This is a genomic window from Algoriphagus aquatilis (assembly GCF_042657405.1).
Taxonomy (GTDB): Bacteria; Bacteroidota; Bacteroidia; order Cytophagales; family Cyclobacteriaceae; genus Algoriphagus; species Algoriphagus aquatilis.
Map to the genome: position 1 here is coordinate 345,515 of NZ_JBHSKS010000001.1, position 57,671 is coordinate 403,185.

The 57,671-nt window shown below is 44.7% G+C and carries 46 protein-coding genes (2 of these 46 running past the window's edge); 19 read left to right on the plus strand and 27 right to left on the minus strand.

Translation table 11 applies throughout. The features are described from left to right. From ACFPIK_RS01415 to ACFPIK_RS01435, 5 genes are all read right to left on the minus strand, one after another. Positions 1-1,656, minus strand: partial view of a M3 family metallopeptidase gene (locus ACFPIK_RS01415; RefSeq protein WP_377911452.1) — the 5' portion only. 384 nt of this gene lie to the left of the window's left edge; 1,656 of the gene's 2,040 nt are visible here — the first part of the coding sequence; the start codon lies at positions 1,654-1,656; its stop codon lies beyond the left edge, outside the window. A 149-nt stretch (positions 1,657-1,805) separates the two neighbouring features. Then, positions 1,806-4,223 carry a zinc-dependent metalloprotease gene (locus ACFPIK_RS01420; protein WP_377911454.1) on the minus strand — a complete coding sequence of 806 codons (2,418 nt, stop codon included), beginning with the start codon at positions 4,221-4,223 and terminating at the stop codon, positions 1,806-1,808. A 68-nt stretch (positions 4,224-4,291) separates the two neighbouring features. Next, entirely contained in the window at positions 4,292-6,382 is a 2,091-nt protein-coding gene (locus ACFPIK_RS01425; protein ID WP_377911456.1) for a ComEA family DNA-binding protein, read from the minus strand. A gap of 5 nt (positions 6,383-6,387) precedes the next feature. Then, positions 6,388-7,200: a PorV/PorQ family protein gene (locus ACFPIK_RS01430; protein ID WP_377911458.1), complete on the minus strand. Its 813-nt coding sequence runs from the start codon at positions 7,198-7,200 to the stop codon at positions 6,388-6,390. 67 nt (positions 7,201-7,267) lie between these two features. After that, a complete protein-coding gene (locus ACFPIK_RS01435) occupies positions 7,268-8,701 on the minus strand; it encodes a BamA/TamA family outer membrane protein (protein ID WP_377911460.1) in 1,434 nt (477 codons plus the stop codon). Between the two features lie 74 nt (positions 8,702-8,775). Here ACFPIK_RS01435 and yidD point away from each other — a divergent pair, with 74 nt between their 5' ends. Then, positions 8,776-9,000, plus strand: a complete 225-nt coding sequence (yidD, locus tag ACFPIK_RS01440; protein WP_377911462.1) for a membrane protein insertion efficiency factor YidD — start codon at positions 8,776-8,778, stop codon at positions 8,998-9,000. On the opposite strand, the gene ACFPIK_RS01445 is transcribed toward yidD, so the two are convergent. From ACFPIK_RS01445 to ACFPIK_RS01465, 5 genes are all read right to left on the minus strand, one after another. Continuing rightward, positions 8,997-10,100 carry a prolipoprotein diacylglyceryl transferase gene (locus tag ACFPIK_RS01445; RefSeq protein WP_377911464.1) on the minus strand — a complete coding sequence of 368 codons (1,104 nt, stop codon included), beginning with the start codon at positions 10,098-10,100 and terminating at the stop codon, positions 8,997-8,999. The genes yidD and ACFPIK_RS01445 overlap by 4 nt on opposite strands. Positions 10,101-10,110: 10 nt before the next feature. Continuing rightward, on the minus strand, positions 10,111-11,949 hold the full coding sequence (gene nadE / locus ACFPIK_RS01450) for an NAD(+) synthase (RefSeq protein WP_377911466.1): 1,839 nt from the start codon (positions 11,947-11,949) through the stop codon (positions 10,111-10,113). A 28-nt stretch (positions 11,950-11,977) separates the two neighbouring features. Beyond that, positions 11,978-12,640 carry a ribonuclease III gene (gene rnc, locus ACFPIK_RS01455; protein ID WP_377911468.1) on the minus strand — a complete coding sequence of 221 codons (663 nt, stop codon included), beginning with the start codon at positions 12,638-12,640 and terminating at the stop codon, positions 11,978-11,980. An 83-nt stretch (positions 12,641-12,723) separates the two neighbouring features. Continuing rightward, the gene (gene fabF, locus ACFPIK_RS01460; protein WP_377911470.1) at positions 12,724-13,974 is read right to left on the minus strand and encodes a beta-ketoacyl-ACP synthase II; all 1,251 of its coding nucleotides are present in this window, start codon (positions 13,972-13,974) and stop codon (positions 12,724-12,726) included. 19 nt (positions 13,975-13,993) lie between these two features. Further along, a complete protein-coding gene (locus ACFPIK_RS01465; RefSeq protein ID WP_026950184.1) occupies positions 13,994-14,230 on the minus strand; it encodes an acyl carrier protein in 237 nt (78 codons plus the stop codon). 151 nt (positions 14,231-14,381) lie between these two features. On the opposite strand from ACFPIK_RS01465, the gene ACFPIK_RS01470 reads away from it, so the two are divergent. From ACFPIK_RS01470 to ACFPIK_RS01495, 6 genes are all read left to right on the plus strand, one after another. Next, complete coding sequence (locus ACFPIK_RS01470; protein ID WP_377911472.1) at positions 14,382-14,810, plus strand: IPExxxVDY family protein; 429 nt, start codon at positions 14,382-14,384, stop codon at positions 14,808-14,810. A 6-nt stretch (positions 14,811-14,816) separates the two neighbouring features. Beyond that, entirely contained in the window at positions 14,817-16,247 is a 1,431-nt protein-coding gene (gene pyk, locus ACFPIK_RS01475) for a pyruvate kinase (protein ID WP_377911474.1), read from the plus strand. Between the two features lie 134 nt (positions 16,248-16,381). After that, entirely contained in the window at positions 16,382-18,244 is a 1,863-nt protein-coding gene (locus tag ACFPIK_RS01480) for a fasciclin domain-containing protein (RefSeq protein ID WP_377911476.1), read from the plus strand. A 95-nt stretch (positions 18,245-18,339) separates the two neighbouring features. After that, a complete protein-coding gene (locus tag ACFPIK_RS01485) occupies positions 18,340-19,362 on the plus strand; it encodes a sensor histidine kinase (RefSeq protein ID WP_377911478.1) in 1,023 nt (340 codons plus the stop codon). Continuing rightward, positions 19,337-20,113: a LytR/AlgR family response regulator transcription factor gene (locus ACFPIK_RS01490; RefSeq protein ID WP_377911480.1), complete on the plus strand. Its 777-nt coding sequence runs from the start codon at positions 19,337-19,339 to the stop codon at positions 20,111-20,113. Before ACFPIK_RS01485 ends, ACFPIK_RS01490 begins: the two co-directional genes overlap by 26 nt. 4 nt (positions 20,114-20,117) lie before the next feature. Continuing rightward, complete coding sequence (locus tag ACFPIK_RS01495; protein WP_377911482.1) at positions 20,118-20,474, plus strand: hypothetical protein; 357 nt, start codon at positions 20,118-20,120, stop codon at positions 20,472-20,474. Between the two features lies 1 nt (position 20,475). On the opposite strand, the gene ACFPIK_RS01500 is transcribed toward ACFPIK_RS01495, so the two are convergent. From ACFPIK_RS01500 to ACFPIK_RS01520, 5 genes are read right to left on the minus strand one after another with little or no spacing between them, the layout of a single operon-like run. After that, entirely contained in the window at positions 20,476-22,056 is a 1,581-nt protein-coding gene (locus tag ACFPIK_RS01500) for an NFACT RNA binding domain-containing protein (RefSeq protein WP_377911484.1), read from the minus strand. Next, a complete protein-coding gene (locus ACFPIK_RS01505; protein ID WP_377911486.1) occupies positions 22,056-22,820 on the minus strand; it encodes an MBL fold metallo-hydrolase in 765 nt (254 codons plus the stop codon). The genes ACFPIK_RS01500 and ACFPIK_RS01505 overlap by 1 nt, the downstream gene beginning before the upstream one ends. Then, positions 22,817-23,095 carry a hypothetical protein gene (locus ACFPIK_RS01510; RefSeq protein WP_377911488.1) on the minus strand — a complete coding sequence of 93 codons (279 nt, stop codon included), beginning with the start codon at positions 23,093-23,095 and terminating at the stop codon, positions 22,817-22,819. The genes ACFPIK_RS01505 and ACFPIK_RS01510 overlap by 4 nt, the downstream gene beginning before the upstream one ends. Positions 23,096-23,098: 3 nt before the next feature. After that, a complete protein-coding gene (locus ACFPIK_RS01515; protein ID WP_377911490.1) occupies positions 23,099-23,476 on the minus strand; it encodes a response regulator in 378 nt (125 codons plus the stop codon). Next, positions 23,473-24,225 carry a response regulator gene (locus ACFPIK_RS01520; protein ID WP_377911492.1) on the minus strand — a complete coding sequence of 251 codons (753 nt, stop codon included), beginning with the start codon at positions 24,223-24,225 and terminating at the stop codon, positions 23,473-23,475. Before ACFPIK_RS01520 ends, ACFPIK_RS01515 begins: the two co-directional genes overlap by 4 nt. Positions 24,226-24,265: 40 nt before the next feature. Between ACFPIK_RS01520 and miaA the strand changes: the two genes are divergently transcribed. Continuing rightward, a complete protein-coding gene (gene miaA, locus ACFPIK_RS01525) occupies positions 24,266-25,174 on the plus strand; it encodes a tRNA (adenosine(37)-N6)-dimethylallyltransferase MiaA (RefSeq protein ID WP_377911494.1) in 909 nt (302 codons plus the stop codon). On the opposite strand, the gene ACFPIK_RS01530 is transcribed toward miaA, so the two are convergent. Together ACFPIK_RS01530 and pfkA are read right to left on the minus strand one after the other, a co-directional pair. After that, on the minus strand, positions 25,162-25,497 hold the full coding sequence (locus ACFPIK_RS01530) for a hypothetical protein (RefSeq protein ID WP_377911496.1): 336 nt from the start codon (positions 25,495-25,497) through the stop codon (positions 25,162-25,164). The two genes, miaA and ACFPIK_RS01530, sit on opposite strands and share 13 nt — an antisense overlap. A gap of 1 nt (position 25,498) precedes the next feature. Beyond that, positions 25,499-26,473 carry a 6-phosphofructokinase gene (gene pfkA / locus ACFPIK_RS01535; RefSeq protein WP_377911498.1) on the minus strand — a complete coding sequence of 325 codons (975 nt, stop codon included), beginning with the start codon at positions 26,471-26,473 and terminating at the stop codon, positions 25,499-25,501. Positions 26,474-26,610: 137 nt separating this feature from the next. Between pfkA and ACFPIK_RS01540 the strand changes: the two genes are divergently transcribed. From ACFPIK_RS01540 to ACFPIK_RS01550, 3 genes are all read left to right on the plus strand, one after another. Then, entirely contained in the window at positions 26,611-27,498 is an 888-nt protein-coding gene (locus ACFPIK_RS01540) for an aldo/keto reductase (RefSeq protein ID WP_377911500.1), read from the plus strand. Between the two features lie 296 nt (positions 27,499-27,794). After that, complete coding sequence (locus tag ACFPIK_RS01545) at positions 27,795-29,972, plus strand: acylase (RefSeq protein WP_377911502.1); 2,178 nt, start codon at positions 27,795-27,797, stop codon at positions 29,970-29,972. Between the two features lie 373 nt (positions 29,973-30,345). After that, positions 30,346-31,674 (plus strand): ammonium transporter, encoded by a 1,329-nt coding sequence (locus ACFPIK_RS01550; protein WP_377911504.1) that lies wholly within the window; start codon positions 30,346-30,348, stop codon positions 31,672-31,674. A gap of 1,286 nt (positions 31,675-32,960) precedes the next feature. Here ACFPIK_RS01550 and ACFPIK_RS01555 read toward each other — a convergent pair. Further along, positions 32,961-33,347: a single-stranded DNA-binding protein gene (locus tag ACFPIK_RS01555; RefSeq protein ID WP_377911506.1), complete on the minus strand. Its 387-nt coding sequence runs from the start codon at positions 33,345-33,347 to the stop codon at positions 32,961-32,963. A 557-nt stretch (positions 33,348-33,904) separates the two neighbouring features. Between ACFPIK_RS01555 and ACFPIK_RS01560 the strand changes: the two genes are divergently transcribed. The 8 genes from ACFPIK_RS01560 (at position 33,905) to ACFPIK_RS01595 (ending at position 46,110) form a co-directional block, all read left to right on the plus strand. Further along, positions 33,905-34,810: an alpha/beta fold hydrolase gene (locus tag ACFPIK_RS01560; RefSeq protein WP_377911508.1), complete on the plus strand. Its 906-nt coding sequence runs from the start codon at positions 33,905-33,907 to the stop codon at positions 34,808-34,810. A 548-nt stretch (positions 34,811-35,358) separates the two neighbouring features. After that, positions 35,359-38,166 (plus strand): TrlF family AAA-like ATPase, encoded by a 2,808-nt coding sequence (locus ACFPIK_RS01565; RefSeq protein ID WP_377911510.1) that lies wholly within the window; start codon positions 35,359-35,361, stop codon positions 38,164-38,166. A gap of 385 nt (positions 38,167-38,551) precedes the next feature. Beyond that, a complete protein-coding gene (locus ACFPIK_RS01570) occupies positions 38,552-39,304 on the plus strand; it encodes a hypothetical protein (protein WP_377911512.1) in 753 nt (250 codons plus the stop codon). A 2-nt stretch (positions 39,305-39,306) separates the two neighbouring features. Then, positions 39,307-39,996: a hypothetical protein gene (locus ACFPIK_RS01575; RefSeq protein WP_377911514.1), complete on the plus strand. Its 690-nt coding sequence runs from the start codon at positions 39,307-39,309 to the stop codon at positions 39,994-39,996. A gap of 370 nt (positions 39,997-40,366) precedes the next feature. Continuing rightward, positions 40,367-41,251 carry a sugar phosphate isomerase/epimerase family protein gene (locus ACFPIK_RS01580; protein ID WP_377911516.1) on the plus strand — a complete coding sequence of 295 codons (885 nt, stop codon included), beginning with the start codon at positions 40,367-40,369 and terminating at the stop codon, positions 41,249-41,251. Between the two features lie 448 nt (positions 41,252-41,699). Next, complete coding sequence (locus ACFPIK_RS01585; RefSeq protein ID WP_377911518.1) at positions 41,700-43,061, plus strand: Gfo/Idh/MocA family oxidoreductase; 1,362 nt, start codon at positions 41,700-41,702, stop codon at positions 43,059-43,061. Between the two features lie 14 nt (positions 43,062-43,075). Then, positions 43,076-44,155: a DUF6807 domain-containing protein gene (locus ACFPIK_RS01590; protein ID WP_377911520.1), complete on the plus strand. Its 1,080-nt coding sequence runs from the start codon at positions 43,076-43,078 to the stop codon at positions 44,153-44,155. 314 nt (positions 44,156-44,469) lie between these two features. Further along, entirely contained in the window at positions 44,470-46,110 is a 1,641-nt protein-coding gene (locus ACFPIK_RS01595) for an FAD-dependent oxidoreductase (RefSeq protein ID WP_377911522.1), read from the plus strand. 4 nt (positions 46,111-46,114) lie between these two features. Here the strand turns inward: ACFPIK_RS01595 and ACFPIK_RS01600 are convergent, their stop codons facing one another. From ACFPIK_RS01600 to topA, 9 genes are all read right to left on the minus strand, one after another. Next, positions 46,115-46,807, minus strand: a complete 693-nt coding sequence (locus tag ACFPIK_RS01600) for an HAD family hydrolase (protein WP_377911524.1) — start codon at positions 46,805-46,807, stop codon at positions 46,115-46,117. 60 nt (positions 46,808-46,867) lie between these two features. Continuing rightward, a complete protein-coding gene (locus ACFPIK_RS01605) occupies positions 46,868-48,058 on the minus strand; it encodes an MFS transporter (protein ID WP_377911526.1) in 1,191 nt (396 codons plus the stop codon). Continuing rightward, positions 48,058-49,077: an L-glyceraldehyde 3-phosphate reductase gene (gene mgrA / locus ACFPIK_RS01610; protein WP_377911528.1), complete on the minus strand. Its 1,020-nt coding sequence runs from the start codon at positions 49,075-49,077 to the stop codon at positions 48,058-48,060. Before mgrA ends, ACFPIK_RS01605 begins: the two co-directional genes overlap by 1 nt. A gap of 26 nt (positions 49,078-49,103) precedes the next feature. Then, positions 49,104-50,438: a YfcC family protein gene (locus ACFPIK_RS01615; protein ID WP_377911530.1), complete on the minus strand. Its 1,335-nt coding sequence runs from the start codon at positions 50,436-50,438 to the stop codon at positions 49,104-49,106. Positions 50,439-50,873: 435 nt separating this feature from the next. Next, entirely contained in the window at positions 50,874-51,989 is a 1,116-nt protein-coding gene (locus ACFPIK_RS01620; protein ID WP_377911532.1) for a serine hydrolase domain-containing protein, read from the minus strand. A 6-nt stretch (positions 51,990-51,995) separates the two neighbouring features. Continuing rightward, positions 51,996-53,339 carry a flavin-containing monooxygenase gene (locus ACFPIK_RS01625; RefSeq protein ID WP_377911534.1) on the minus strand — a complete coding sequence of 448 codons (1,344 nt, stop codon included), beginning with the start codon at positions 53,337-53,339 and terminating at the stop codon, positions 51,996-51,998. 665 nt (positions 53,340-54,004) lie between these two features. After that, on the minus strand, positions 54,005-54,721 hold the full coding sequence (locus tag ACFPIK_RS01630; RefSeq protein WP_377911536.1) for an SIR2 family NAD-dependent protein deacylase: 717 nt from the start codon (positions 54,719-54,721) through the stop codon (positions 54,005-54,007). Continuing rightward, positions 54,714-55,901 (minus strand): carboxypeptidase-like regulatory domain-containing protein, encoded by a 1,188-nt coding sequence (locus ACFPIK_RS01635; protein WP_377911538.1) that lies wholly within the window; start codon positions 55,899-55,901, stop codon positions 54,714-54,716. The genes ACFPIK_RS01630 and ACFPIK_RS01635 overlap by 8 nt, the downstream gene beginning before the upstream one ends. Positions 55,902-56,008: 107 nt before the next feature. After that, positions 56,009-57,671: the 3' portion of a type I DNA topoisomerase gene (gene topA, locus ACFPIK_RS01640; RefSeq protein ID WP_377911540.1), read on the minus strand. Its footprint extends 665 nt past the window's final position; the window shows 1,663 of its 2,328 coding nt (coding positions 666-2,328); its start codon lies off the right edge, out of view; it ends in the stop codon at positions 56,009-56,011.

Here is a 57,671-nt window from a genome sequence, read left to right on the forward strand (position 1 = left end):
ACTCAGCTGCCTCACCGTCATGTAGCCTTGCTGGAAGTTTGCAGCAATTTTGATTTTTTCAATCAACTCGCTAGGAATAGGTTCCCCTGTCTCATAATGAGTGGCAAAGAGGTCCAGGCATTCTTTTTCATAGCACCAGTTTTCAAAGATCTGCGAAGGAAGCTCCACGAAGTCCCAAAACACACTGGTGCCGGATAGACTCTCATAAGTTCCCTTGGCTAGCATGCCATGCAGTGCATGTCCAAATTCGTGGAATAATGTCGTGACTTCATTAAAGGTCAGCAGACTAGGTTTGGTTTTAGTCGGTTTGGTGAAGTTGCAGACAATGGAAATGTGCGGTCTGCTGTCCATTCCATTTTCCAAGTATTGGCCTTTGTAGGAGGTCATCCAGGCTCCATTTCGTTTTCCAGGTCTTGGGAAAAAATCAGCATAAAACACCGATACAAATGCTCCAGCCTGATCGTACACTTCATAGGCGGTCACTTCCGGATGGTAAACCGGGATTTCAGAGTTGGGTCTGAATGAAAGTCCGTACAGCTTGGAAGCTGTTTCAAAGACTCCCTGGATTACATGTTCCAATTTGAAATACGGTCGGAGTAATTCGTCATCCAAGGCGTACTTTTCCTTTTTGAGTAGTTCGGAATAGTAAGCGAAATCCCATTTTTGAAGCGATTCCAATCCATCCAGTTTTTTGGCAAATTCTGCTACTTCCTTCACTTCTGCTTCTGCTTTAGGTTTTGCCTTTTCCAGCAATGAGTGAAGAAAATCCATCACGGTCGCAGGGCTTTTTGCCATTCGCTCTTCCAACACAAAATCCGCATGGCTGCCAAATCCCAACAGCTTGGCTCGCTGATCTCGAAGTTGGAGAAGCTTGAGAATGATTTCCTGATTATCCAGCTCGTCTCCCTTGGACGATTTGGTATTGAAAGCCATGAAAAGTGTTTTTCTCAATTCCCTGTTTTTGGCATAGGTCATCACGGGGATGTAAGAAGGATAATCTAGGGTAAAGGCCCATTTTCCGGGCTGGCCTTTTTCCTCTGCAATTTGAGCAGCGGCTTCTTTAGCACCTTCGGGTAGTCCTTCCAGTTCACTTTCCTGATCTACAAAATGGACAAACTTGTTGGTTTCCGCCAATACATGTTCCCCAAATCGGAGACTCAACTGGGCAAGTTCCTGATCGATTATTCTGAGTTTGTCTGCTTCTTCGGTAGTCAGTTTTGCTCCGTTTCTGACAAAGGATTTATAGGTTTTGTCTAATAGTGTGGTCTGTTCTGGATTCAGGTGGAGGCTTTCTTTGGTAGCGAAAACCTGCGCCACTCGTTGAAAGAGTTCTTGATCCAGCAATACATCATTGGAATGCTCAGTTAGGAGAGGTGAGATTTCCCGTGCCAATTTTTGAATCTGATCATTGGTTTCGGCAGAGTTTAGGTTAAAAAAGATGGCCGAAATCACCCCCAATCGCTTTCCGCTTCTATCCAGCGCTTCGATGGTATTTTCAAAAGTTGGAAGAGGTTGTGCTTTGATTTCTGCTATCTCTTTTTTGGCAGATGCAATGGCCTCTGTGATGGCAGGAAGAAAATGCTCGGGTTGGATGTGCTGAAATGGAGCTGTTTCGAATGGAGTGGTAAATGGAGAAAGTAGTGGGTTAGTCTGCATGATTCGGATAGGAAGTCTGCCGGGATTTGGCAGGAATTTTTGCTTGGGCAAATTTACCCCAATGATTAGAATACGCTAAGGATTCTTTTCCAAAAACAGAGGGAAAACCAAAACAAAAGGCCGGTGTTGGCCGGCCTTTTTGGTGTTTATTAAAAGTCAAAATCACAACTCATTTCTTCCATCCCAATCGGAGCTCCATCAGGGATATTGAGGGTTTGTTGCGGGGTGAGTTCTTCAGGTAGTTGTAAGTAGGCAGTGATCTTTTGATTCAAATACTCCCGATGGGCCTGAAGGACAGGTGATGATCCTGTAGGAGTTTTGGCGAGTTGACTGAGGTGTTTTCTTACAATCGCACGCACGGTTTGAGAAGCGGAAGCATTTTTGGAAAGACCAATCAGGTAGTCTACATATTTGGCCTCGGTCATCAGCTTGATCTCGCTTTGCAAACCGGTGGGAAGGGTAGAAGAAAAGACCTGTCCGCTGGTTTTGGTAAGCACTTGGTCTAGGCTTGGCAGAGAGTTATCCTGTAGATGCTGTAGGTACACACGGTTGATTCTTCCTGATTCAAAGAGGAAGGTGAATGTGGCATCGACCACATTTTCAGCAGGAGCTATTGGGTCAAATACTGGGCCTGTTCGGGCAGGGAATGTTTCTCTGTTTCTGCTGTATCCGTAAGGTCTTGGCGGAATCAAAGCCAACACATGGGCAGGGACTTCTAGCTGCGAAGGAGAAATCGTCGTCAAAAGGGCGCTTAGGGCATCATTCTGATCCTTGGCAGGAATCCATTTTTGCTGGGGTTGATTGTCTCCTTTCACTTTGTAGGTGTAGTCCACTCCACCAATCAGCTTGCTTGTGGCTTCGAGCTGATAGCGGTGCATGAGGTAAAGTGGCACAAAAACTTCTTCGAGGATGGCTTGTGGTTCACCGGTTTTGATGGCATTTAGCCCAAAAGTCTTCATCCTGTTTTCTCTCAGTTTAAGCAAGCGATTTAACTCAGCTGCTGCAGAAGCGCCATTATCCCAAAGGTGGGAGCGAGGATGTACGCCGCTTGGGTTTCGGGAATCAGAGTCTGTAATAAATTCATAACCGGCAGCATAGGTCGCCTGAAGAGTTTTTTCCAAAAACTCTTCTTCACTTTGACCGGGTTCTGGTGTGCCGTAGCCATACGTGATCGCCAATTTGTCCCATTCCCCAATTTTCAGGTCGTAAGAATTGCTGAAATCCAAGTTGCCTTTTGCGTCTTCAGTAATCACCGGGTGAGGGTAGTCCATTACCGAAGATCGCTCATTGGCAGAAGTGGCGTAGCTGTGGGCAAGGCCAATAGTATGACCAATTTCATGAGCAGAAAGCTGCTTGAGTCTAGTCAAGGCCATTTCCATCAATCTCGGATCAGCAGGTTTTCCTTCTTCAAAAGGCTGGATCAATCCCTGAGCGATCAGGTAATCCTGGCGTACACGGAGTGATCCCAAAGAAACATGACCTTTGAGGATTTCCCCTGTGCGGGGATCTCTCACGCTTGAACCGTAGGACCAGCCTCTAGTCGAGCGGTGTACCCATTGGATTACGTTGTAGCGTACATCCAGCAGATCCAATCCTTCGGGAGCGAGCTCCACTCGGAAAGCATTTTTGAATCCTGCCGCTTCAAAGGCCTGGGCCCACCAATTGCCACCTTCGATCAGTGCAGAAGCCACAGGCTCCGGTGTGCCTCGATCGAGGTAATAAACGATTGGTTCTACGACTTCAGAGACTTTAGCACTAGGGTCTTTTTTCTCCAAGCGATGTCTGGAAATAAACCGTTTCACCAAAGGCTGATCAATTGGTGTGGTGTAATCTTGGTAGCTGATGAAAAAGTAACCTGCTCTAGGGTCAAATGCCCGCTTGGCATACAGGTCAGGAAGCTCGATAAACGAATGCCTCATACGTACAGTGACAGCTTCCGGAGTAGGGGTAACCGATCTGAGATTAGCTCCTGCGCCTGTCCCAGTGAGGGTTACAGTTGCTTCGATTTCCGTGTTTTTCGGAAAGTTTTTGGTAGTGGGGTAGTAGAGTCCTGATCGGCTGGCATCCACTCGGTAGGTGCCTTGGCGGGATCTTGCTAAAGTTTCTCCCACGCCATGCGCATCCTGAAGGAAAAAGTTGGTGCCATCCACATAGATTTTTCCATTCTCCATTTTGGCCACTTCAAAACCCCAAAGTGCAGACTCAGCAAAGGCGTCTCGGATGGATTTGGCCTCGTAGGGATTGTCAGTGTAGGCACGGTAGTCATAATTTTTATGAACCATCAGGACTTTGTTTCCCGTCTTTCTGAATTCGACTACACGGGTGTCGCCAAGCTGGCCCCGATCCAGACCGATGTCATTGGAGCCCACACCTGCTGTCAGGGAATTGACATAAAGAAATTCCTGATCGAAAAAGGGGATTTCGAGGTAGATTTTGCCTTTTTCCTCATCCAGATAGAATGGTACGAAGCCTTCTTTCTTGGTCATTTTGCTGAAGTCCTGCGCACAAACAGAACCTGATACAGACCAAAGGAGAAGAAAAACTAACGAGAGGGTACAGTTTTTCATGGGGTGGTTTTCTTTTTTTGACAAATTATCAAAATCCCGCCTCTTACGACTACCCATTAATGGAAAAATCACCGGAAGAAATACCTCAAGAGTAGGGAGGTTTCGGTTTGCTTGTTTCCCGTGATGGTCTGCAGGCCCGAGCTGATTTCCTCCCGATCGGTGTATCTAGTTCGGGCAATTCTCAGATAGGCAGTGAGTTTTGGACTGATTTGATATTGCCCGACTAGGTAATTGCGTATTCCTCTTCCCGAAAAGGCAGGGATAGCAAATGTCCACAATACATTGTTTTCGAATGCATACAGCCGACTGTCAAAATCATCGGTATCAAAAAGCGCCATTCGTCCAGTGAGTCTCCATTTTTCCTTTCCAAACTGTACATCCTGAAGCACCATCAGTCCGGAGTGGACTGTTTGCTCGATTTCCACTCGGCTCCAAAGGATTCTTGATCTCAAAAACAGGTTGGGTGTGAGCTGGGACTCCAGGTTTAGGGTGGCATTGATTTTTTGGACGGGGGCAAGGAGAAAAGGAAGGGAGGGTTCTCCGGAGTTAGGCAGATTTCTTTCTTTTTCTTCCTGTCTTATTTGAACAAAGGCCATGAGATTTCTCCTGGGTTGAAAGCTGAGTCGGGCTAGCCATTCAAATCCGCTGGAGGGAGAATAAACCCGAAACTTAAGCCAAGGAAACTGGAAGGAATCGTAGTAGGCATTGAATCGCCAAGCTTTGGTGGGTCTAATCTGGAGTCCCATGTAAATTCCCCGCTCATTGATTGGTCGGGTGTTTTCAGAAAATCCGGAGGAATAAAAGCTGTGAAAATCCCGGTCATAGTTTCTCCAAAGAAGAGAGAAGTCCACCGTTTTGCTCAGGCTACTGACAAATCCGAGGACGGTACCATTTCCTCCGCTTTTGGAATAGGCAGATTCCCCAAAAAGGAAAAAATTCTTCCAATTGTAATGCGCATACAGACTGGCAACCTGGTTGGTTTTTCCAGAAAATTCAAAGGTGTTGTAAACCGTTGCCTCCCTTATCCAAGGATTACTAAACTCCGTGTGTAGGAAATTGGCTCCTGCTGACCATTTTCCCTGTCTTGAATTGTAAGTCAGATTACCACCTAGATTGAGTTCGCTGAGTTGGCTTTTGGTGCTGAGTTCACTGGGAGTGCGATGAAGCCCGGTCTGAGGTAGGCTGGTAAGAAAGCTGGATGTATTCTCTAAGCTATCCAAAGTGGTACTCAATCTACCGTCTCTTGGGGCATTGGATACGATAAGGGTACTCTGCCAATTTCGGAATTGACGGGTGAGTCCCAATCCGCGGAAAAAACCAAACTCAAGCGAAGCGCTGTATGGAAGGATTCCGCGGCTACTCCTGCGGACAGTGGGCACCGTTTCGGCCCCTTTTCCCAAAGAATATCCCGCCCCAAATACCAATCCTTGCCCAAAACTGGCCTGAAAATCTCCCAAGGCAATGGTTTTCCATTTGCCTATGTTTTGGCGCATGAGGTGAAATGACACAAAATTGAATCCATAGCGGGAAGTTTTTCTGTCCCAGATAAACTGCTCTCCCGCGTCTTTTTCGAGGGTGAATCCTATGCTGAAATCCCTCGATCGCTGTGTTCGGAAACGCAGGTAGACTTCATTAGGATCGCCAAGGTAGCGGGTGCTGAGGGTGCCATTACGCGCAGTGTCAGGTGGAGTGAAGCCTCTCCGAGTTTCCCAAGTTCGCCTATGACGCAGCAGTAAATAGGTGTTTTCTTCGGATCCCAATCTCCGCCAGAAATTTTTGGTTTTGACTCCGTTTTCTCCCACAGTGACAAAGGGAAGGAGGTTTTGAATCGTGATCAGGTCAAACTCGGGAATGGCCTGCATCTCGTAAATGGAGAGTAATGGTCCGTTCTTTAATCTGTATTCCAATAGGTTGGAAATCTGAAAAGGTGTTAGCAAGTATGTTGCTTGAAGTTCTTCTGCATCGGTTTTGTTGAGATCGATTGGATCTTGGTACAGCTGAAAAAGGAGTTCATAGATGGCTTCGTAGTCGATGTCCTCTTCCTGCACGGGAAAAAGCCTTTCGACAAAGGCTTCCAGGTCGATCGCATGTTGATCTCTCTGCTGCGCAAAAAGCCCAAAAGGGAAAAAAATCAATAACAGGATTAACCTTCTACCCATTTCGCTCAAAGTTTAAGTCCAAGGGAAAAGTGATGGGTTCTTCCCAAGGCAGAGTTTTGCCCATAGGCGTAGTCAAACCCAAACTTGCTTTTTCTGATTCCCAATCCAAAGCTCAATCGGGAAGGATGGCTGTTGACACCTGTGCGGAGAAGAATCCATTCTGACAGTGCGTATTCAATCCCAAGCTTAAAGACAGCTGGGAGATCTACGTCTTTTTCAAGTTCTGAATAAATAGAAAGGGATTTGGTGGGAACGTATCCTACGCCCAACTGAACGAGGGTAGGGAGGGCTTGATCTGAATTTTTGCTGAGTTTGGATTGGGTTAGGTTGGAAAAATGGGCTCCGAGAAAAAAATCCGGGCCAAGTTGTGCTACTCCACCCATAGAAATCAAGACTGAATTTCCCGTACCGAATCCCTCGATTTGGGTTTGAAACCAATCCACTTTGGCACCCAAGCTGACAATACCGAGTGTGTTCGAAAAACCCACTCCCAGTTGCTGCTGATTGAAAAGGTCACCACCGAATCTGCTGACTCCAAAACCAAAAGTTCCTGCTTCACTTTTCATTAGCCCAGCCAGGCTGAAAGTGCTAAGTTCTTTGATTCCATACCGTTGGTCGACACTTACCCCAAATTCAGATTCCTCCATACGGTCCATTGCACCGACATTGTTAAAGAAGGACCAAGCATCTTTTTGATGCAGTTTCAGGTTTCCCATTCCTTGGCTTCGGGCGCCAAAGGCTTGGGTTTGAGGGCCGGTTTGGGCTGTCGCCGAAAAGATTACCGAGACCCAGAAGCACAAAAAAACAGTTCGCTTCATCAGGTTTTAAGAAAAAACTGAAGGAATTTAACTAAAAAACGATTAGAGAAAATGCTTTCTCTAAAAATTAAAAGGGAGCCTTAAAATTAAAGAAGAAATTCCCTTCTCCCTGATTATTAAGCGAGTACTCAAACCGGATCACAGAATCATAGAATCCCACAATGTCAATTCCTGCTCCGTATCCAAAGAGGTATTTGTTGGCAAGGCGCATATTCTCTGGAATTCGGTTTCGATCTACCACCTTTCCATGGTCAAAATTGCCACTGAAGTACATTTTGAATGGCAGGGTGTTAAACTGATCTGAAGGCAAATACCTGGATAGATCTACAGAAACATCCATCAGCTTGTATCGGATGCTGTTTTTATGGACATACAGCTGCTGCCCCTCGATCACATTGAGTTCGTAGCCTCTGATAAAATTTGGGTTATAGCCAATGCCTCTCACCAAGGTATAGGGTTGATTTGCTCCCAAAAACCAAGAGGCTGTGAGGCCTGTCGCTACATGCCAACGATCGCTGAGGGGAACATACCGATTTGCAATCAGATTTAACTCCAGTTCATTCAAGTCTTCTTTTGGAAGCAATCCATATTTTGTTCCAGTAAGTTGTAAAAGCTCGCCTGAGGTAGCGTATGCGATATTGTCCCGCTTGTCATGACGGAAGGAATATTGGAAAAAGAGGTAATTGAGTTCATTTCCTTCATGTCTAAAATAAGTCGGACTCTGTTCAAAAACTTCTGGATTGACCCATGTACGACTGAATCCAAAGGTCATCAAATGGAAATTGTAAAACGTTCTTCGGAAAGTATATCGAAGGGCCGAAGAGAAATTCTTTCGCAAGACATCCTCGTTTTCATTTGTGAAAAAGACCTGTCTGTTAAATCGTGACTTGATCGGAATAGTCCGCTGATCGGCGTAGGTAAGTTGAAAGGAAAGCCCATGCTTTTGCTGACGATCGATGTAAGGTTTGGAATACAGAATGTCCAATCCTTTGGTAAACCCCAATTGACCTGAGAATCTAAACTTTTCATTTCTACCTCCTACATTGCTGTGATTGACTTTTAGGCCATAGTTTACCCGCGACCAATCTCTGTTTTGGTTCGTCCACCATTCAGCGAAGTTTCGATCAGCCAATTCGAAGATCAGGGAAGGCAGAATGTACCATCGTTCTTTGACAGAAATCAGGATCTCGACCTCCTCTGGTCCTGTGACCAAGGGCGTGATGGTTACTTCATTAAAAAGTCTGAGGTTGTAGATCTTCAGCTCATCCGCCTTCAATATCCCCATGAAGGTCTCCCAATCATAGTAGTAATCGGTGACAAAATCCAATTCCCTAAGAATGATGTTCTTCTGGGTCTTTTCATTTCCGATGATGTAGATATTGTTGACTTTGATTCGTTCGGGAGTTGCTGGATTTATGGGTTGGTAACTGGTGTCCTGCCCATTAACGGTATGCAGGTAAAAAAATAGAAAAAGGAATACTGTGACTTTTGAATAACGCAAAATTGAATCCAATGGAATTCTAATGTTATATATTTGGTTCAATCCGTGCATACCCAGCTCAAAAGGTAACTCTAATGTTTACTACCTACCTAAGAAAGATAGCCATATTTCCAGTGTTGGTCTATCAATACCTGATTTCTCCACTTTTCCCAGCCAGTTGTAGATATACACCCACTTGCAGTCAATATATGAAAGAGGCGATATTAAAACATGGCCCTATAAAAGGAGGGATCCTGGGATTCAAAAGAATAGGCCGATGTCATCCTTGGGGAGGACATGGCCACGATCCTGTCCCTTAATTTTTCACTTCTTTAAACCCTTTTTTTAGCGCTAGGCCAATCAATACCACCCCAATAAGGACCAGTGGAATACTCAGAAGCTGTCCCATGTTAAACTGCATAGACTGCTCAAAATCCACTTGGACTTCCTTGAAAAATTCCCAAACGAAGCGCATCCCAAATACGGAAATCAAAAACAATCCAAGTAGAAGCCCTTCCGGCAATCTGGATTTATACTTCACCCAAAGGCCAAGCAACACCAAGAAAATCACGAAGTAAGAGGCTGCTTCATAAATCTGAGTTGGATATTTCGCCCTTCCAAAAGTTTTGACGGTCACCAGGTAGTCGCTTGGACGTTCCACGATCTCAAAGTTTAAAGGAATCTCCACCGGTTCGGCGAGGTATTCTTTGGATGAATTGAATCGCGTCAGCGCATATTTAATATCCTGGGCTAGAATGCCACTCAGGTCGTCTTTCGTAAAGCTACCTTTGGAAATTACCAGATCAAAGTTCACCGGAACCACCCCGTTTCCTTGCAGCTCATTGTTCCGATCTAATGGTTTGTAAGCCTCGATTGATACAATCGGAACTTTTAGCGCTTCAAGCACATCTTCTGTGTCTCTGGCATACACGATTCCGGAGTCAGTCCCAGTATCTTTTCCTCCGATCTCAGAGTTCATTAGGTTGCCCATACGGATCATTGCGCCCGTCATGGCTGTTACTATTACGATTCGATCCACTACCCACAGGTAGCTTTGACCCGGAGTTCGTTTGGAATACAACCACAGTGCAAACAGAATCGCGATAGCAGCTCCATGAGAGGCCAATCCGCCTTCCCAGACTTTCAAAATATCTATGGGATTGCTGAGGTATTTTTCAGGTTCGTAGAAAAGCACGTGGCCCAATCTCGCACCCAAGATGGTAGCCAAGACCATGTAGATGGTCAGCTTGTCCACCAAGTTTTCATTTTGCCCCTCTTTTCTGAAAAAGTAAACCATAAACTGCTGGGAGATGATAAACCCAAGCGCAAACAGTAAGCTGTACCATCTCAGTCGATCAAATCCATCAAATACAGCAGGACTTGGATCCCATACGATGTAGCTAAGGAAAAAAGAAAGCATAATTTTCAGGTTAGAGGTGATCTAATAGTTCTAATTCTTCCTGATAGCCTGCCGAAAGGATCGGGAATCGGTACCAGGTTTTAGGATCGACATTGAATTCATCCAAATGGAAAGAAGGGGCCAATCGCTCCCGCTTCCATTGATTGCGTGACCAAAGTCGGAAGAATTTTTTAATATATTCTTTCAAGAGACTTTCTTCAATATTCAATTCTTCCTTCAAAAGTAAGAATACATCCATTGGAGATCGTCTGTCCCGAATAGCCAATCGTTCGATTTCCACAATCACGGAGTAGGGCATCAGGTCCTTTTCATCTGTTTGGGTTCGTTCGATCGGTCTGAGTTCTGCAGTTGGTGTCAGGGAGTTTACAGCGCTGAGTCCAGGCCTATCTAGATTTTTTTCTGCCCATTGTAGCCAATGAAGGATAAAATGTTTGTCCACTGCAGCTATGGGCGAGATACTTCCACTGGTATCTCCATCCATGGTGGCATAGCCGACATCGCCTTCACTTCGGTTGGAAGTGGAGAGCAGCAAGGCGTTTTTAATATTGGTAAGTAGCCAAATGATGGGCGAACGGGAGCGCGCTTGGATATTTTGAAGGGCAAGGTCGTCAGTTTCCCAGGTCAGTTTTCTGCCCAAGGCCGCTTCGATCTTTTCCGTATATGAGGTTACTTCCTCATCGATGGACCAGGCATAAAACTGTGCTCCCAGACTTTCTGCAAGTGTTTTTGCAGATTGAAAGGTGTCGTCAGATGAATTTCTAGTCCCTTGGTAGGCAGTGGTCAGCAATTGATTGACCAGTTCCTTTTCCGGATTTTCGGAACTATGACGAAGATGGATTCCAGATTTTTCTACAAATTTTTCTACACCCAATTCGTGAATTCCCCTTCTCACCATTTCAGCCACGAGGACGGCGATGGAAGAAGAATCAGCCCCCCCAGAGAGCGAAAGCACAAAACCCTTGCTTTTGCTCTTTCTTAAATAGTCATAAAGTCCCAATGCGGAAGCTTGGGCAAATTCCCACTCCTTGGGTTGGATTGGGGCAAGATGTTGGGTTTTGTTTTCGAGGGAAAATGAAAGAACCTGATAATCCTGAAAGGATAGCAATTGATTTCTGGAAAGGAGTTTTCCCTCCTTTGCCAAAAGAATTTCCCCGTCAAAAATCATCCTGCCGGCTTCATTTCCGAGGAGATTGACATAGCAGTAGTAGCAGTTGAAAAGGGATGAACTCTTTTCGATCAATTCCTTTCGCTCCATGGTTTTTCCCATGGCAAAATGGGAAGCACTTGGGTTAAATATCAGGTCGACTTTTCGGTCGCATAGTCTATAGCCAGGTCGAACCTTTCCTCTCCAAGCATCTTCGCAGATTTCAAAGCCATAATGGACGCCTTTGTGATGAAATGTCAAATCCCCAAATGGGACCTTTTTTCCGGCGATCTCTACTTCGATCACCTGATTGGCAGGCCAAGGGGTAAACCATCGGAACTCGTAATGAACGCCGTCTATGGCCATAAATTGTTTGGCTACGATTCCCTGGATCTCTCCTTTTTCAATTACAGCCATGGTATTATAAACCAAACCGTCGATTCGGAAAGGCAATCCCACTGCGACGGTGATTTCGTTGCAATAGGGAACAAGTTTTTCGAGTTGGGAAACAGCTTTTTGAGGGAACCAATAGCTTAAAAAAAGATCTTCTGCCCCATACCCAGTGATGGATAGTTCGGGAAAGCAAAGGATTTCAACTCCATCGGATTTTGCCTGATCTATGGCTTGGATGATCCGATTTAGATTTCCTGTCCAATCCAGAGGAGTTTGATTGACCGTTGCACCGGCAATTTTTAGAGCAGCCATTTTTGGTAATTCCTTCGAGTAGTTGATTTTAAATAGAAATGTGGAGGATTTCGCAAGCATGTTTAGAAGCCTCTTGTTCGGCTTTCTTCTTGTTCGGTCCCTTTCCTTGGGCAATTGCTTCGCCATTCACTACCAGCTCTACAACAAACTCTTTAAACCTTTGGTTGCCGTGAATTTGAAGGACTCGGTATTCCACTTGTTTACTTTCCTTTTGAGACCACTCGATGATCTTACTCTTGTAATTGGAGACTGTGGTAATCATCCCTTCCAAATCCATGTGAATGAGGATTCGTTGCAAAATTAATTTTTTGGAAAAATGATACCCACGATCTAGGTAAACGGCTCCCAAAAAGGCTTCAAGGACATCTCCGTAGAGGGATTTATTACCGGTAAACTGCCGGCTTTCAATAACCAGTTCTAAGGTTTTCTTTAAGCCAATTTTAATTCCAATATCATTGAGCGTTTCTCGATTGACCAGTTTAGATCGTGTTTCTGTCAGGAATCCTTCATCCCGATATGGGTATTTTTTAAATAGGTGTTCGGCAATCACCGCGCCGAGAACGGCATCTCCTAAAAATTCCAAACGCTCATTGGATATTCTAAAGCCTTTGTGTGATTCCTCTCCAAGTCCAGCTGGAGTAAGTGCAAGTCGATAGACGGATAAATTTAAAGGCTTGCGACCCGTGATCATTTTGATCGAGGTTGCAAGCCTTTTGTCCTTTGAGTTAAAGAAGAGAGTGTGGAGTCCTAGTTTTTGAAGGAGTTTCACTCTGCTCAATTGTATTTTTTGAAAATGACGGAGCAGTTGTGCCCACCAAATCCAAAGGTATTACTCAACGCATAGTTGATTTCTCTTTCCTGCGCTTTGTTGAATGTCAAATTCAATCTAGGGTCAAACGATTCATCATCGGTGAAGTGATTGATCGTAGGAGGTACCAGACTATTTTGAATTGCCAGGATACAAGCAATCGCTTCAATTGCTCCTGCAGCACCAAGCAAGTGACCTGTCATGGACTTAGTACTGCTGATGTTGAGCTGGTAGGCATGCTCTCCAAATACTTTTTGGATTGCTTTGGTCTCACTCACATCTCCCAATGGGGTAGAAGTACCGTGTACGTTGATATAGTCAATCGCTTCAGGTTGCAGTCCCGCATCTTCCAATGCGATCTGCATGACGCTGCTTGCTCCCAAACCTTCCGGATGAGGTGCGGTAATGTGATTGGCATCAGCAGTCATACCACCACCTACCAATTCAGCATAAATCTTTGCACCTCTCGCTTTGGCGTGTTCTAATTCTTCAAGAATCAATGCACCGGCACCTTCACCCAACACGAAACCATCTCTTTCCTTATCGAAAGGCCTTGAGGCAGTTTCCGGAGATTCATTTCGTTGAGAAAGTGCTTTCATCGCATTGAATCCACCAATTCCAGCTTCAGTTACAGCAGCTTCTGAACCTCCGCTGATAAATAGATCAGCTTTACCTAGACGAATATAATTGAACGCATCTATCAAGGCATTGGTGGCAGATGCACAAGCGGAAACGGTTACAAAGTTTGGACCTCTGAAACCATACTTGATGGAAATGAAGCCGGCAGAGATGTCGGCAATCATTTTAGGAATAAAGAAGGGATTAAATCTTGGGGTTCCATCACCTTTGGCAAAATCGGTGACTTCTTCTTGGAAAGTCCTAAGACCTCCGATACCTGAACCCCAGATAACTCCTGCGCGGGATTTGTCGATAGCTTCCAGATCCAACCCGGAATCCAAGATAGCCTCATCAGTGGCTACCATAGCATACTGGGTAAATCCATCCATTTTTCTTGCTTCTTTTCTGTCAATGAATTTTTCCACATCAAAATTCTTGACTTCGCAAGCAAACTGGGTCTTGAAAAGTGAAGCGTCGAAACGAGTAATAGGCGCAGCGCCACTCACACCATTAGCTAATCCTTGCCAGAATTCGTCCTTGGTGTTTCCTATTGGTGTGAGGGCACCTATACCCGTTACAACAACTCTTTTTAAATTCATAAAATGAATTTAGATGGTTTTATTTTACGTTAGCCTCCAAGTAGGTAATGGCTTGGCCTACAGTACCGATTTGCTCAGCTTGATCGTCTGGGATTGAGATATTGAATTCTTTTTCGAATTCCATGATCAATTCCACAGTATCCAGAGAGTCGGCACCAAGATCATTGGTGAAGCTTGCTTCCATAGTCACTTCAGACTCTTCTACGCCAAGTTTGTCTACAATGATGGCCTTTACTTTTTGTGCAATTTCAGACATTTTGTGATCAGTTTAGTTAATAACACTCCGCAAAGAAATATATTTAATGCCTAATTGGCAAAGAAAAGGCAGAAGTAAATTTTGTGCGTTTGCTGTGTTCGGCCTCCTTCATTTTAATTTCTAACTTTGCCTTGATCACATTTCTTCCTGTATGAAGAAGGCTAAATTATTCATTGAACCTACCTTTGATTTTGAACTCCTGGGGCTTGTTTCTCCGGTAAAGGACTATAAAATGGCGTGGCTGATCAATCAGGAAATGGACTTGAAACTGGCAAAGGCAAAAGACTTGGAGCTTGAGTTTATCTCCAATGCCCGAATGGAAATTTCTCAATATTTCCTTTCTTTACCCCACGGTTTTATTCAGCTCCTGAAAAATAAAGCGCTAAATTCTTCTCAGCAATTGGCATATTTGATCCCTGAACTGAAAAACATGGACTATTTCCTTTTGGTCCAAGACCAAACAGAACAAACCAGTATTCATACATTTGTAGATCACCTTTCAAAAAATCCCCATATTCAAAGCGTGGTACGCATTGATGTTTCAAAATTAAAATCAAAAGAAAACCTATTAACTTATTAAGACCCGATGAGCCAATTACCCTTTAAGAAAACAAAAATTCTGGCTACAATAGGCCCTGCTTCCAACAATTACGAAATGATTAAAAGTCTTGCGCTGGCCGGTGCCAATGTGTTTCGACTGAATTTTTCTCATGGAAGTCACGAGGTACATCAAGAAGTAATCAAAATCATCCGTCAGGTAAATAAAGAATTAAACTGCAATCTCGGTATACTTCAAGATTTGCAAGGACCTAAAATCCGGGTTGGAGAAGTTGAAAACAATGGAGTTGAAATCAAACCTGGTGATAAAATCACTATTACCAACGATCCTGTAGTAGGTACTTCCAGTCTTGTAAGTACTGTGTATAAAAATCTACCTCAAGACGTTCAGACTGGAGAGCATATCCTCATTGACGATGGTAATCTCGAAGTAGTAGTCAATGATACAGATGGGAAAAATGTGAACTGTACTGTCATTCACGGTGGTATTTTGAAATCAAGAAAAGGAATCAACCTGCCAAATACCAAGGTATCTGCCCCTTCTCTTACAGAAAAGGACATTGAGGATCTATACTTCGGCTTGGAACAGGATGTGGATTGGATTGCGTTGTCATTTGTGAGATCCGCTGAGGATATCCATGATTTGAGAAACCGTATTCAGGCTGCTGGAAAGCATTGTAAAATCGTAGCCAAAATCGAAAAACCTGAAGCCCTCGAAAATATCGATTCTATCATTGAAGCGACAGATGCCATCATGGTAGCCAGAGGTGACTTGGGTGTGGAAGTTCCCATGGAGATTGTACCCCTTTGGCAGAAGAAAATGGTAGAAAAGTGTAAAGTCGCTTGTAAACCGGTCATCATCGCTACCCAGATGATGGAAAGTATGATCCAAAATCCTAGACCTACCCGTGCGGAGACCAACGACGTGGCCACTGCGGTTTTGGATGGAGCAGATGCCGTAATGCTTTCCGCTGAGACAGCTTCAGGTAAATATCCTGTCAATGCTGTGAAAGCAATGACCAGCATCATTACCTATCTGGAGGAAAATGCCGACATCTATCATAACCTCTACAAGATCGATGAGAGTAATGATACCTTCCTGAGCAACAACTTGATACTGATGGCTTCCAGACTTTCCCGAAATGTGAAAGCAAAAGCCATTGTTGGGATCACCACTTCCGGTTTTACCGGTTTTAGGCTGGCTTCTCACAGACCTTCTGCCAGTATTTTCGTCTTCACTCGAAATCAAAAGTTACTTACTCAAATGTCTTTGGTATGGGGGGTGAGAGCCTATTATTATGAAAGCCAAGTCTCTACTGATGCTACTTTTGAAGACATCGAAAACACACTTAAAAGTGACGGACATGTAGTCTCAGGGGATGTAATCATCAATACAGCCAGCATGCCTCTCAAGGAGAAAGGAAAAACAAACATGCTGAAAATTCATGTAGTAGATTAATTTTCTGCCCAAGACTTCTTTACAGTTCAAAGGATGAATCATACGGTTCATCCTTTTTTTTTGACAGTTTAGCAAGCGTTCTAAATCTAAGCTGGATAGTCTTAGTTAAAGCGATATACTAATCCAATTTAACTATGACAAAACTGTTCAAATTCCTTCTCATGGGATCGCTTTTTTTCACGATCCTTTCTTGTAGCGATGATTATCAAGGTCCGATTCCTTTTCCCACGCTCGTAGAGGCTGCCAATGAGGCGGGTCTAACTACCTTGGTAACTGCGGTGAGGGCGATTCCAGGTCTAGAAGCTACCCTTCAAAGTCAGGATGCCATTACGGTATTTGCACCTACCAACGATGCTTTCGCAAATGCTTTAACCCAGTTTAAGGCAAGGGATCTTAATGAATTGGTTGCCAAATTAGGAGGAGTTCAAAACTTACAAACTGTTCTTGGATTCCACGTAGTTCCAGCGGTAGCTTTCTCCAGAAACCTTAATGAAAATAACCTGTTCACCACCCTTGCAGGACAGCAATTGAGAGTGACATCCACTCCAGGTTCAGTGACTGTGACAGACGCTGCGGGTAATGTGGCTCGAGTGATCCAGGCAGACGTGCAGATTGAAAATGGCGTAGTTCACGTCATTGACCGCGTGTTGATTCCTTCGATCCAGTTGCCTAAGCCAACCTTGGTGGAAGCGGCTACCAATGCAGGATTAACCACTTTGTTGACCGCGGTGACGGCGGTCCCAGGCTTGCCAAATGCCCTACTTTCGGCTCCTAATATCACCGTATTTGCTCCCACCAATGAAGCATTTGCCGCAGCATTGACAGTTTTTAAAGCAAAAGATTTAAATGAGTTAGTCATTAAAATCGGTGGTCCAGCAAACTTGGAGAAAGTACTTGGATTCCATGTGGTACCTGCTAGAGCGCTTTCTTCTTCTCTTTCTGCATCCAATACCTTCCAGACTTTATCAGGACAGAGTATTACAGTAGAAAAATCAGGAAATACAGTGACAGTAAAAGACCAATTGGGCAGAACTGCTCAGGTGGTAGCAGCTGATATCGAAATTTCCAATGGCGTCGTACACGTCATCAATGGTATGATGCTTCCAAATCTCGGACTTCCTACTGTAGTTCAAGCTGCTCAGTCTGCAGGTTTGACCACCTTACTTGATGCAGTGACTGCTGCTGGTTTGGGAAATACGCTGCTCAATACTCCTCAGATGACGGTGTTTGCCCCTAGCAATGCAGCATTTACGGCAGCTCTTCAGGCTTTTGGTGCAGCTAATTTGAATCAATTGGTTGCTAAGATTGGAGGAATCAAGAATCTCCAGACAGTTCTTGGTTTCCATGTGGTACCTGCTGCAGCTTTCTCGTTTGAGCTGGGAGCTACCAATACCTTTACCACTCTGGCAGGTCAATCGCTTACGGTAACCAAATCAGGATCTACTGTCCGTGTCCGTGATGCAGCTGGGAACACAGCCAATGTAGTTGCTGCTGATGTAGCGATAGCAAACGGAGTGGTTCACGTGATCGATAGAGTTTTGCTTCCTACGATAGATCTTCCAAATGTGGTGGAAGCTGCCCAGGCAGCAAACCTGACCGTCTTGCTTCAAGCAGTTACCGCAGCTGGATTGGGTAACACTTTGCTCAATCAACAAGCCATGACGGTCTTTGCCCCAACCAATCAGGCATTTGCCAATCTGCTCCAGAAATTGGGCTTTGCTTCATTACAGGAAATGATCAATACGCTAGGAGCCCCTGCAGTAACGAAAGTTCTTGGCTTCCATGTGGTGCCTGCTACTGCCTTCTCATTTAACTTGGCTTCAGGAGCTCAGGATGTTCCTACCTTAGCTGGAGAAACCTTACGGGTGACGAGAACAGGCAATAACGTAACCGTGACCGACAAAGCAGGCAATACGTTCAATGTGATTGTAGCTGATGTCGCAATCGAAAATGGAGTCGTTCATGTGATAGATGGAGTGCTGTTGCCTACTCTCTAACTGACCAAATAAATACAGATTCAATGCAAAGGGCGGAAATTTTTCGCCCTTTGCTCTTCACGATATATCAGTTAAACCAGGATAGGAGGGGCGAGATGTTTAATATTAAAAATAGGTATGCATTTGCTACAGGCTTGGGAGTTTACTCCTTCCTGAACATCTATTTTTTGGATGGGGATCGTCTTTTTGCAGCCAAACTCGAAGCCACACCGCTTTTTTTTCTTATTCTCATGCTGTGCTTATCAGTTTGGATGATTAACTGGGGCATCCAGCATTACTTTTTGAGTAAAAACACCAAGTTCCACCCGCTTATGTTACAGTTTGGGAGCAGTGCTTTGTGCATGGTGTTTCTTTCATTTATTTCTTCGGAAATCTCAGGGACTATTCTTGGAGGACCATTTTCCTTCTCACTTCAAAATTTTCTGCTCACCCTGGCATTTACTTCGCGCATCAACCTCTTTCTCAATTCGGTCAATGCCATTTATTTCTTTAGCGAAAAGCTAAAACAAAAAGCAGTCGAGACGGAAAAGCTCCGCTCTCTGACCTCTGAGGCAAAATTAGAATCTATCAATTCACATCTCAATCCCCATTTCTTTTTCAATAATCTCAGCGCCCTTTCGGTACTCATACACCAAGATGTGGAGCTTGCAGACCGCTACCTGCAAAAGCTAAGTGAGATTTACAGATATATCCTTAACAATCGTACTAATGAGTTGGTGAGGTTGGAACAGGAACTCCTTTTTCTGGAAAACTACCTGGAATTGCTTTCTATTCGGTTTGACCAGTCGATTAGCTTTAAGGTTACCATTGATCCTAAATTCAACGAGTTGCTAGTACCTCCTGCAGTCCTTCAGTTGCTGGTGGAAAATGTTGTGAAGCACAATTACTTTACCCAAAAAGAACCATTGGAAGTCAGGATCTACTCGGAAGGAAAAGTGCTTAAAATCTGGAATAAAAAGCAAATCAAACCCGTCGTAGATGAATCCACCGGCATAGGGCTTCAAAACATATCCGATCGTTACAAGTTTCTTAATCAACCTATCCGGATTGAAAATCAATCGGATCATTTTCTGGTAGAAATTCCTTTGATCGATGTACAAGAATTTACTTTTAGTTGAGGACGAACCGCTAGCACAGGCCCGAATCAGGTCTATTCTTCAGAAAAATTATCCTACCTGGACCTTTGAAGAACCTATCCAGACGGTGAAAGACCTTAAAAGTGCATTGATAATGCAAGCGTCTTATGATCTTATCCTATGTGATATTCACTTGGCAGATGGCTTGAGCTTCAATGCATTCAAAGATGTAGAGGTGAAAGTGCCAATTATTTTTATTACAGCTTTTGATCAATATGCCTTGCAATCTTTTGAGCATAATTGCATTGATTATGTTTTGAAACCTATTCAGGAGGAGCGTTTGATCCGGGCAATCGAGAAGTTCAGGACACTTTCCAAAGAAGGTACAGCCTCCTCCATTTCCAAGGAATTTGTAGAGGAGTTTTTGGGGAAATACGCGCAAAAAAACTTCAAAAAACGATTTTTGACCCGGTCAGGTAATCGATTGTGTTTTATTCCTGCTGATTCAGCAGCGTATTTTTTTGCAGAAGATGGAGTGACTTTTCTGATCGAATCTGGTTCTTCTCAGAAGCATATCGTGGATCATTCGCTCAATGAACTGGAAAAGGACCTGCTCGACCCCAATAAGTTCTACAGAATAAATCGATCAGTGATCATCAATTTGGATTACCTGATTGAAATGCGCCCCTATGTCAATGGCAGACTTGCCATATCCCTCAATGCCAAGTCAGATGATCAGCTGATCGTGGCAAGAGAAAAAGTGAGTGAGTTTAAATCTTGGATCAATCAGTAAAGAAATGAAAGTTGTTTTTTGGGGATTGCTATTCTCCTTTTTTGTAAGTCAGAAAGGTTTTGCTCAAGAATATCCTTCCTATGACTCGCTTAAAAAATCGCTTACCCGTCTGGAAGCAGACTTGTATCAAGTCCAACTTAATCTGCATCAGTCCCAAAAGCAGCTTAAAAGTGGAATTCTTGTGGCAACTTTGGGCTATACCGTCACCATCATCGGTGGTCAGCTTTTGGGGACAAAACCTGAATTAGGGGAGACTTTACTTTATGTTGGGGGAGCTACGGGTATAGTAGGTACTGTGGTGTTGTTTCATGGATTCAAAAAAATATCCCTAGGTCCGCCACTCCCACCGAGATCCTACTAAGCTATTTCTTAGCGGCAGTTTCTTGATCAGGTCCTATTGGGCTGACGAGGATTACTTTTTCCCGATCTACCATGACGGATCCAGGTGCAGAACCTTTGACTTTTCTCACGTATTTGGCTTCGGTGTACATCACCGGGGCGAGTGTGTCTGATTTGAGTTTGGAATAAAAGGCAGCCAACTGAGCAGCTCTTTCCAAGACTCTTTGAGGGACTACCGTCATTCCTCTCATCCTGATGATTACATGTGAGCCAGCAGCCTGTCTGGCATGCATCCAAATGTCCTCTTTTCGGGCAAAGCCCCGTAGCATTTCATCATTGTCCTTGGCTGATTTACCCACCCAAATGGTGAACCCTTCATATTCAAATACCTTAAAGGGCAAGCTTTCCGCGTCTTTCTTGTCCCGGATGTCCTCCTTGTGGGTTTTTTGAAAATTTTTCAGCCCTCTGAAATCCCTCACTTCACCCAGTGCTTGAAGCTTTTCTTTCAATTCAGTTTCTAAAACCCGTTTTGCCTGAATGGTTTTTTCGAGTTGATCGAGTTCTAATTGTCGATTTTTTGATTTTCGATACAGGGATTCTGCCAGGTCCTGAGGCTTTTGATTGGGTTTTAGGCTGACTTTCACCATCGATCCGGTATAGAAATTTTCCAATTCCACTTGCTGAACTCCTTCCGTGAATTGGTGAAGGTTAGCCATGATTACATCTGCCAATTGGGAAGGAGGAGGTGTGTTTTTCAACTCTTCCAGCTTTTCTGAGGATTTTTTGAGGTAGGACTCGGTTTTCTTGAGTTGGTCAGTGTATCCTTTTAGGAGTTGATTTTTCTCTTTTTCGAAGGTGCCGATAACCAAGGCTTTGTAGAAAAGCTCGTTGACTGCGGTGATTGGATCAGAGTGAGTACTGATCGGATTTGGTTCTGGAAGAAGGCTCAGAGTGACTTCTCCCTCTTTTTCCACCAATGAAAAAAGCGGTGTATCCAGCAAGTCCAGGATCTCTTGCATCAAGGCCCACTTGGTCTTGAGGTCAGATTCCGGATAGTTCCGCTCCTTGAGCCAGTTTCGCGGAATAGCGCCTAACGTGGGCAGAAATTGGGCAGCATTTCCTGTTAGGGATTCAAAACGCTCCCAAGTCAGGTCTATCGGTCTCTCCAAACTCCTCCAGTCCAAGGTCTTGTCCTCCTTGATTTCATTTCTGAAAAGTAGAGCTGGTGCGGTGGAATCCCCTCTATAAAGCAGCACGTTGCTGCGATTTCCATGGAGTTTAAGAACCAGGATTTTGCCGGAGGCTAAGTCAAACCGAAGCGCTCTTTCGAAGGAAAATACGGTACACGTATGGATCACATCTCCAATGAGTTCCTCAAAGAGATCAATGGTATTTCTTCGGGCGCGGGCATATTGTGTGGGGAAACTCAGGTAGACTTGCGGTGGTAGCAGATGCACCCGGATAAACCGAAGTTCACCTGCTCTCTCTGTCTCAATGATCAGTTCATCCTTGCTTTGCGAAAAGCTAGCGGTAATCTCTGCGCCGGAAAACGCATCTGAAAGCGCAGGGGCGAGGTATCGTAAGAAATGATAATTGAGATGCATCAGGACAAAGTTAACTCCATGCCGTCAAAGGCGAGGAAGATTCCTTCGGGAAGCGCTTGTTCTACCTCTTGGTGGAGGCCCAATCGATGAGAGATATGGGTGAAAAAGGTTTTTTTAGCCCCTATTTTCAGTGCTTGATCGATGGCTTGATCTAGAGTGAAATGCGAGATATGCGGGTCTTTTTGCAAGGCGTTGAGCACCAAAATTTCGCTTCCTTCCAGCAAGGCCAATGTGGAATCTGGAATATAATTGGCATCGGTGATGTAGCTAAAGTCACCGATTCGGAATCCCAATACGGGCAATTTGTAATGAAGGACAGGCAGGGGGGTGATGGCTAATCCTTGGATGTGAAAGGGGTTTTCATCGATTTCCACGCAGGCTACTTGGGGTACACCCGGGTATTTTTTATCGCTGAAGATGTAGGAATACTCACGTTTAAGCTGGTCGATTACTTGCTTTTTACCAAAGACAGGCATGTCTTTTTGCTGCATGAAATTAAAAGGACGTATGTCGTCCAGACCAGCCGTATGATCTTTATGCTCATGGGTAAAGACCACTGCATCGAGTCTCCTGATTCCGGATTGCAGCATTTGCATGCGGAAGTCAGGTCCCGTGTCCACGACTAAAGAGACCCCCTTGGACTCGATGTGTACAGAGGTTCGAAACCGCTTGTCGCGATAGTCCAGTGACTTACAAACCCTGCATTCGCAGCCGATCACGGGTACGCCCTGAGAAGTGCCTGTTCCTAAAAATGTGACTTTCAAAATTTCAGGGTGGTTTGTCTTAACTCGGTTAAGAAATCTTGGTTGGTTTTGTCCTTGAACTCCTGAGGATCCAAATTCAATTCGGACAAGATATCAATCAGCGCGTTGATTTTTCCTTCCAAAGGAAAATACTTGTTGACGATTACAATTTTGGTCTCTTTGAGTACACAATAGCCTGATTTGAAATTTCCCTTTTCGTAGCGTAGGATATAGCTGGAGGCCGAAAAGAGGCTTTCTAGTTTGTCCAAAAAGTGTTTAGTGTACTTTACTGCCATGGATTAGCTTAAGAATTTTTTGACTGTAGCCAATACGACGTCATAGTCGAGCGGTTTTTGGATAAAATCATTAAACCCAAATTTTCTGAAATCTTCAGGGGTATAGTTAGCTGCATTGCCCGAAATGGCGATGATCGGAAGCTTGCTTTTGACAGGATCTGCGAGGTTTCTGATCTCAAGGGTGCATTGGACTCCGTCCATTATCGGCATGGTAATATCCATCAGGATAAGGTCAAAATCTTCGTTGGCCAGCATTTCAAGCACTTGCTTTCCGTTTCGGGCAGCTTTCATTTGATAATTTTCAAAGGCCAAAACGTTTTTGGTCAAATTGATGATGATGGAACTATCCTCACCTACCAATATTTTTTTTTCGCTGCTCATGATTCAAAAATGGTTTCGTTATTGAAAAATTCTTGGAATTCAAGAATGTGTTTTTTTAGAACTTTAATCTCGTCTTTGAATTCAAGAGACTTGTTTTGTCTCCCCAAAAGTTCGCAGACCTGGCTTTGATTAAATATTTTGGTGGCACCTAAGGTGCCTGAATTGCCTTTTAAGGTGTGAATTTTATCCAATAATTCGATAGAAATTCCTTCAGCGGAAGCTTGCTCGATCGAAGCGATTGCTTCTGCGCATTCGGTGATAAAATCGAGATAAACTTTTTTGATTGCTTCCCTGGAGTTGTATTTAAGAAGCTGGGAAAGGGTTTCCAGGTTTAGTGTTTCCGCAGAAGGCTGAGCTTTTTCATTATCATTTTCCTGAGCAGCCTGTTTTTTGAAATGAGACTGAATGGTAAGGATAAACTCTCTCGGACGAATAGGTTTGGCAATGAAATCATCAAAACCCTGATCAATAAAGTTTTGCCGATCTCCATCGTCAGCAAATGCAGTCACAGCCAAAATCGGACAGGAACCAAACTCGTTTTCCCGGATTTTTTTCATGGCGGTAATCCCATCCATTCGGGGCATCTGAATGTCCATCAAGATCAAATCAAAAGGAGTAGCCGTGGCCATTTCAATGGCCTCCATGCCATTGTGTGCGGATTTGAAATCGTAGAGCTGGCCGACCAGATTTTCAAAAAGCTTCCTGTTCAGTTCATTATCGTCCACAATCAGGACTTTTTTGCTTTTCATCACAATCCTATTGATTTTTGATTGTATAAACGATTCAGATTTGACCGGTCAACGATTTTTGATTCTTGTGGTAGGGCCTACCGGGGTGGGTAAAACCGATCTCTGCTTAAAGCTAGCCAAAAAATTTCACACCCAAATTATTTCCTGTGACAGCAGACAATTTTATCGGGAAATGACCCTTGGCACTGCCAAACCAAGTCCTGCCGAACTCGCTGAAGTACCTCATCATCTGATCAATTCCCTCTCGATCGAAGAGGATTACGATGTACGGAAATTTGAACAAGACGCACTCTCCATCCTCGATCAGCTTTATCAAACACACCAAGTGGTCATCATGACGGGGGGCAGCGGGCTCTTTGCCGATGCAGTGGTCAAAGGCTTGGACGATATCCCTGATGTAGACCCTGAGATAAGGCAAGAAATTATCAAGGAGTTTGAAGAAAAAGGGTTGGAATGGTTGCAGCAAGAAGTTGAAAAAGTAGATCCCAAATACTTTGAGTTGGTCGATCGCCAAAACCCGCAACGGTTGATGAGAGCACTTGAAGTAGGTCGAGGTACAGGTTTGAAATTCAGTAGCTTTCGAGTGAAAAAGAAAGTGGAGAGGCCTTTTAAAACAATCAAAATCGGACTCTATCGGGATCGGGAAGAACTGTACCAAAGAATCGACTTGCGCATGGATCAAATGATCGAGGCAGGGCTGTTCGATGAGGCGGATGCACTTTTTGGAAAGCGGAAGTTGAATGCGCTACAGACCGTAGGATACTCTGAAATTTTCGGATACCTCGAGGGAAAGTACGATAGGGAAGAGGCTGTCCGTTTGCTTAAACGCAATTCAAGAAGATACGCCAAGCGGCAATTGACTTGGTTTAGAAGAGATCCTGAAATCCAATGGTTTCAGCCTGCTCAAGAAAATGAAATGATAGCCTGGATAGAGGCTCAGATGGCTTGAAATCCACTGATTTTTGCTACCCAATTGTAAGGGGCTTTTTTGATCAGTTGATTGTATTGGAAGCGGTTAATCTTGAGCTCGCGGATCAGATCCAAGCTGGATTGGGAAATGGGATTTTTCTGATCCGTATTTTTCCACGCAGTCAAAATCTGATCGGGATCGGGGAGTTCCTCTGACTTAAGTCCAAGTTCTGGATGGGCTTGGGAAAGTTTGGCGAACAGCTCGTGCTGAAGGTTTAATTTCCTCAACATGGTAATTCTCACCGTCAGGAAGAACAGCATGCAAGCGCCTCCCATAGTCAAAAACAAGGGTATGTATCCCATATCAAATGCTTAAGATATCAATCAGTTTGAGGTGGTCGGGGATAAGTGGTTTGGGTTGGCCAATGCAATCTGCGAATGGGGTATACACTACTTCCATCTTCATCACTCCGGCCATGCAATTGGTTTTTCCTTCCAAAAGGCCTTCTAATGCAGCCATGCCACAACGGCTTGCCAACACCCGGTCTCTCGCAGTAGGCTTACCTCCGCGTTGAATATGTCCTAGTGTCGTTACTTTAAACTCTTTGTTGGGGTCTTTGATTTTTTCCTTGACCATTTTCATGATTTCTTCAGCACTTCCGAGGGAATCTCCCTCAGCCACTACAATGATGCTGGAGGTTTTGGTCTTTCTCAGATTTTTGAGGGACTTGACCACTTGGTCTAGGTCGGTTTTGGTTTCAGGCACCATGACAAATTCGGCACCGCCGCCAATACCGGACTCAACAGCGATAAACCCAGCATCTCTTCCCATTACTTCCACAAAGAAAATACGATCGTGTGCTGCTGCCGTGTCTCGGATTTTGTCGATTGCTTCCAGTGCCGTATTTACTGCAGTATCAAATCCAATGGTGAAATCCGTACCGTAAATGTCGTTGTCAATTGTGCCCGGGCAACCTACTGTAGGGATTCCATATTCTTCGAAAAACACCTTAGCACCAGTAAATGTACCATCACCGCCAATCGCTACCAATCCTTCGATTCCAAGCGCTTTTAAGTTTTCATAGGCTTTCTTTCGCCCCTCGGGAGTTCGGAATTCCATCGAACGGGCAGATTTCAAGATTGTGCCTCCTCGCTGGACAATATTGGAAACCGAATGAGATTGAAGTCTTTTGATGTCACCTTCGATCATCCCTTCGTACCCGTGGTAGATCCCATAGACTTCCAAGCCTCGATAGATCCCTGTCCGAACCACAGCGCGGATGCAGGCATTCATTCCGGGTGAATCTCCACCTGAGGTGAAAACGGCGATTTTTTTCATTTACCTTGATGTTAAGCGCCGCAAAAATAGAGATTAAAGGAGGAAATACGGTGTTTCTTTCGAAAATAGATCTTGTATTTTTCGGACATCTTTCCAATAACTATTACCTATTTTCAGGTATTCGTCACCTAATTAAAATGCAACCAATTTCTTCCAAATCTTCTTTTGATCTTCCTACTATCGGGTTGGGTTGTATGTCCTTACCGATCGATTACACGGCAGCTAAAGCCGTTTTAGACCAAGCTTTTGACTTGGGAATTACGTTTTTTGACACGGCAGACCTTTATCAGCGAGGGCTCAATGAGCAACATCTTGGTAAAGGATTCTCTGGAAGAAGAGCTCAGGTTATTTTGGCTACCAAAGTGGGCAATCAATGGAATTCCTCCGGATCTTCGTGGTCCTGGAATCCCACCAAATCCTACATTCTCCAGGCTGTGGAAGAAAGTCTAAAACGACTCAAAACGGACTACATCGACCTTTATCAACTTCATGGGGGCACTTTGGAAGACCCATGGGATGAGACCTTGGAAGCTTTTCAGCTACTCAAGGAGCAAGGGAAAATCCTGGCGTTTGGGATTTCCTCCATCCGACCCAATGTCATCCGGAAGGTGATGGCCATGACTCCGCCCAAATCCATCATGATGCAGTACAGTCCCCTGGACCGCAGGCCTGAAGAGGAGGTATTTCCACTTCTGGAAAAAGCGGATACTCGGGTGCTGGTCCGTGGAGCTTTTGCCAAAGGCTTACTGATAGATAAGCCTGAAGCGGCCTTTTTGGACTTCTCTCAAGCGCAAGTTTCCCAAATCCGAAGCGCCATTGCTGAATCAGGATGGATGCCTGAAGCAGTTTTGATCCGATATGGTCTGTCGCAGGGAGCGGTTGGCAGTCTGATTGTTGGGGCGAGTTCCGCGACCCAAGTTCGTCAGCTGGTCAAGGGATATGAGGAGAGCCAAATGGTTCCGGATGAAATTATACGCCGATTGCAAGTCAATTTTCCCGCTAATCGGTATACAGATCATCGTTAAAACTCAAGTAAATCTGAAATGTAGGGTCCAGGCCAATTTCTGAGAGGAGATTTTTCTTTTTCACCATTTAGGACATTCAGATCATAAAGGGTTCATAGAATTAAATCTTATTCTGAAGTTGGTTCCAAATTCGAGGAGCTCTATATGCCTTTAATGCCTTCCTGTTTTTAAAAGCACCTAAAAGAAGAAAAGTCGAAGTTGACTTGCATATCATAACCTTTCCGTTCACACTTTTATTCTTGACCGCTCTTTCAAAAAAATGGTACTTTCGAACTTCACTCCCTAGCCCAAAACGTATGCTTAAGAGATTTCTATTCATTTTAGCACTTTCTCTGGCTTTCGCCTGTCAAAACTCAAATCCTCAAGATGAACTCAGCCGTTGGGAAGCGCAAGCGGATCGGGTAGAGATTATTCGCGATGATTTTGGTGTGCCTCATATTTATGGAAAAAGTGATGCCGATGCGGTGTTTGGCTTGCTTTACGCTCAGTGTGAGGACGATTTTCGCCGTGTCGAGCGCAATTACATTTGGGCAATCGGACGGTTGGCAGAGTTGGAAGGGGAGAAGGAGCTTTATTCTGACCTGCGCGCCCAGCTTTACATGACCGAGGCAGAGGCCAAGGCCGCTTATGAAAAAGCACCCGAGTGGCTAAAGGAATTGTGTGTGGCTTTTGCCGATGGGATCAATTACTACCTGCATACTCATCCCGAAGTCACCCCTCAGGTGATCACCCGATACGAGCCTTGGATGCCCATGTTCTTTTTTGAGGGTTCGATCGGTGGAGACATCGAGCGGATTTCTACTTCGGCACTTCAGGCATTCTATGAGCAGGATTCAACCTTAGCGGTAGTTGATTCCAAAGTCATCGAGCAGCAGCTGTTGGAAGAACCTCAAGGTTCCAACGGAATCGCCATCGCCCCAAGCCTCTCTGAGTCAGGCAATGCGATGCTGCTGATCAATCCACATACTTCTTTCTATTTCAGACCAGAAGTGCACGTGGTCAGTGAGGAAGGACTCAATGCCTATGGGGCTGTGACTTGGGGGCAGTTTTTTGTCTACCAGGGTTTCAATGAAAAAACCGGCTGGATCCATACTTCCACCTTTGTGGACTTTATCGATGAGTTTGTGGAAGAGGTGACGGAAGAAAATGGAGGCCTGGTCTATCGCTATGGAGAGGAAAAACGTCCCGTCGAAGCCCAAGAAGTAACACTGAAATACAAGGAGGGCGACCAACTCAAAGAGAAATCCTTTACCATTTACCGTACCCATCATGGTCCCGTGACGCATCAGGAAAATGACAAATGGGTGACCACCAAAATCAATTGGGACCCGGTCAATGCCTTGGTGCAAAGCTATACGCGCACCAAGCTCAGTAACTTGTCAGAGTTTAAGGAGATGATGAATATCCGAACCAACAGCTCCAACAATACCGTTTTTGCGGACGCTGAAGGAAATATCGGGTACTTCCATGGGAATTTCATTCCGAAAAGAAATCCCGAATTTGACTTTTCCAAACCTGTAGATGGAACCAATCCCGCCACCGATTGGCAGGGGCTGCATACGGTGGATGAAAGTATCGTGATCCTCAATCCCGGCACAGGCTGGATTCAAAACTGTAACTCCACCCCATTCACTGCTGCGGCTGAGTTTAGTCCAAAGCGAGCGAATTATCCTGCCTACATGGCTCCTGATTCGGAAAACTTCCGTGGCCTTCACGCAGTCAAAGTCTTGCAGGGACTTCAGGGTAAGCTCAATTTGGACAGCTTTCTGAGCTTGGCCTATGATCCTTACCTTCCAGCCTTTGAATTTCTGATTCCCGAGTTGCTGAAAGCCATAGGGAGTGGTGCTACTGAAGAGCAAAAGCAAGCGCTTGATCTGCTGAAGGCTTGGGATTTCCGTACCTCTAAAGAGTCTGTGGCGATGGCAGTAGCTCATTTTTATGGAGAAAATTACCAACGTGCATTCCGAAGCTTGAATCGATTTGCACAGCCTAATCCGGATGCAAAGATTCCGACTACCAATGAGATTAAAGAGGTCTTTTCTCAGACCTTGGAGCAAATGAAGGCTGACTTTGGCACTTGGAACACACCTTGGGGAGAGATCAACCGATTCCAGCGTTTGAGTGGTGACATAGATGCAGGCTTTGATGACAGTAAGCCTTACATCCCGGTAGGATTAGCTTCAGGTAATTGGGGCGCTTTGGCGGCTTATGGAGCCAGAGCGACGGATGGCACTAAGCGACTTTATGGTTATCGAGGCAATAGTTTTGTAGCCGTGGTAGAATTTGGTGACAAGGTAAAAGCCAAAACCATCCTTGCTGGGGGGCAAAGTGCTGATTCGAATTCTCCCCATTTTTTTGATCAGGCTCAGCGGTATGCAGAGGTGAATTTCAAGGAAGTGGCTTTCTATCGTGATGAGGTAGAGAAAAGGGCTAAGAAATTGTATAAGCCTGGAAAAGGGGAATCTGGAAAATAAGAGTTTGCTTTACAGGGCTTTATGATTTAAATAAATATATTTTAGTGTATCTATGTATCCAAGATAGCTTAATTACCGTTTTTAAACCAGTCAGGAATTTTCGGATTCTTGGTTAAATTTTGGTTTAATAAAAGACAAAATCCCCGCTTTATGAGTGGGGATTTTGTCTTTATAGGAAATGGAAATTCTGATTCCTGAAATTGACAATTGTAATCTGGAGGTAGTGTCTGGTTTATTTTTAGGCTTAAATGGTGATTTTTTAATTGAATCTTTAAAAATAACCCTCATTTATTACCCAATTCTAAATTTATTAATCCAAAATCTGAAGAATTTGCATTAAAACGCTGTATACTTGTTGCCAAAATAAAATTTCATGAAAGTAAAATGGAAATTGGCGTTTTTGATCACCATTGCAGCGCCGGTTGTTAGTTTGTTTTGGCCAGTTGGCCAACCACTTGTAGAAAATTTTGGAACAGAGGCAGATTTGAATTTTGCCGACATCGCTTGGTTACTTACTGCATCCTGTTTGGTGTTGCTTATGACCCCGGGCCTTTCCTTGTTTTATGGGGGGATGGTTGGAAAGAAAAACCTCATTTCCACCATGCTTCAGAGTTTTATTTCATTGGGTGTGGTGACCATGCTTTGGGTGGTCGTCGGATTCAGCTTGGCTTTTGGAGATCCGATTGGGATTACGATCAACGGTACGCACTACGGACTGATCGGGAATCCACTTCAGTTCATGTTTTTTGATCAGGTAGGCCCACTTCCCAACAAGGTGTTAGGAGCTACGATTCCCTTTGTGTTGTTCGCTTTGTTCCAGATGAAGTTTGCGGTCATTACTCCGGCGATTATTACCGGTTCCTTTGCCGAGCGAGTTCGATTTATTGGGTATTTATTCTTCATTGGCATATTTACCGTGTTTGTGTATGCGCCGCTTTGCCACATGGTTTGGCATCCTCAGGGTTTGATAGGAGCGTATTTTGGGGTGGTTGATTTTGCAGGTGGTACAGTGGTTCACATCAGCGCAGGCTTAGCTTCTCTTGCCGGTGCTTTATTTATCGGAAAGCGTAAAAATCCACATCATGACCCTTCCAATATCACCTATGTACTGTTGGGAACAGGCATGCTTTGGTTTGGGTGGTTTGGATTCAATGCCGGTTCTTCCTTTGCTGCCAACGGCACTGCCGCCATGGCATTTGCCACCACGACCATCAGTTCGGCCACGGCGATGATGACTTGGGTATTGTTTGATCGAATACAAGGAAGGAAGATTTCCGCGATGCAAGCTTGTATCGGGGCAGTGGTGGGGTTGGTCGTGATTACGCCTGCTGCAGGATTTATCACCATTCCTCAGAGTTTCATCTTTGGATTTTTCGGAGCCATTGTCTCCAATGTGATGATGAATGCCAAGTTTCTCCGCAAGATTGACGACACTTTGGATGTGTTTGCCTGTCATGGAATCGGGGGAATTATGGGGATGATTTTGACAGCCATCTTTGCAAATAAGCCCGGTTCAAGTCTGCTTTATGGGGGTTGGGGAGTGTTTGCTTCCCACATGTTGGTCTTGGTAGGGGTGGCGGTGTTCTCCTTTGTGATGTCCTACGCGATCTTGTTCATTCTGAATAAGTTTGTGACCCTACGGGTGCGGGAGGAATATGAGGAAATCGGCTTGGATTTGTCTCAACACGGGGAGTCGGTTTAAGGAATATTTTCTTAAGGTTCAAAACAACTTCTAACGACTATTAGCGCAAGTCATTAGACTTGTGCTCTTTTGTATGCAGTCCTGCCCACCGGCAGACGGGATCCAGACTCCTTTCCCTAAGTTCAAGAAAGAATTTTAAACCACAATAGACACATAGAAGCCACATAGGAGGGAAGAACTAGTACCCTTTTTTCTATGTATTCTATGTCGCTATGTGGTTTTATCCCTTTATTAACGAAAGTCTTTCGACCTGCCTTTCAATAGGTATTCTTAAGTTCTTTTGTATGCAGTCCTGCCCACCGGAAGGTGGGATTCAGACTTTTTTCCCTGAGATCAAGAAAGAATTTTAAACCACAGTAGACACATAGAAGCCACATAGGAGGGAAGAACTAGTACCCTCCTTTCTATGTATTCTATGTCGCTATGTGGTTTTTATCCCTTTTTTAACGCAAATCTTTCGACCTGCCTTTCGGTAGGCAGGCTTGTGCTTACTTCTATGAAGTCTTTGGACTGCGTTGTGTAAAAACTAGTCTCTACCAATGAAAGATTAATTTTTGGTCTAGATTAGATACTTGTTTACATAATATGATTTAGTTAAATCTCCTTTGTAAGCATTTTTCTGTTCGTTCTTTTGGCTTGACCCAAAAGAACCAAAAGGTCAAGACACAGCAAAGCTCCCACCGCACAGTGCCGGACACTGGCCCGCTGCTGTGTCGGCCCACGCGCCTATCCGATTTGAGTTTTGTGGTCAAAAAAGGATTTAAAATTAGAAATGGCCAATTATGGATTAGAATCTACCGAATTTAAAGCTCATTTATAAATTCAAATTTTTCTAACTAGCTAAGACACCAAGTCGCTAAGGAATATAGCTCTTTGCGTCTTTTCGGCTTTGCGAGAAAAAATAGGATTACACAAGATGCCTCCAATAGGGTAAGTATTCAGGCTTTTGCTTCCTTGTTTACAGTCCTACCCACCGGCAGGCGGGCTTCAGACTGATCATTGAATAGTTTTTAAAACCACAATAGACACCTAGTTAGCACACAGGATTCAGGATGGTATAAAAGTCATCTTACCCTTTCTGGGACACTACTTCGGTTTCAAGGTGAAGATCATTTTCAAGGCCTGAACTGAGGGTAAAAAACAACATCTATATGGTGTTTAAGGGGCAGGCAGGGTTGTCCTCAGATTACGCTGAGACATTCCCCACTTGTGTTTCAATCCCGTGTCTAGTACTTTTGCCAAGGCCAAAAATCCCGGGCACACCCTCCTGAAATCGAATACTCTTTTTAAAAAGGATAATTTGCTTCGGCTGCTTCGGAATGGGCTTTTTCCGCTTTTGAGCCTCCGCCGAGGAGCAATACTTCATTGACCACTACCTCGGTGATGTATTTCTTTTCCCCGCTTTTGTCGGTGTAGGAGCGGTTGGACAGCTTGCCCTCCACCGCGATCTCCGAACCCTTGTCGGTGTATTTTTCGAGGATCTCGGCATTTTTACCCCAAATAACCAGGTTGGTCCAGGTGGTCTCCGTGATCTTTTCGCCTTTCGCATTGCGATACACCTCGTTGGTGGCGATGTTGACCCGACCGACTACTTTGCCGGATTCAGTGGTTTTGACTTCGATTTTGTCACCTAGGCGACCGATGAGCTGAACTTTGTTTCTTAGCGCGTTCATGTGTTTAAAAGTTTGATTGTGAAAGATTTGATTTAACAATTTCCGCTAGAGGAGAACTGATGGTCCAAAGTTGGGGGGAGGGTAAAAAAAGACTCGGTAATGAAGTGCTTGTATCCGATTGTAATCGGTTGTGCTTGGGAAAAGGCTCTTTTTGAAGAGATTTGAAGAGTTTTGTGTGAATGAATTTTCCAAAGTAAAATCCGATCAGGGAAATAGTTCAAACTTATCGCGCTATGAACTCCTTGAAAAATAGGAGGATTACCTACTTTTCAACCAGAACCAAATAAGATAAGATTTCAAGTCCGATTAGAGGTGCCAAAGACTCTCGTCTGTGGTCCGTCAAGGAGTATCCACGATCCTTAGAGAGATACTGCCTACTGGTAAGATTGCTGATATTCATAAAAAAATGGGCTCTTTATCTCCACTTGGAACAGGGGAAGTGCACCTAAAGAATACCTGCTTGGTTTTATAATCCTATTGGAAGCGCTAGGTTTGTGGTGCGGCGGGAGGAAGGTGCTGGCTTACACCAAAGATGATTCACACAAAAATCCGACTCAATGAAAATCTACAGCACCTCCCAGTTTAAAGATCCGGTCAATGACCATTGCTATTTTGAAGAGTGGGTCGGTAAACTGGAGCGCCACAACGGCAGAACCTACGAGCGCATCCAAGTCCAAACCTCCCTTGGCATGACCCACATCTGGGGTCTGAATACCCAAGAAACCCATCGTGATGCGTTAGTGATTTTTCCAGGGGCCCGGACTACCGCCTTGATTTGGGACTTTGATCGGGGACTTGATCAGATTGGGCATCCGCTGAGGATTTTTATGGTGGAGACCAACGGGCTTCCCAACCTGAGTGATGGGGCGACACCTGACATCCACTCGCTGGATTATGGGGTATGGGCGACCGAAGTGCTCGAACAGCTACAACTGGAAAAGGCCTATGTAGCCGGAGCTTCTTTCGGCGGACTGATCTGCATGAAGCTGGCGCTTGTCCATCCGGAGAAGGTTCAGGCGGCATTCCTGCTCAACCCCGGTTGCCTGCAATCCTTTTCCCTGACTTTCAAAAATCTCTACTACAACCTGCTGCCCATCCTGAGACCCTCGGCAAAAAACGTCGCAAAATTTCTAAACCAGGCCATTTTTTCCAAACCCAACCATCAGCTTTCCGAAGTCGCGGAGCAACTCCTGATCGACTACGAGGTCTTTGCGATCACGCGCTATCACGACCGTACGCAGAAGCCCTACTACATGAACAAGCAGCTTGAAGCTGTGACTGTCCCTACCTATGTGCTGCTTGGGGACCAAGACCTGCTGTTTCCCTACCAAACCTCTAGGAACAATGCCAAAAGGCAGATCAAGTCCCTACGCGATATCCAAGTGTATTCCCACGTAGGCCATGGCATCGAGACCTATGCCCTGGCGATGCGGTACTTGGGGGAGAAGATTAAACATGGATGAAATTCAATCCAAGAGGAATGACCTGCCGAAATACCTAGACTAGTCAAAAAAGCCTGATGGAAATCTTTTCACTTAGGGCAAGCAGCATCCGATTTTTGGCTTCGCTGCGCAAAAAGCAAACAACTGCTTAAACAAAGCTTAACACCTTGAATTCCCAAGCCCTTCCGATTCATCGCTCGGAAGGGCTTTTTTTAGAAGAAAAAGCAAGCATTCCAGCCCGATCTCCCAATCTCCAACTCCCAAAATCACCAAAACCAAAATAAAATGTAAAAAATTGAAATAAAGTGTTGTTTTCTTGTTTTTAACTGAATAGTTTAAGGTTTTTAAAACTTACTTTTCACAGCGATGAAACACATCAATCAAATAGGCGCACAACGCGCAAAAAGACAGGAATGCCGGGATTTTTTGGAGGGGGGAAGTAAGGCGGAAATACCCGCAATGAACTTCGCAATGTATCCAAATAGGGATGCTTAACGCAGTAAGCTGCGGAAAAACAAACTTTAGAGGTCAGGCTAAAAGACTGCATTACCGAAAACATATCTAGACTGATGGACAAAACAATTACATATAAAGGGACAAGATGGTATAAATGTGACTTGCATTTACACACCATTGCAAGTCAGTGTTTTCAAGACAGGCAGGTAACAGCAGACCAATGGGTCAAACGAGCTATTGAACAAGGCTTAGACTGCGTTGCTGTAACTGACCACAATACAGGCATTTCTATTGATGCCATCAAACAAGCAGCAGAAGGAACAGGATTAACTGTTTTTCCTGGAGTTGAAATTACTTGTGACCCTTCAAAAGTTCATCTATTAATTATTTTTGATGTAAGTAAGACCTCAGCTGACATTAGAGATTTTTTAGTTAGAGCTGATATTCGGGCAGATGATTTTGGGAAACAAGAAGCTGCAACAACCCAGAGTATTTTTGAGATAGCTGAATTAGCGAAAATAGATAGTGTAATTGTAATCCCAGCACATATTGACGAATACAATGGACTTGGTTCAATTAGTGTAGGAAATTTAAAAAAGTTCTATTCAGATTATGACATAAATGCTGTTCAAGTAGTTCACAAGGAATTTCTTAATCCTACACTTCAAACTACCGGTAATACAGAATTAAAAAACACATTAAATGAGTATTATAACAATCCAACACCTGCGATTGATGATGCCACAGTTAAAGACTGGTATACCCCTGTAAAGTATGCACTAGAACATAATTTAGCGATTCTTACATTTTCAGACAACCCTCACGAACCCAAGAACTCGAAACACGGTCTTTGGGGAATTGGAAGTCATTTCACTTGGATTAAAATGGATGAAAAGCCATCCTTAGAAGGGCTAAGACAAGCGTTTCTATTGCCAGATTATCGTATTAGAAATGAATTTGATAGCCCGACTTCTCCTTATACCAAACCTGAACTTTGGATAAAATCAATTTCTATATCCAACACAACAATTACAGATACTGCAACTCCATTAAAAATAGAATTCAGTCCACAGTTGAATACATTAATAGGTGGAAGAGGTAGCGGAAAATCAAGCGTTTTAAGATTTATAAGAGGTGTATTTAACCGCACGGTTGATATAACTGATTTACCTGAAATACTTAATGACCACAATGAATTCTATAAAAGAGAAGCGGGTCGACCAAAGAAAGGTGTCCTAACAGAAACATCATTAATTGAAATAGAATTTGTTAGAAATGAAGTATTGCATAAAATTATTGCATCGAACATTTCTAACTCAGGCACTCAATCTATACAAATAGAAAGACTTGATGACTCAGGCAATTGGGAAGTTGTAACTGATGATAGTTACATTGATTTTTTCGAGTTTGAACATTACTCGCAGAAACAGATTTATGAAATTGCTCAAGAACCTAATGCTTTGAGGGAAAGAATTGATAGTGCTATTTCTGGACTAGAAAGAATTAAATCAGACCGAGAACATATTAGAAGCCTTTTTTTGGAGAAATCAGCAGCTATAAGAACAATAGACATATTGTTGGCTGGAAAAGGTAAAATCGAAACAAGAATTAGAGACCTTGATTCGAATATCAAAAAATTGCAGCAAAGTGGCATTTCTGATTTGATTGCTGCTAAGGAAAAGTTTTCTAAAGAAACTGAATTAATCAACTCATTCCAATCTGAAATTGAAACGAGAGAAAATCAATTAGATGAATTAGCTCAGAATATTGAAGTTTCGGATATAGATTTTTCAAATTTCGATGAATACCATTCTGAGGCTTTAAAACAATATACTCAAAGTGTAATAGATGGATTTACAAAAATTAAATCTGAATTATTGAATCTCAAATCGCAGTCTGCACTTCTAAAGACAGCATTTGAACAATCTGTAAATGGCTCCTTGTGGAAAGAAGCGCTAAATAAAAACACTGAAGAATTCAATCTTAAAAAAGAAGAACTTGAAAAAGAGGGAATTGACGCTATTTCAAGTTACGAAAGATTTACAAGAGAGAAATCTGCTTTAGAATTAGAATTGGCTGAAATAAACGATAAAGCTATAATTAGGTCAGCGGATAAAATCGAGCGAGATAGGCTTCAACTTGAATACCTACGACTCTGCAAAGAAATAACTACCAAAAGACGTGAATTTGTTCAGGGAATTGTTACAGGCGACAAAGTCAAGGTTAATATTAAGCCATTTAGAAATCAATCAGACTTTGAAACACGATTGAGAAAATTACTTCAAAGGGAAAACACATCGTTTCAAACTGACATAGATGCACTTACTGAGATTTGCTTTAGTGGAAATGTAGAGCAGAAAATAAAAGATGTTAGGAGTGTATTCACGAAAATCAGAGCGAATGAGGGTGTAAGCTCAACTGTATCAGGTCATTTCGTCAATTTAGTCAAGAACCTAAATGATGCACAAATAGATGAAATTGAATTATTGTTGCCAGAAGATGAAATTGAGGTTCAATACAAACCAACACCTGCATCAGCTTTTAAATCACTCTCAACTGCTTCCGCAGGGCAAAAAACAACAGCAATTTTAACTTTCATTTTATCTTTTGGAAAACTTCCATTAATTCTCGACCAGCCAGAAGATGATTTAGATAACCGCCTTGTTTATGAGTTAATTGTTGACCGATTAAAACTAGCCAAAGAAAAAAGACAACTTATTGTAGTAACGCATAACGCAAATATTCCAGTTAACGGTGACGCTGAATACATAGTTTCGATGGACACAGAAAGTAAGGCTTTAAAAGTTTTGCATACTGGGACAGTTGAACAAACTTCTATTAAAAAGGAAATATGTGATGTAATGGAAGGTGGCGAAATTGCATTTGAAATGAGGTCTAAACGTTATAAATTAATCAAGTAAGACAACAAGCCAAGGCACGAAGAAAGACTAAAATGACAACGACCAAACACGACAGAAAAGAAGGGCGAAGTGCTAACAGCCGTTTTGCAAAAGTGGGGGTTTCGTGCTTCTATGACAGTGAAGTGCTAAATTCAAGCTTTGTGCTTCTAATGAAGTTTAGTGCTGAAAATCCCCGCCTTCGCAAAGCGGAAAAACGATAAATTTAATTTTGTATTTTCAACGCTATTTAAAATTTTACCCCAATAAATGATAAGACATGAAACAAATTTTGTACATCAAGAATAATTTCCCAAAATAGAACCAGTAAAATTTGAGCATTACAAAAACGTTAACATGGCCTAAAATAGTATAATCTCCAAATATCATCAATATTAATCTACTAAAAATGAAAAAACTAATTGCAATTCTATTGATTTTAATAGTTTTCGAGTCATTTGCCCAGACTCCAAACGCATTGATAAATAACAAAGGAACAGTAAACAAAGCAATTTCAGCAAAAAATCCCTGGTTAGGAGGACAGGTAGGTTATAAGTTTGGCGGCTCAGGAGAATTTGCTGATAATCTTATTGCCTCTGCCCGCCTTATGTATGAAATTGATTTAGGATCAAAGAAATTTGTACTTCCAGTAATGGGTAATCTTTCACAATTAAGAGACAATCTCAGTGAAAATTTGACAGTTGATGAAAAGGAAATTGCTCGAAACCAGGATATTCTAACTTCAACTCAAGGATTAAATGTCGGGTTATATCCATATTATTTAATATTCGAAAAGGCATATTTTTCATTATTGGCACACGGTACTCTTGCCTTCAAATTGAATTCCTTCACAGACGTACATAGCAATCCTGTATATTTACAGCAAGGACGATTTAGCTTAGGCATTGAAGCTTATATCGGAAAAAAAGATCCAACAACTGGAAAATACCCTTGGACTATTAGCATCGCTCCAGTCACTACTGTTTTTAGTAGTATGGATTACAAAGCAATTTTTGGCACTGAACGATCGTCTCTGACGAGCCTTGAAATTACTTCAGTCTTGCCAATAGGAAAAGGGGTTGGATTTTTATTAGAAGGAGTTATTTCCAACAATTCTGTAATTCGAACTGGCCTATTATTTTCATCTGAGCTTATTAACTAATTATGAGAATCGTGTTAATTATTTTTTTTTATTTAATTTGTCTAAAACCTGTATTAGCTCAAACAGAGGATTATTCAATATTTTTAAATGCACTGGAAATATCAGAAAATATTTCTATAGATAGTAGTGTCATTGAGCACAATACATTTTGGAAAAAATTTATAAATGTGAATAGGGATACTGTTATTTTCTCGAATAAAAAATCTGGCATGTTTGAAAGCATTTTTAAAAACTACAAAAGACCCGACACTAGGCCCTATTTTGAAAGAAAATTAATGATTGGAAATAAATTGGTAGAAGAACGAAGAACTAGAGATGCTAATAACATTATTGGATTTGCTCAATGCGTAAATGGTACTCCATTCATATTTTTTGCTTTTAAAGAGAATCCTTCCATTAGTAGCGAGGCAATAGTATTTTTCAGAGAACATGAGTTTGCTCATTTTAAGTTGGGTCATTCAGGTTGTGGTGTAGACTCTTCGTTTAAGGATAGTCACTCACAAGAATTAGAGGCTGATTTGGAAGCAGCAATAACTATATTAAATTTTCCAGAGGGGACAAGAATAATTGACTTTGTTATTGCAACCTTTTATACTCTAAATGAAAAGCAATCTCGTTCTCATCCTAGTTCCTATGCAAGAGCAGCCAGCTTATTACGGAATTTAAATACCAATAAGTTGAAATACAAATAACCATTTTTTACAGTATTTTAATTTTTTTATCTCTTTCAACTTAATTTGTTGTCTTTCAAATATTGAAGTGCAGTTGTGCCCGGGTTGAAGTTTGAAACTTCACCCAAGTATTTTTATTAATTGGTAATCTACAATAGTCCATAATCATTGCGATCTGGCTATATTCCATTTTGAGGTTTAAAGCCCACTTCTTTGATGCATTTGAGCAGCTTGTAAATGATAGGATAGACCGAACCAATCTAATTCAGAACTTTCCCTGCCCTTCCAGCCCCTTTTTGGAAGGGCTTTTTCTTTCCTCCCTCCTCAATCGTTTCCGCAATTTCCAGTCCCCTCAGGAAGGTCAGGCGGGTAAGATTTCTTACTTTAAAGGATGAACCCAAAAGACCTTTCCCGAAGGGGCTTTTTGCAGCAGTCCGCTATTGCCGGACTCGGTGCAGCCCTGCTTCCTCACTTCGCTTGGAGCGCGACTCCTGCTGCTGACCTCCGCTTTGGCCTCGTTACCTACGAGTGGGCCAAGGATTGGGACCTGCCCACCCTGATCACCAACTGTGAGAAGACGGGCGTCCTCGGTGTAGAGCTCCGCACCCAGCATGCCCATGCCGTGGAAGTGGGACTCAGCAAGGCGCAGCGACTCGAAGTCAAGAAGCGTTTTGCCGACAGCCCCGTCACTTGCCTCGGCTACGGCAGCAATTACGAATACCACAGTCCCGACCCCGCCAAGCTGAAGGAAAATATCGAAGGCACCAAGGCCTATATCCAGCTCTGCCATGACATAGGGGCTACCGGCATCAAGGTTAAGCCCAATGCCATGCCCAAGGAAGTCGCACCCGAAAAGACCATCGCACAGATCGCCCGCTCTTTCAATAAAGTGGGGAAGTTTGCCCAAGACTACGGACAACTGATCCGGGTGGAAGTGCACGGCACGACGACTCAGGAGCTTCCCGTGATGAAGCAGATCTTTGATCAGGTCACCGAATCCAATGTCAAAGTCTGCTGGAACTGCAATGCAGAGGACCTGCTGCCTCCGGGCTTGGAACATAACTTCGACCTGGTGAAAAAATGGTTTGGAGATACGGTGCACGTCCGCGAGTTCAACGTGGGCGATTATCCCTACCCCGAGCTGTTTCGCCTCTTTGCCAAGATGAACTACCAAGGCTGGATCCTGATGGAAGCCCGCACGCAACCTGCCGACCGCGTCGCCGCGCTAAAGGAGCAGTTGGAGTTGTTTAAGGGGTTGGTGGCTGGAAGTATATAGTGATCAGTGATCAGTAAGCAGTCTCAGTGATCAGTCTTCAGAATCAGTGATCGGTAAACAGTCTCAGTGGTCAGTATTGTGAGATAGTACCCTTCGACAAGCTCAGGGCAGGACCTTCGACAAGCTCAGGGCAGGACCTTCGACAAGCTCAGGGCAGGACCTTCGACAAGCTCAGGGCCGTATCTGAATACTGACTACTAAGACCTCTGACCACTGACCACTGACCACCGATCACTAAACCTTGACCATTGAACTTCGAACCCTGAATACTGAACTCTGAATCCTGACCACTGACCACCAATCACTAAACCTTGACCATTGAACTTCGAACTCTGAACTCTGAATACCGAACACTGACCACTGAATACTGAACACTGAACACTGAATATTGAAATCCGAAATCCGAACTCCGAAATCAAAAATCCGAAATCAATAAACCCTCCATACCATGACCAACGATCAATCCAGAAGAGATTTTCTGAAAAAATCAGCCCTCACCACTGCCGGAATTGGCTTCGGTGCGATGGCTTTTTCCCCAAAAAGTTACGGCCGAATCCTCGGTGCCAATGACCGGGTGAATGTAGGCATTGTCGGTTTCTCCGACCGATGCCGTGGCGCCCTGGTTCCTGCCATGCAGATTCACGCCAAGGAAATGAACTTTCAGTTTACCGCCGTGTCGGACATCTGGAGCCGCAGACGGGACGAAGCACAGGCTTTTGTCAAGGAACGCGCAGGAGTGGACATCGCTGCCTGCCGCAACAATGAGGAACTCTATGACCGCAAGGATGTAGATGTCGTCATCATCAGCACGGCGGACTTTCAGCATGCCCTGCACTGCAAGGAAGCGGTTGAAGCTGGCCGGGATGCCTATGTGGAAAAGCCCTTTGCCGAAACCATGGCTGACAACCGTGCTGCCAAAGAAGCGGTCCTTCGTACCGGAAAAATCGTGCAGGTGGGTTCGCAGCGCCGCAGTGGACTCAATTATCACCAAGCCCATGACTTTATCAAAGCCGGCAAATTTGGCGATATCGTCGCCGTGGAGATGACTTGGAATGTGAATCAACCCGGTCGCTGGAGACGTGCCGACCTCGTCAATCAAATTCGAAAAGAAGATACCGACTGGGATCGCTACCAGATGAACCGTCCCAAGACAGACTGGGATCCGCGCAAATACCTGGAATTCCGGTTGTTTTGGCCATACTCTTCCGGGATTCCGGGGCAGTGGATGGCGCATCAGATCGATACGGTGCACTGGTTTACCGACTTGCCTCACCCACGCAGCGTGGCTGCCAACGGAGGTATTTACCTGTGGAAAGACGGCCGCCAAAACTTTGATACCATGACGGCGGTCTTTGACTACGGACCGCTGAATGACAAGAGTAAAGGCTTCCAAGTGATCTATTCTTCCCGATTTACCAACTCTGCCGGTGGTACCAAGGAGATTTATTATTCCAATGCTGGCGAGCTAAACTTGGATACCAATAAGATCTCTCCCAATGGGGGGCTTTCCGCCAATCAGGCGAGAGCGATGGGGCTGAAGGAAAATCTCCTTCCGGAAATGGCGCTAGGCGAGGCAGTACAAGTGGAAACAGGTGCCAATACCGGTGCGGATCCTATGACTTCAGCTCACATGCGCAACTGGATGGAATGCGTGCGTTCCCGTAAAAAGCCTAATGCCGACGTGATGGCAGGTTATAACCATTCGATCGCGAATATTATGACAACGGCTGCACTTCGTACCGGTCAATTTGTAACTTTCGATGAAGAAAAGCAGGAAGTGATGGCCGGAGGCAAAGTGTTCCAATACTAAATCAAATCGAATCCATGTTTCAAAAAATCAAGGCTGTGGCAGTTTCCAGCCTCATTTTCATGATATTCCAAGCATGCTCAGGTAATAAAGAGGTGTCTTCCGATACGGCAGATTTTCAAAAACCAATCGTCAAATTGGTGCGAAAAGATGCCGAAAAAAAAGTCGAAGTGTTGATAGACGGTCAACTCTTCACGGCATACTACTATCCGGAGACCATCGCCAAGCCTGTGCTGTATCCGATCCGGAGTTTGGGTGGGGCGGACCTTACCAGAGGTTACCCCTTGGACCCAAGACCTGGGGAGCGGGTAGACCATCCGCACCACATCGGGCATTGGTTTAACTACGGAGATGTCAACGGCCTTGATTTTTGGAACAATTCCGATGCGATTCCTGCGGAAAAAAAGAGCGGGTATGGCACGATCATCCCTTCTGAGGAAATTGAGCTCAAGGAGATGGGGGACAAAGCCGAACTGACCGTGGGCATGGATTGGATCGGGCCCGACGGACGTATTTTACTGAAGGAAAAGACCAAGTTTGTTTTCCATGCCGAAGGGACCAAACGCATGATCGACCGCATCAGCACGATTACCGCTTATGGTCTTGACGTGGACATGAAGGACAACAAAGAGGGCATGTTTGCCATCCGGGTGGCGCGGGAGTTGGAGCATCCATCGGACAAGCCCGAGCTCTTCACCGATGCCAATGGCATAGCCACCGCAGTTCCCACTTTGAATAACGAAGGCGTAACAGGCAAGTACCGCAGCAGCGAAGGCAAAGTTGGGGATGAAGTTTGGGGAACCCGAGGCAAATGGGTGACTTTGACTGGAGTCATCAAAGGCGAGCAGGTGGCCATGACCATCCTCGATCATCCGAATAATCCGGGGTATCCGACCTATTGGCATGCGAGAGGCTATGGCTTGTTTGCAGCAAACCCACTCGGTCAAAAAGCACTCAGCAACGGCAAGGAAACGCTCAATTTTAAGTTGGCCGAAGGAAAATCAGCCACGTTCCGCTACCGGATATTGATTCATTCGGGCACAAGTGTGACGGATGAGTTGCTGAATTCGGAGTTTGCGGCCTTTTCGAAGAAGTGATTGTTTATTTCCCACAGATTTGCACAGAAAAAGACACGGATTTTCGCAGATTTTATTTGGGATTGCTTTTGGATTTAAAAGGGTTTCCTGCAGACCTGACTGCCGTCAGGCAAGTTTGCGCAGAAAAAAGCGCAGATTTTCGCGGATTAAAAAAAGATAATTAGAAGGGATTTAGCTGGATTCAGACCTGTCGGGTTTTCGAAACCTGCCAGGTCTTTTTTATTTTCTTCCACTCAACAATTACGGATAGGATTTTAGAAGTTTAGAAATCAATTTTTATTTTACTTTAACTCTTCCCCTCAACCCAAAAGACCATGGCTACTTTCCGTCGAGTTCTATTCACGTTACTCCTTTTTCTGGTAAGCGAACCTCTTTTTTCACAACGATTTCAGGCCGATCTGATTGTCTATGGCGGTACTTCCGCAGGCATTACAGCGGCTGTGCAGGCCAAAAAGATGGGGAAATCCGTGATCGTGGTTTCTCCGGATCGTCACTTGGGTGGCCTTTCTTCGGGAGGGTTGGGGTTTACCGACACGGGAAATAAAGCCGTAATCGGAGGCTTGGCGAGGGAGTTTTACCATCGGCTTTACCTGCACTACCAGCAGGATTCGGCTTGGAAGTGGCAGAAGCGGGAGGAGTATGGCAACAAAGGTCAAGGCACGCCTGCGATTGATGGGGAAAACCGTACGATGTGGATTTTTGAGCCCCATGCCGCCGAGCGGATGTTTGAGGATTGGGTGAGAGAATACCATTTGGAAGTTCACCGGGATGAATGGCTTGATCGGGAAAAGGGTGTGGAGAAGAAAAACGGTAAGATTGCGTCGATTCAGACCCTTTCGGGGAAAACCTATTCAGGCAAAGTCTTTATCGATGCCACCTACGAGGGGGATTTGATGGCCGCTGCAGATGTGAGTTACCACGTGGGTCGGGAGGCCAATTCGGTCTATGGAGAAAAATGGAACGGGGTACAGGTGGGTGTTTTTCATCACAACCACTACTTCTATGACTCCATTTCTGCATTTCGGATCCCTGGCGATCCCAAAAGCGGACTATTGCCCGAAGTGTCTTCCTTTCCCCCGGGGAAAAACGGAGAAGGGGATCAGCGCTTGCAGGCCTACAACTTCCGCATGGCTTTGAGCCGTAATCCCAATAACCGGGTGCCTTTTCCTAAGCCTGAGGGTTATGATCCCGCCCGATACGAGTTGCTGGCGAGGGTGTATGCAGCAGGCTGGAAAGAGACGTTTTGGAAGTATGACCCTATTCCCAATCTGAAGACCGACACCAACAATCACGGGCCTTTTTCCACCGATTACATCGGGAAAAATTACGACTACCCCGAGGCGAGCTATGAGCGAAGGAACCAAATCATCAAGGAGCATGAGGCCTACCAAAAAGGGCTGATGTACTTCCTTGCCAATGATCCCCGAGTACCTGAAACCGTCCGTGCCGAAATGGCCAATTATGGACTGGCTAAGGATGAATTTGTCGACAATGGCAATTGGCCGCATCAGATCTATGTTCGCGAGGCGCGCCGGATGATTGGGGAATACGTGATGACCGAGCACGATGTCTTGGGCGCCAAGCAGGTTCCCCGTTCGGTGGGCATGGGTTCCTATTCACTCGATTCGCACAATACCCAGCGCTTTGTGACTCCGGGAGGATTTGTGCAAAACGAAGGAGACATTGGCGTGCATCCCAAGCAGCCGTATTCCATTTCCTATGGGACTCTGACTCCGAAAAAGTCCGAATGCACCAATTTGCTGGTACCCGTCTGTGTGTCGAGTTCGCATACAGCATTTGGCTCGATCCGGATGGAACCCGTGTTTATGATTTTGGGACAAAGCGCGGCGGCTGCGGCCTCCTTGGCGATCGATGAGGGAATCGCCGTGCAGGAGTTGGACTACGAAAAGCTGCGTAAGGTGCTGTTGGACGAAAAGCAGGTGTTGGAGAATTGAGCTTTTATAATCTTCTAATCACCTCTCCAGCCTCTCCAATATGGGCCACTTTGAAAAACCGCTCGTGCTCCACTTCGTGGTCGACCTGCTCGTGCACCCAAGTGATGTGAAAGGGTATATGGATGCCATAGCCACCCAGTTCCAGAACGGGAAGAATATCCGATTTGAGACTATTACCCAGCATCAGGAACTCTGAAGGATGGATATCCAGATGGCGGATGAGTTTTTCGTAGTCGCTGACCCGCTTTTCGCTCATGATCTCGATGTGGTGGAAGTGCTTTTCCAAACCTGACTTTCCGAGTTTGCGCTCCTGATCGACCAAGTCTCCCTTGGTGGCCATTACGATGCGATAGTCCCCGTTTAAATCTTTCAATACCTCTTCGACTCCGGGGAGGAGCTCGACGGGTTTTTCGAGCATTTCCTGACCGATTCGGATGATCTTGTCAATGACGGTAATCGGCATTTTGTGATCCGAGATGCGTAGTGCCGTCTCGATCATGGAGAGCATAAATCCCTTGATGCCATAGCCATAGAGTCGGAGGTTTTCGATTTCGGTGCGGTAAAGCTCCTTCATGATGGCATGCTGCGGCATAAAGTCTTCCATCAAACTGGCGAATTTTTCCTCCGCTTCGCGAAAAAAAGGCTCATTCACCCACAGGGTATCATCGGCATCGAAGGCAATTACTTTGATCGGCATCTTGGTTAAGGATTACTTTGAGTAAAAATACAGGTTTCGATTCAACTCCCAGACTTGGGTTCAGGGTTCAATTTTTTGCTTGAATTTTCTAAAATACCCATAGATCGCAAGTCCCAAAAGCGGCCCGACAGCCAAAAGTCCGAGGTAAATCTTAGCCTCCAGAAATCCGGAAAGGAATCTTGCCACTTGAATACTCGCAATGGTCAGCCCAAACCCGAGGCAATTGACCAAGGTCAAGGCGGTGCCCCGATGCTCGGGTTTGACGCTTTGAGCTACCAAAGTAGAAAACTGGGGAGAATCTGCCGTCACGAACAAACCCCAAATCAGCAGAAACGGGAAAATTATTCCGATTGGAAGTTGGGGATAAATCAGCAGCACCAAGCCGCAGATGCCCGAACCCAAAAGACTGATCAGCGCCACTCGTTCACTTCCTTTTTTCAGGGAAATCAAACCACCGACTGCGCAGGAAACACCGCCAGCTGCGATGATTACAAAGGTCCAAGCGGCTTGGGTAGTACCCTCGATTTTTCCCTCAGACAAAAAGAAAATCAAAGCAGGCAAAAATGCCCAAAAGGTATACAGCTCCCACATGTGTCCAAAATAGCCTCCAGCTGCCCCTTTTAGCGCTTTGTTTTTTGCAAAAGAGGGGAGTAGGCTGAGGTCAAGCTTAGGGTTGATTTTGCGAAAAGGTCCATCAGGAATCCCAAAGCCAACCAAGGCCCCGCTTCCGATCGCCAAGCCTGAAGTCACCAAGAGGAGCAATTTCCAGGAAACAGAGAGTTCGAAGGCTTTCAAAAGAAATGGGAAGGCGGTACCCAAAACCAATGCGCCAACCAGAAAACCAATGGCCGAACCCAAGCCTTTTTCCACATAATCGGCGGCAATTTTCATCCCAACAGGATAGATGCCTGCTAAAAAGAATCCCGTCAGAAAGCGGCTACCCAAAACCAAGCTGACTTCCAAGGGAAGGAGGAGCAAGATCAGATTGGAAGCGGCGGCCAGTACCGCACTGAAGAAAAACACATCGGAAGGTGAATACCGATCGGGGATGGAGAAAAAAGCATAGCCAAACGTGCCCACCACAAAACCCAACTGCACCATCGTGGTAATCAGCGGAACGAGGTCTTGTTGCCCCAAAAGGACTTCTAACTCAGGAGCGGCAGCATTACCTGCAAACCAAAGCGAAGTGCCCAGAAATTGAGCGATCACGATCAATTTCAGGGCACTTCGGGTAGAAATCGGGCTTGGCATTAGGCCTTCAGAATCGATTCGATTGCGCTCAGTTCGGAAGCTGTGAAGTTGCTGTTTTTCACCGCCGCCACATTGTCGTCGAGTTGCTCCGGCTTGGATACACCGATCAGCACGGAGGTGATTCTAGGATCTTTCAGCAGCCAGGCAATCGCCATTTGCGCGAGGGATTGACCTCTTTGATGGGCGATTTGGTTCAGGGCTTCGATTTTCGCCAATTTCTCTGGTGCGATTTGCTCTGCTTTTAGATATCTGCCGTCTTTTGCGGCACGGGAGTCCGCAGGGATTCCTTTGAGGTATTTGTCAGTCAGTAGGCCTTGTTCCAACGGTGAGAAAGCAATGCTTCCGATTCCTTTTTCTCCCAAGACGTCCAACAGGCCATTTTCCACCCAACGGTCCATCATGCTGTAGCGTGGCTGATGAATCAGCATAGGTACTCCCATTTCCTTCAGGATTTGGTAAGCTCGGGTAGTATCTTCCGCAGAATATTGGGAAACGCCCACATAAAGCGCTTTGCCTTGTCGATGCAGCTGAGCCAAAGCACCCATGGTTTCTTCCAAAGGAGTGGTTGGATCAGGTCGGTGATGGTAGAAAATATCCACGTAATCCAGGCCCATTCGCTTGAGACTCTGGTCGCAGCTGGCGATGAGGTATTTTTTTGAACCAAAGTTTCCATAAGGTCCCGGCCACATGTCCCAACCCGCCTTGGAGGAAATCAGGAGTTCGTCGCGATAAGGCAAAAAGTCCTTTTGCAGGATTCTTCCGAAGTTTTCTTCAGCAGAGCCAAAGGGAGGGCCGTAGTTATTGGCAAGGTCAAAGTGGCAAATACCCAAGTCAAAAGCTCGTCGGAGGATTTTTCTGCCAAGGGTCAGGTCGGCATTGTGGCCGAAGTTGTGCCAAAGGCCAAGGCTGATTTCGGGGAGTTGGAGGCCGCTTTTTCCGCAAAAGCGGTACTTCATCTGATCGTAACGGTCAGCCGCAGGCACATAGGGTAAGAGGGGGTTGTGATCGTTGATATGCATAGGTGAAATGGGTTGGTAATCCGGACTTATCCAAACCAAAGGATGCCGAGGAGGGTAACGCCCAAGGCAACGATGATCAGGAACAGCCAACTCTTCCAAATGTAGGAAATCCAATCCTTAAAGCTAATGCCCGATGCAGCAATGATCGCCATCATTCCACCATTGGTAGGGGTAATCATGTCCATCAGGGCAGCGGGATATTGGTAAGCCAAAACCGCCACCTGTCGATTGATCTGCATCAAATCCATCAAAGGCGCTGTCAGCGGCATGGTCAAAACGGCCTGACCCGAAGTGCTCGGTACGGGAATATGGATGAGCGCCTGGCTGATAAACATCCCTGCCACACCCAAGGCATCGGGCAAGGATTCTAAAGGCGAAAAAAGTCCCTGAATGATCGGATCGATCACGGCCCCTTTTTCCAAAATCAAATAGATACTTCGCGCCAACCCGACAATCATCCCGGCAAAGATCATCTCTCCAAATCCCTGCACGTAGGTGCGTGCGGTGCCATTCACCCCCAATCCTGCAATAAGCCCACAGGTGATTCCGATGACAAAAAATAGCGCGGACATCTCGTTGTAACCCCAATCCAGCGCAGTAATCCCATACGCCATCACGCCGATGCCTCCAAAGGCTATGAACAAAATCAATCCCATTCTGCCCGAAATCGGGCTTGGTTTGAGGTCTACTTCAGCTTCTTCGGTGGATTTCTTTTCCCCAATTACTCGGTGAAAGGTAATCCAAGCTAGCAGGACAAGCAGCCAAAAAGTGCCTCGAAAGGCTGCTCCGCTGAAAGGTTCTACTTCAGCTACTTTTTGCGCAAGCAGAGAAACAAAGGGATTGATCGGGGAAAAAGCCGCTCCAACCAAAGAACTTCCCAACGTGATGGCAATGATGCTGCGGAGATCGTATCGGAGTTTGGACGCCAAAATCACAAAGACCGGAACCATCGGGATAATCTCCTCCTGCATGGAAATGGCCGCACCTCCCAGGGCAAAAACCAACCCCAAGAGGTAGAATAGCAAGGCTTTGGAATGGCGAAAGCGATAGATCAACCCCTCGATTCCCGCTTGGAGTGCGCCTGTTTTTTCCACGATGAAAAAAGCTCCGCCAATAAACAGGATCAGCACCATGATCTCAGCTCCGGCAATCACCCCTTCTGGAATGGCCAAAAGCAAATCGCTGAGTGCGGGTTTTTCCTGAGCGATGGATTGGAAGCTGCCCGGGACCACCAGTTCCCGGCCTGTGTTTTCATCCAAAACCCGTTCGAATTTCCCCGCAGGAATCAAGTAGGTGGCGACTCCTGCCAGAAAAATGAAAACCAAAAGAATGACGAGTGGATGGGGAAAGGAGAGTTTCATTTAGGATTTCTATTTTTTGTTTTGGCAATTCTGCTAGGTGTTGACTATTCCTTGGGTTTTGCGCTGTTAGACCGATGACCGAAGCAACCAGCGCTTTGGCATTTCTTTGATCCCAACCTTATGATTTTATTGATGGCAAAATTTATGTGATTTTTATGTTAGACCTTGATTATTCATTTTCGCTACAACGTGTAAAATTTAGGCTTTACCCTTCTAAACTGTTGTTCGATTGGCTGATTGAAATCAAATTGTCAGTATCTAGGCTAATTTTTTATGGATATACGAAACTTTGCCAGTAGCTTACTTCGAAGTCCAAATAACCTAGTAAATACCAATTCTTGGACTTCTTCCGTCTTCTGTCTTCGGTCTCCCAGTCAAAATCAAAGGTATATTCGTCTACTGGCAGAATAGGGTATAATCAGATTTTCTATTCCACTAGTTAGAAATCAATTCTGAAATCACCGCTTCGGCAATTTTCTGTCGATGGTCTTCGATATCTCTTCCATTGGTCAGGACAAAAATCCCTTTGTCAAGCTCTTGGGAAAAGAAAAATAGCCCATTGTAGGCTCCTTGCTCTCCAAAATGCCCCAGAAAGGAATAACCTCCCAACTCAATTTCCTGAAAGCCTGAAGGTTTGATCCTTCCCTGAGAAAGGTTTTCCAAATTTGAAAACAACATACCCATTTCCCAGCGACTAAAGTGAATTAGGGCATTACCCAAATCTGCACCCGTACTGATCAAGCCTGAAGAAGGCGAAGGAATGCGTTCAAATTTGGTTTTCTTCTCTTCCAGTCTTTTCCAAAGAAAGGTGGGTTCGTATCCTTTGAGCGTAGTGTGGGCGACAGGGTCAAGGGAGGAATTGAAGGTGGAAGAAGTCATTCCTGCCGGTTTTAGCAGGTATTCCTGTGCCAATTCGGGGAAGGATTTTCCGGAGTGATTTTCCAAAACAAAGCCCAATAAGTCATAATTGAGATCCGCGTAATGGGGTTTTTTGAGGTTCCGATCTGGTTTTGGAAGTTGGGAAAGGAGTTGGCTCAATTGCTTTTGCTCGGTTTGGATGAGTAGCTGCTTCCAGTTTCTCAGGTCTTTCAATCCGGAAGTATGGTCGAGCAGGTCTCGAAGCGTGATTCCTTCCCAATCTGCGGAGCCAAGTTTTTTCTCTCTAGGCAAGACCTCAGGAATACTCGTTTGCAAGGAAATGCCATGTTCTTGAAAATAGGCCGAGGCAGTCAAAGCCGTAACCAACTTGCTGATCGAAGCCAAGGGAAAGGGGGTGTTTACCCTTAGGGAGTCTTTGCTTGTCAAATCAGCAAATCCTACGCTTTTTAGGATGGTCAACTTTTCATTTTCCACCACGCCAAGGACAATTCCCGGAATGCGGTAAGTCAACAGGCTTTGATGCAGGATGGAGTCGATTTTTTCACTTCGATTTTGTGGAGAAAGTGGAGGTTCCCACCTCACCAAAGGGTAGCTTTTCCACCATTGCCAACCCAAAAAAAGGATGAACCAGCTCATCAGCCCGATTAGGAAGAGTTTGATGCGCTGGTTCATAGGCTTTTAGACAGTAGACTCGGTTAGTGGAGATTTAGTTAGGATCGGGCGCTTGGAGACATAGTCTTTCGGCAAGTGGCTTTTCAAGCTCTTCACAAATAAGTGAAAATCCACCGTGATCGTGTGCCTTGGGGTATTGACCTGCTTGTAGTGTGGGTCGGTAACTTCCCGTTCGCAAAGTGCCTCCATGTTTTTGGGCCTTTTCCACTTTCCAATCAGTTCCTGCGCCATGAGTTTGCTTTGAAGTTCAGCCCCTGGCCAGATGCAACCCAAGGGCTGAAACATTCCGATAAAGTACAGATTGGTGATTTTAGGATGAAACATTTTGAGGTACAAAGGCACCGGTCCGGAAGAGTAGTCGATGAAGTTTTTGTCAAAAAACGGATGGCTCAGCCAATATCCCGTGCAAGCGATGATGGAATCGAATTCTTCGCTTTTTCCGTCTTCGAAAATGACCTTTTTGCCCTCAAATCGGGTGATGTCCAATCTTGGCTTGACTTTTCCATGACGGATTTTGTGCAGCAGCTCATCATTGATGGTGGGGTGGGTTGCGCCAAAAGGCTCCGTAATAGGCCTGAGTCCGTAAGCTTTGTTATCCCCTAGCATGACTTTGAGCAATAGCTGATTGAAGAAGCCTCTGACTTTCACCGGAAACCATTTGGTCTGTTCGGCGACCTTATCAGAAGGTTTTCCAAAGAAAAACTTGGGCACAATTCGATAGCCCCTTCTCCAGGATATGGCCGTCGAGGCCGAAACCCGGCTGGTTTCCACGGCTACATCGCAGGCGGAATTGCCTCCTCCGATGACCAAGACCCGCTTTCCTGCAAAAGGCGCTGCCTTCTTGAAATGGTGGGAGTGGAGAAACTCACCGGTAAACTCTCCGGGATATTCCGGATAGCGAGGTTTCCAATGGTGACCGTTTGCCACCACGAGATGGGTGAATTGCTCGGTTTTTTCGATTCCGTCTTTTTCAGTGGTCACCTGCCAGTGGAGTTCATCTATCCACTTGCACTCTTTTACCATCGTCCCAAATTGGATAAAAGGGTAGAGGTTAAACTTACGGGCGTAGGCCTGAAAGTAATTTCTAAGCACCTCGTGCGAGGGATAGTCGGCAGTCTCCGGGTCAAACTCATCAAAAGGAAAGTCCTCGTATTGGGAGAGCGTTTTGGAAGAAATGATGTGGGTGGTTTCGAAAACGCTGGAGTGGCTTTCTTTTTCGGAATAGATCCAGTTGCCGCCAACTTCTTCATTTCTGTCAAAGGCCACCGCGTCCAATCCTTGATCCAGGAGATTTTTGAGGGCTGTGATTCCGGATGGACCTGCACCGATCACCGCTATTTTGTACTTCATGGGGTATTTTGGGTTTAATGTCGAAAATTTGAGCCAGGGTGAAGTGGCTTTATTTTTCGAGGATTAATCTAGGATAAAATTTTGATTTTCACCTTCCCAAGTATTTATACAAATGGGAATCCCTTCAAACATTCCGGTTTTTAAAACATGGGATTGGTTGATTTAAAATCTTGCTTTTGAAGAGCGTTCTATTTTTAAACCTGGATTATGCATTAGAATTCGTAGCGAGAGTTCAAAATGCAAGAAAATCAGGCACTTTGGAGATCGAGGCGTAGCACCGCTACGGTGAGATCGAAAAGTGAAGTGAAACGACTGATTTTGAAGTATTTTGGGCTCGTAGTAGATTTTCTAATGCATATTTCAGGTTAAACCATTAAGGTCATTGAGAAAATTAAGGATTCGAGCTTTGCCCTTATGGAGGAGTTTAAAAGTAATTAGCCTGAAATCCAATGCTTCATTCCCTTAACTTTCTTAATGGTTAATGAGGTCATGGAGAAAATTAAGATTTTGAGCTTTGTCCTTATGGAGGAGATTAATAGTGATTAGCCTAAAATCCAGCTCTTAATTTCCTTAATTTTCTAAATGGTTAATTTTTTTGAATCGTCTTTGGATTTATCTATCGAGAAGAAAAAGGTGGTTTTGGAATCAATTTCTCTGCATTTATTCTAACTGTTTTTACTAATCAAATCGAGATTTCTCAGCATCAGCTCTGTGAATTTTTCCATCCCCGTGGTGGCTTTTTCTTGGATCAAATGAATGTTTGAGCCAAGGTAAGTATCCGGTTTGACCGGATCGATCAGGAATTTTTTGGCATCACGAGGTGCATAATCAATTAAGCTTGCCGCAGGATAGACTTGCAGCGAAGTACCCAATACGAGGAAGTAGTCAGCGGTCTTGGTCAGGTTGATAGCGGGTAGCATCATGGGCACAGACTCCCCAAACCACACGATGAAAGGACGGAGTTGGCTTCCCCGTTCACAGGTGTCTCCTTCTTTGATTTCCCAATGATCCATTGGATAGACCAATTTGGGGTCAAGAGTGCTTTGGGATTTGTTGAGTTCACCGTGGAGGTGAAGGACCTTGGTGGAACCTGCCCGCTCGTGCAAGTCATCCACATTTTGGGTGATGATTTCTACGTCCAGGTAGTGTTCCAGCTCGGCAAGAGCCAAGTGTGCGGCATTGGGTTGGCATTCTCGGGCTTGTTTTCGACGTTGATTATAGAATTCGAGCACGAGGCCTCGGTTTTTCCGCCAACCTTCCGGCGAGGCTACTTCCATTACCTCGTGATTTTCCCATAGGCCATTGGAGTCACGAAAAGTTCGAATGCCACTTTCGGCAGACACACCGGCACCGGTGAGGACGACGAGTTTTTTCTTAGTCATTTGAGTTGGGCCAATAGTCTAAAGGTAGCAGGTCGGCAATTTTTAGCCAAGACATGTAGCCTTCCAGAAACAGATCGAAAGCAGGGAAGTGATTTCCATTTTCTTGAATTGTGATTTTTCCAGTGGGTAGGTGGATCACGGATTCTTGGCGTCCTGGTTTGAAGTTGACAAAATAGGAGGGAAGAGGCGGGTATTTAGTGTTTTTGACAAAAAGGTAATCTTCAAATTGGATGACCAAGTCTCCTTCTTGATTTTTGAATGCGATTTTGGAAAAACCAAGTGGATTGGGATCCAGGATTTGAATGAATTTGGGTTTGCTGGAAAGCTCAGAAAATGCTTTTAGATCAAACTGTACCATTTCACCCGATCTTAATTTTTCAGCCATGGCCTTGATTTCTTGATCAGAAGGTCGATCTGGGTTAGGTATTCGCTGTAGTCGGTAGACTTCGAATCCCTCCTCAACCCAAGTGTTGGAATGCATTGCTCTCAGAAAGTGCATAAGACTTCCCCGATAGGCTTGTTCCCTGTTTTTGTCAATTACTTTCTGCTTTGTTTTTGATTTGATCAAGACTGGGCGAAACAGGGGATAACCGCCTGAAAGCAGGGATTTTTCTCGGGATTGCAATTCAAAAATTTCCAAGTCATAGTCAATCTCATAGCCTAAGTTTTTGTTGAGGATCTTTAGCGGATCATTGCTTCTGGCTTTAAGAAAACCCGGAGTAGTCACATCATCCAGGATGAGTTGCTTTTCATTTAATAAGACAGTTTGAATTGAGTTTTCACTTTGACCAAGAAAGTTGTTTTTAAAAATCTGCAAGTTTTGATACCACCTGGGGTCTCGCTCTTCGTTGACCTCCAGGGAGTCCAACTGGAGTTCTGTTCTCTGCAAGTAAATTGCCAAGGGTTGACTTAAAGAAATAGCCGAATTTAGTTCTCTAACAGCTTTTTCATACCCAAGCTTTGAGATCACTAATTCAAACCTTCCCTTGGGGACAGAAATGGAAAATTTGCCGCTTTCATCTGTGAGCGTTCCTATACTGGTATTGGCTAAAAAGACCATGGCAAAAGAAACTGGTTTTCGATCCTCTTGGTCATAAATAACCCCATCCAAAACGGATTGAGCCAAGCAAGTAGCTCCAATGGTTAATGTTAGAGATAAGGTTAAGAGAAACAGTTTCATGTTCTAAAACTAAATGTTTTACCTATACAAACAGGCAATAAAGGTCTCGAGTTGGGAAATGGACACCAGCAAAAAAAAACCGACCCTGTGTTCAGGATCGGTTTGTCTTATTTTTTCTTGGCGGGGAATTTACCTTTTTTCTTTCCTGCATCCGGCTGGGCCTCGATGATTTCGATGGTCTCGGAGTAGGTTAGTTCCTCGGCAACTTTTCCTTTGGGGATTTTGAAATTGTTTTTACCAAACTTGATGTAAGGCCCCCATCGGCCATTGAGAATCTGGATTTCAGGATTCTCGTCAAAAGCTTTGATGTGCTTATTGGCATCTGCTTCACGCTTGGCTTGGATGAGTTCGATCGCCTCCGCTTCGGTGATGGCGAGTGGATCTTGACCCTTTTGCAAGGAATAGAAGGCATTGTCATGTCGGATATAGGGACCAAATCTCCCCACCGCAGCGGTCATCTTTTTGTCCTCAAAGAATCCTACTTCCCGAGGCAGTTTGAAAAGCTCCAAGGCATCATCCATGGTTACATTTTCGATAAACTGGCCCTTTTTCAAGCTTGCAAATTGCTTGTCTTCATCCTCATTTTCTCCGATCTGTACCAAAGGTCCAAATCTTCCCAATCGTGCGTAGACATTCTTGCCTGAGGTAGGATGCTGTCCGATCAATCGGCTGGTATTCACGTCCTGACGGGAGACTTGCTCGGTTTCTTCCACGCTATGGTGGAATTTGCCATAGAAGCCATCGATCATGTCCTGCCAATCCTGGCCTCCTGCTGCAATTTCATCAAACTCTTTCTCCACATTGGCCGTGAAGTGGAAGTCGATGACATTGGGGAAATGCTCTACCAGGAAGTCATTGACTACCATGGCAATGTTGGTTGGGAAAAGCTTGTTCTTCTCCGCACCTGTATTTTCAGTTTTGTTGGACTCCTTGAATTTGCCTCCTGCTATGGTCATTTCCACGTAGTTTCTGGAGGTTCCTTCTCTGGACTCTTTCACTACATATTCTCTCTTTTGGATGGTAGAAATGGTCGGGGCGTAGGTAGATGGTCGGCCGATACCGAGTTCTTCGAGTTTTTTTACCAAAGAAGCTTCCGTATATCTTGGGGCAGGACGTGTAAACGTCTCTTTCCCCTTCATCTCTCTCATTGCCAAGCCTTGACCGATGGTGAGTGGAGGCAAAAGTGACTTGTTTCCTTCCTCATCCTCTTCCGGTTCGTCGTCGGTGTCTTCGAGGTATACTTTCAGAAAGCCGTCAAACTTGATGATTTCTCCGGTGGCCACGAGATGCTGTGGAGAATTGGAAATATCGACGGTGATGGTCGTACGTTCGAGCTCGGCGTCGGCCATCTGCGAAGCGATGGCACGCTTCCAGATCAGTTCGTAAAGTCGCTGCTCATTGCGGTCGCCGCTCACCTGACTTTGGGAAAAGTCTGTCGGTCGGATGGCTTCGTGAGCTTCCTGAGCGCTTTCGCTTTTGGTTGAGTATTGTCTGGACTTATGGTATTGAGATCCGAATGAATTTTCAATGGCATTTTTAGCAGCAGCCAAAGCATCTTGAGAGAGGTTGGTGCTGTCGGTACGCATGTAAGTGATTTTACCGGCTTCGTACAGCTTCTGTGCTACAGACATGGTTTGAGCTACTGAAAAGTAGAGCTTTCTGGAAGCTTCCTGCTGTAGGGTAGAGGTGGTAAAAGGTGCTGCAGGAGATTTTTTAGCAGGTTTCTTTTCGAGATTTCCTACGGAAAAAGTCGCCTCTAGGCATTTTTTG

Bases quoted from the DNA above. Each gene is read 5' to 3' on its own strand.
- yidD (WP_377911462.1), top strand. From the start codon at position 8,776: ATGTTTACTACCTACCTAAGAAAGATAGCCATATTTCCAGTGTTGGTC.
- ACFPIK_RS01500 (WP_377911484.1), bottom strand. From the start codon at position 22,056: ATGCATCTCAATTATCATTTCTTACGATACCTCGCCCCTGCGCTTTCA.
- ACFPIK_RS01600 (WP_377911524.1), bottom strand. From the start codon at position 46,807: ATGCCGATCAAAGTAATTGCCTTCGATGCCGATGATACCCTGTGGGTG.
- ACFPIK_RS01570 (WP_377911512.1), top strand. From the start codon at position 38,552: ATGAAAAAACTAATTGCAATTCTATTGATTTTAATAGTTTTCGAGTCA.
- ACFPIK_RS01550 (WP_377911504.1), top strand. From the start codon at position 30,346: ATGAAAGTAAAATGGAAATTGGCGTTTTTGATCACCATTGCAGCGCCG.
- ACFPIK_RS01480 (WP_377911476.1), top strand. From the start codon at position 16,382: ATGACAAAACTGTTCAAATTCCTTCTCATGGGATCGCTTTTTTTCACG.
- ACFPIK_RS01420 (WP_377911454.1), bottom strand. From the start codon at position 4,223: ATGAAAAACTGTACCCTCTCGTTAGTTTTTCTTCTCCTTTGGTCTGTA.
- ACFPIK_RS01425 (WP_377911456.1), bottom strand. From the start codon at position 6,382: ATGGGTAGAAGGTTAATCCTGTTATTGATTTTTTTCCCTTTTGGGCTT.
- ACFPIK_RS01595 (WP_377911522.1), top strand. From the start codon at position 44,470: ATGGCTACTTTCCGTCGAGTTCTATTCACGTTACTCCTTTTTCTGGTA.
- ACFPIK_RS01615 (WP_377911530.1), bottom strand. From the start codon at position 50,438: ATGAAACTCTCCTTTCCCCATCCACTCGTCATTCTTTTGGTTTTCATT.
- ACFPIK_RS01585 (WP_377911518.1), top strand. From the start codon at position 41,700: ATGACCAACGATCAATCCAGAAGAGATTTTCTGAAAAAATCAGCCCTC.
- nadE (WP_377911466.1), bottom strand. From the start codon at position 11,949: ATGGCTGCTCTAAAAATTGCCGGTGCAACGGTCAATCAAACTCCTCTG.
- pyk (WP_377911474.1), top strand. From the start codon at position 14,817: ATGAGCCAATTACCCTTTAAGAAAACAAAAATTCTGGCTACAATAGGC.
- ACFPIK_RS01635 (WP_377911538.1), bottom strand. From the start codon at position 55,901: ATGAAACTGTTTCTCTTAACCTTATCTCTAACATTAACCATTGGAGCT.
- ACFPIK_RS01520 (WP_377911492.1), bottom strand. From the start codon at position 24,225: ATGAAAAGCAAAAAAGTCCTGATTGTGGACGATAATGAACTGAACAGG.
- ACFPIK_RS01620 (WP_377911532.1), bottom strand. From the start codon at position 51,989: ATGAACCAGCGCATCAAACTCTTCCTAATCGGGCTGATGAGCTGGTTC.
- fabF (WP_377911470.1), bottom strand. From the start codon at position 13,974: ATGAATTTAAAAAGAGTTGTTGTAACGGGTATAGGTGCCCTCACACCA.
- ACFPIK_RS01430 (WP_377911458.1), bottom strand. From the start codon at position 7,200: ATGAAGCGAACTGTTTTTTTGTGCTTCTGGGTCTCGGTAATCTTTTCG.
- ACFPIK_RS01555 (WP_377911506.1), bottom strand. From the start codon at position 33,347: ATGAACGCGCTAAGAAACAAAGTTCAGCTCATCGGTCGCCTAGGTGAC.
- ACFPIK_RS01590 (WP_377911520.1), top strand. From the start codon at position 43,076: ATGTTTCAAAAAATCAAGGCTGTGGCAGTTTCCAGCCTCATTTTCATG.
- ACFPIK_RS01565 (WP_377911510.1), top strand. From the start codon at position 35,359: ATGGACAAAACAATTACATATAAAGGGACAAGATGGTATAAATGTGAC.
- ACFPIK_RS01560 (WP_377911508.1), top strand. From the start codon at position 33,905: ATGAAAATCTACAGCACCTCCCAGTTTAAAGATCCGGTCAATGACCAT.
- ACFPIK_RS01605 (WP_377911526.1), bottom strand. From the start codon at position 48,058: ATGCCAAGCCCGATTTCTACCCGAAGTGCCCTGAAATTGATCGTGATC.
- ACFPIK_RS01445 (WP_377911464.1), bottom strand. From the start codon at position 10,100: ATGCTTTCTTTTTTCCTTAGCTACATCGTATGGGATCCAAGTCCTGCT.
- mgrA (WP_377911528.1), bottom strand. From the start codon at position 49,077: ATGCATATCAACGATCACAACCCCCTCTTACCCTATGTGCCTGCGGCT.
- ACFPIK_RS01575 (WP_377911514.1), top strand. From the start codon at position 39,307: ATGAGAATCGTGTTAATTATTTTTTTTTATTTAATTTGTCTAAAACCT.
- ACFPIK_RS01580 (WP_377911516.1), top strand. From the start codon at position 40,367: ATGAACCCAAAAGACCTTTCCCGAAGGGGCTTTTTGCAGCAGTCCGCT.
- ACFPIK_RS01540 (WP_377911500.1), top strand. From the start codon at position 26,611: ATGCAACCAATTTCTTCCAAATCTTCTTTTGATCTTCCTACTATCGGG.
- pfkA (WP_377911498.1), bottom strand. From the start codon at position 26,473: ATGAAAAAAATCGCCGTTTTCACCTCAGGTGGAGATTCACCCGGAATG.
- ACFPIK_RS01495 (WP_377911482.1), top strand. From the start codon at position 20,118: ATGAAAGTTGTTTTTTGGGGATTGCTATTCTCCTTTTTTGTAAGTCAG.
- ACFPIK_RS01515 (WP_377911490.1), bottom strand. From the start codon at position 23,476: ATGAGCAGCGAAAAAAAAATATTGGTAGGTGAGGATAGTTCCATCATC.
- ACFPIK_RS01470 (WP_377911472.1), top strand. From the start codon at position 14,382: ATGAAGAAGGCTAAATTATTCATTGAACCTACCTTTGATTTTGAACTC.
- ACFPIK_RS01490 (WP_377911480.1), top strand. From the start codon at position 19,337: ATGTACAAGAATTTACTTTTAGTTGAGGACGAACCGCTAGCACAGGCC.
- rnc (WP_377911468.1), bottom strand. From the start codon at position 12,640: ATGATCACGGGTCGCAAGCCTTTAAATTTATCCGTCTATCGACTTGCA.
- ACFPIK_RS01465 (WP_026950184.1), bottom strand. From the start codon at position 14,230: ATGTCTGAAATTGCACAAAAAGTAAAGGCCATCATTGTAGACAAACTT.
- ACFPIK_RS01530 (WP_377911496.1), bottom strand. From the start codon at position 25,497: ATGGGATACATACCCTTGTTTTTGACTATGGGAGGCGCTTGCATGCTG.
- ACFPIK_RS01510 (WP_377911488.1), bottom strand. From the start codon at position 23,095: ATGGCAGTAAAGTACACTAAACACTTTTTGGACAAACTAGAAAGCCTC.
- ACFPIK_RS01545 (WP_377911502.1), top strand. From the start codon at position 27,795: ATGCTTAAGAGATTTCTATTCATTTTAGCACTTTCTCTGGCTTTCGCC.
- ACFPIK_RS01625 (WP_377911534.1), bottom strand. From the start codon at position 53,339: ATGAAGTACAAAATAGCGGTGATCGGTGCAGGTCCATCCGGAATCACA.
- ACFPIK_RS01485 (WP_377911478.1), top strand. From the start codon at position 18,340: ATGTTTAATATTAAAAATAGGTATGCATTTGCTACAGGCTTGGGAGTT.
- ACFPIK_RS01630 (WP_377911536.1), bottom strand. From the start codon at position 54,721: ATGACTAAGAAAAAACTCGTCGTCCTCACCGGTGCCGGTGTGTCTGCC.